Origin of the sequence: Gramella sp. Hel_I_59 (assembly GCF_006714895.1) — a bacterium.
GTDB lineage: Bacteria > Bacteroidota > Bacteroidia > Flavobacteriales > Flavobacteriaceae > Christiangramia.
In genome coordinates this window covers 1,787,818-1,845,488 of record NZ_VFME01000001.1, presented here as the reverse complement: position 1 = coordinate 1,845,488, position 57,671 = coordinate 1,787,818, and the positions used below count along the sequence as shown (strand labels likewise).

The 57,671-nt window shown below is 38.3% G+C and carries 52 protein-coding genes and 3 tRNA genes (1 of these 55 running past the window's edge); 25 read left to right on the top strand and 30 right to left on the bottom strand.

Annotated features, from left to right (window positions below; translation table 11 throughout):
• Positions 1–376 carry the 5' end (the start) of an MlaD family protein gene (locus JM79_RS08350; RefSeq protein ID WP_185739471.1) on the bottom strand. 578 nt of this gene lie to the left of the window's left edge, so the window shows 376 of its 954 coding nt (coding positions 1–376); the start codon lies at positions 374–376; the stop codon falls past the left edge of the window.
• A gap of 56 nt (positions 377–432) precedes the next feature.
• Positions 433–1,557 carry an N-acetylmuramoyl-L-alanine amidase gene (locus tag JM79_RS08345; protein WP_141877708.1) on the bottom strand — a complete coding sequence of 375 codons (1,125 nt, stop codon included), beginning with the start codon at positions 1,555–1,557 and terminating at the stop codon, positions 433–435.
• A 186-nt stretch (positions 1,558–1,743) separates the two neighbouring features.
• Between JM79_RS08345 and JM79_RS08340 the strand changes: the two genes are divergently transcribed.
• On the top strand, positions 1,744–4,392 hold the full coding sequence (locus JM79_RS08340) for a putative LPS assembly protein LptD (protein ID WP_260443404.1): 2,649 nt from the start codon (positions 1,744–1,746) through the stop codon (positions 4,390–4,392).
• Between the two features lie 11 nt (positions 4,393–4,403).
• Complete coding sequence (locus JM79_RS08335) at positions 4,404–4,787, top strand: RidA family protein (protein WP_141877706.1); 384 nt, start codon at positions 4,404–4,406, stop codon at positions 4,785–4,787.
• On the opposite strand, the gene JM79_RS08330 is transcribed toward JM79_RS08335, so the two are convergent.
• The 3 genes from JM79_RS08330 to JM79_RS08320 form a co-directional block, all read right to left on the bottom strand.
• Positions 4,788–5,153: a methylglyoxal synthase gene (locus tag JM79_RS08330; protein WP_141877705.1), complete on the bottom strand. Its 366-nt coding sequence runs from the start codon at positions 5,151–5,153 to the stop codon at positions 4,788–4,790.
• On the bottom strand, positions 5,153–6,139 hold the full coding sequence (gene pfkA, locus JM79_RS08325; RefSeq protein ID WP_141877704.1) for a 6-phosphofructokinase: 987 nt from the start codon (positions 6,137–6,139) through the stop codon (positions 5,153–5,155). The genes JM79_RS08330 and pfkA overlap by 1 nt, the downstream gene beginning before the upstream one ends.
• A gap of 94 nt (positions 6,140–6,233) precedes the next feature.
• On the bottom strand, positions 6,234–10,646 hold the full coding sequence (locus tag JM79_RS08320) for a translocation/assembly module TamB domain-containing protein (protein ID WP_260443403.1): 4,413 nt from the start codon (positions 10,644–10,646) through the stop codon (positions 6,234–6,236).
• 91 nt (positions 10,647–10,737) lie between these two features.
• Here JM79_RS08320 and tsaD point away from each other — a divergent pair, with 91 nt between their 5' ends.
• From tsaD to JM79_RS08290, 6 genes are read left to right on the top strand one after another with little or no spacing between them, the layout of a single operon-like run.
• Positions 10,738–11,760: a tRNA (adenosine(37)-N6)-threonylcarbamoyltransferase complex transferase subunit TsaD gene (tsaD, locus tag JM79_RS08315; RefSeq protein ID WP_141877703.1), complete on the top strand. Its 1,023-nt coding sequence runs from the start codon at positions 10,738–10,740 to the stop codon at positions 11,758–11,760.
• 1 nt (position 11,761) lies between these two features.
• The gene (locus tag JM79_RS08310; protein WP_141877702.1) at positions 11,762–12,475 is read left to right on the top strand and encodes a 16S rRNA (uracil(1498)-N(3))-methyltransferase; all 714 of its coding nucleotides are present in this window, start codon (positions 11,762–11,764) and stop codon (positions 12,473–12,475) included.
• Positions 12,472–13,119: a DUF4159 domain-containing protein gene (locus JM79_RS08305; protein ID WP_141877701.1), complete on the top strand. Its 648-nt coding sequence runs from the start codon at positions 12,472–12,474 to the stop codon at positions 13,117–13,119. The genes JM79_RS08310 and JM79_RS08305 overlap by 4 nt, the downstream gene beginning before the upstream one ends.
• 2 nt (positions 13,120–13,121) lie before the next feature.
• Entirely contained in the window at positions 13,122–13,625 is a 504-nt protein-coding gene (locus JM79_RS08300; protein WP_185739470.1) for a TrmH family RNA methyltransferase, read from the top strand.
• A gap of 23 nt (positions 13,626–13,648) precedes the next feature.
• Positions 13,649–14,737, top strand: coding sequence for an AI-2E family transporter (locus JM79_RS08295; protein WP_141877699.1), 1,089 nt, complete (start codon positions 13,649–13,651; stop codon positions 14,735–14,737).
• Between the two features lie 4 nt (positions 14,738–14,741).
• Positions 14,742–15,935, top strand: coding sequence for a class I SAM-dependent methyltransferase (locus JM79_RS08290; protein WP_141877698.1), 1,194 nt, complete (start codon positions 14,742–14,744; stop codon positions 15,933–15,935).
• On the opposite strand, the gene JM79_RS08285 is transcribed toward JM79_RS08290, so the two are convergent.
• From JM79_RS08285 to JM79_RS08205, 17 genes are all read right to left on the bottom strand, one after another.
• A complete protein-coding gene (locus tag JM79_RS08285) occupies positions 15,927–17,180 on the bottom strand; it encodes an AMP-binding protein (protein WP_141877697.1) in 1,254 nt (417 codons plus the stop codon). The two genes, JM79_RS08290 and JM79_RS08285, sit on opposite strands and share 9 nt — an antisense overlap.
• A gap of 6 nt (positions 17,181–17,186) precedes the next feature.
• A complete protein-coding gene (locus tag JM79_RS08280; RefSeq protein ID WP_141877696.1) occupies positions 17,187–18,845 on the bottom strand; it encodes a C45 family autoproteolytic acyltransferase/hydolase in 1,659 nt (552 codons plus the stop codon).
• Positions 18,846–21,797, bottom strand: a complete 2,952-nt coding sequence (locus tag JM79_RS08275; protein WP_141877695.1) for an MMPL family transporter — start codon at positions 21,795–21,797, stop codon at positions 18,846–18,848.
• Positions 21,797–23,002 carry a DUF2062 domain-containing protein gene (locus JM79_RS08270; protein ID WP_141877694.1) on the bottom strand — a complete coding sequence of 402 codons (1,206 nt, stop codon included), beginning with the start codon at positions 23,000–23,002 and terminating at the stop codon, positions 21,797–21,799. Before JM79_RS08270 ends, JM79_RS08275 begins: the two co-directional genes overlap by 1 nt.
• A gap of 63 nt (positions 23,003–23,065) precedes the next feature.
• Complete coding sequence (locus tag JM79_RS08265; protein WP_141877693.1) at positions 23,066–23,425, bottom strand: hydroxymyristoyl-ACP dehydratase; 360 nt, start codon at positions 23,423–23,425, stop codon at positions 23,066–23,068.
• A gap of 6 nt (positions 23,426–23,431) precedes the next feature.
• Positions 23,432–24,058, bottom strand: coding sequence for an outer membrane lipoprotein carrier protein LolA (locus tag JM79_RS08260; RefSeq protein ID WP_141877692.1), 627 nt, complete (start codon positions 24,056–24,058; stop codon positions 23,432–23,434).
• A complete protein-coding gene (locus tag JM79_RS08255; RefSeq protein WP_260443402.1) occupies positions 24,045–24,809 on the bottom strand; it encodes a polysaccharide deacetylase family protein in 765 nt (254 codons plus the stop codon). The genes JM79_RS08260 and JM79_RS08255 overlap by 14 nt, the downstream gene beginning before the upstream one ends.
• Positions 24,799–25,866 carry a beta-ketoacyl synthase chain length factor gene (locus tag JM79_RS08250; RefSeq protein ID WP_141877691.1) on the bottom strand — a complete coding sequence of 356 codons (1,068 nt, stop codon included), beginning with the start codon at positions 25,864–25,866 and terminating at the stop codon, positions 24,799–24,801. The genes JM79_RS08255 and JM79_RS08250 overlap by 11 nt, the downstream gene beginning before the upstream one ends.
• A complete protein-coding gene (locus JM79_RS08245; RefSeq protein WP_347707207.1) occupies positions 25,859–27,040 on the bottom strand; it encodes a beta-ketoacyl-[acyl-carrier-protein] synthase family protein in 1,182 nt (393 codons plus the stop codon). Before JM79_RS08245 ends, JM79_RS08250 begins: the two co-directional genes overlap by 8 nt.
• A gap of 3 nt (positions 27,041–27,043) precedes the next feature.
• Positions 27,044–27,301, bottom strand: coding sequence for a phosphopantetheine-binding protein (locus tag JM79_RS08240; RefSeq protein WP_260443401.1), 258 nt, complete (start codon positions 27,299–27,301; stop codon positions 27,044–27,046).
• Positions 27,294–27,896, bottom strand: a complete 603-nt coding sequence (locus JM79_RS08235) for a 3-oxoacyl-ACP synthase (protein ID WP_141877688.1) — start codon at positions 27,894–27,896, stop codon at positions 27,294–27,296. Before JM79_RS08235 ends, JM79_RS08240 begins: the two co-directional genes overlap by 8 nt.
• Positions 27,889–29,034, bottom strand: a complete 1,146-nt coding sequence (locus JM79_RS08230) for a beta-ketoacyl synthase N-terminal-like domain-containing protein (RefSeq protein ID WP_141877687.1) — start codon at positions 29,032–29,034, stop codon at positions 27,889–27,891. The genes JM79_RS08235 and JM79_RS08230 overlap by 8 nt, the downstream gene beginning before the upstream one ends.
• A 1-nt stretch (position 29,035) precedes the next feature.
• Entirely contained in the window at positions 29,036–29,449 is a 414-nt protein-coding gene (locus JM79_RS08225; protein ID WP_141877686.1) for a thioesterase family protein, read from the bottom strand.
• Positions 29,449–29,898 (bottom strand): hypothetical protein, encoded by a 450-nt coding sequence (locus JM79_RS08220; RefSeq protein ID WP_141877685.1) that lies wholly within the window; start codon positions 29,896–29,898, stop codon positions 29,449–29,451. The genes JM79_RS08225 and JM79_RS08220 overlap by 1 nt, the downstream gene beginning before the upstream one ends.
• Positions 29,899–29,900: 2 nt before the next feature.
• Positions 29,901–30,779, bottom strand: coding sequence for a lipid A biosynthesis acyltransferase (locus JM79_RS08215; RefSeq protein WP_141877684.1), 879 nt, complete (start codon positions 30,777–30,779; stop codon positions 29,901–29,903).
• A 2-nt stretch (positions 30,780–30,781) separates the two neighbouring features.
• Entirely contained in the window at positions 30,782–31,522 is a 741-nt protein-coding gene (gene fabG / locus JM79_RS08210; RefSeq protein ID WP_141877683.1) for a 3-oxoacyl-ACP reductase FabG, read from the bottom strand.
• Entirely contained in the window at positions 31,515–33,050 is a 1,536-nt protein-coding gene (locus JM79_RS08205; RefSeq protein WP_141879205.1) for an aromatic amino acid ammonia-lyase, read from the bottom strand. The genes fabG and JM79_RS08205 overlap by 8 nt, the downstream gene beginning before the upstream one ends.
• Positions 33,051–33,408: 358 nt before the next feature.
• Here JM79_RS08205 and JM79_RS08200 point away from each other — a divergent pair, with 358 nt between their 5' ends.
• The 4 genes from JM79_RS08200 (at position 33,409) to JM79_RS08185 (ending at position 35,800) form a co-directional block, all read left to right on the top strand.
• Positions 33,409–34,644, top strand: coding sequence for an NAD(P)/FAD-dependent oxidoreductase (locus tag JM79_RS08200; RefSeq protein WP_141877682.1), 1,236 nt, complete (start codon positions 33,409–33,411; stop codon positions 34,642–34,644).
• 157 nt (positions 34,645–34,801) lie between these two features.
• A tRNA-Ser gene (locus JM79_RS08195) sits at positions 34,802–34,886 on the top strand.
• Positions 34,887–35,013: 127 nt separating this feature from the next.
• A tRNA-Pro gene (locus JM79_RS08190) sits at positions 35,014–35,088 on the top strand.
• A gap of 274 nt (positions 35,089–35,362) precedes the next feature.
• The gene (locus JM79_RS08185) at positions 35,363–35,800 is read left to right on the top strand and encodes a DUF1801 domain-containing protein (protein WP_221625446.1); all 438 of its coding nucleotides are present in this window, start codon (positions 35,363–35,365) and stop codon (positions 35,798–35,800) included.
• A 207-nt stretch (positions 35,801–36,007) separates the two neighbouring features.
• Here JM79_RS08185 and JM79_RS08180 read toward each other — a convergent pair whose 3' ends face one another.
• Positions 36,008–36,793, bottom strand: a complete 786-nt coding sequence (locus tag JM79_RS08180; protein WP_141877681.1) for a DUF1206 domain-containing protein — start codon at positions 36,791–36,793, stop codon at positions 36,008–36,010.
• 137 nt (positions 36,794–36,930) lie between these two features.
• Positions 36,931–37,158 (bottom strand): hypothetical protein, encoded by a 228-nt coding sequence (locus JM79_RS08175; RefSeq protein WP_141877680.1) that lies wholly within the window; start codon positions 37,156–37,158, stop codon positions 36,931–36,933.
• A gap of 307 nt (positions 37,159–37,465) precedes the next feature.
• Here JM79_RS08175 and JM79_RS08170 point away from each other — a divergent pair, with 307 nt between their 5' ends.
• Both JM79_RS08170 and mgrA read left to right on the top strand, forming a co-directional pair.
• The gene (locus tag JM79_RS08170; protein WP_141877679.1) at positions 37,466–37,924 is read left to right on the top strand and encodes a hypothetical protein; all 459 of its coding nucleotides are present in this window, start codon (positions 37,466–37,468) and stop codon (positions 37,922–37,924) included.
• Between the two features lie 60 nt (positions 37,925–37,984).
• On the top strand, positions 37,985–38,980 hold the full coding sequence (gene mgrA, locus JM79_RS08165) for an L-glyceraldehyde 3-phosphate reductase (protein WP_141877678.1): 996 nt from the start codon (positions 37,985–37,987) through the stop codon (positions 38,978–38,980).
• 20 nt (positions 38,981–39,000) lie between these two features.
• Here the strand turns inward: mgrA and JM79_RS08160 are convergent, their stop codons facing one another.
• Genes JM79_RS08160 through JM79_RS08150 form a run of 3 tightly spaced genes read right to left on the bottom strand, consistent with a single transcriptional unit; the run spans position 39,001 to position 42,209 of the window.
• On the bottom strand, positions 39,001–39,972 hold the full coding sequence (locus JM79_RS08160) for a type I phosphomannose isomerase catalytic subunit (RefSeq protein WP_141877677.1): 972 nt from the start codon (positions 39,970–39,972) through the stop codon (positions 39,001–39,003).
• A 10-nt stretch (positions 39,973–39,982) separates the two neighbouring features.
• Positions 39,983–41,599: a phospholipid carrier-dependent glycosyltransferase gene (locus tag JM79_RS08155; RefSeq protein ID WP_141877676.1), complete on the bottom strand. Its 1,617-nt coding sequence runs from the start codon at positions 41,597–41,599 to the stop codon at positions 39,983–39,985.
• Positions 41,583–42,209, bottom strand: a complete 627-nt coding sequence (locus JM79_RS08150; RefSeq protein WP_141877675.1) for a lipid-A-disaccharide synthase N-terminal domain-containing protein — start codon at positions 42,207–42,209, stop codon at positions 41,583–41,585. Before JM79_RS08150 ends, JM79_RS08155 begins: the two co-directional genes overlap by 17 nt.
• Positions 42,210–42,474: 265 nt before the next feature.
• Between JM79_RS08150 and JM79_RS08145 the strand changes: the two genes are divergently transcribed.
• From JM79_RS08145 to JM79_RS08125, 5 genes are all read left to right on the top strand, one after another.
• Entirely contained in the window at positions 42,475–42,729 is a 255-nt protein-coding gene (locus JM79_RS08145; protein WP_141877674.1) for a hypothetical protein, read from the top strand.
• A gap of 135 nt (positions 42,730–42,864) precedes the next feature.
• Positions 42,865–42,938 (top strand) — tRNA-Arg (locus tag JM79_RS08140).
• Positions 42,939–43,154: 216 nt separating this feature from the next.
• The gene (locus JM79_RS08135; protein ID WP_141877673.1) at positions 43,155–45,005 is read left to right on the top strand and encodes a tyrosine/phenylalanine carboxypeptidase domain-containing protein; all 1,851 of its coding nucleotides are present in this window, start codon (positions 43,155–43,157) and stop codon (positions 45,003–45,005) included.
• A complete protein-coding gene (locus JM79_RS08130) occupies positions 45,002–46,048 on the top strand; it encodes a glutathione synthetase (protein ID WP_141877672.1) in 1,047 nt (348 codons plus the stop codon). The genes JM79_RS08135 and JM79_RS08130 overlap by 4 nt, the downstream gene beginning before the upstream one ends.
• Before the next feature lie 4 nt (positions 46,049–46,052).
• Positions 46,053–46,964 carry a succinylglutamate desuccinylase/aspartoacylase family protein gene (locus JM79_RS08125; protein ID WP_141877671.1) on the top strand — a complete coding sequence of 304 codons (912 nt, stop codon included), beginning with the start codon at positions 46,053–46,055 and terminating at the stop codon, positions 46,962–46,964.
• A gap of 29 nt (positions 46,965–46,993) precedes the next feature.
• On the opposite strand, the gene JM79_RS08120 is transcribed toward JM79_RS08125, so the two are convergent.
• Together JM79_RS08120 and corA are read right to left on the bottom strand one after the other, a co-directional pair.
• Positions 46,994–48,151 (bottom strand): lactonase family protein, encoded by a 1,158-nt coding sequence (locus JM79_RS08120; RefSeq protein ID WP_141877670.1) that lies wholly within the window; start codon positions 48,149–48,151, stop codon positions 46,994–46,996.
• Positions 48,142–49,221: a magnesium/cobalt transporter CorA gene (corA, locus tag JM79_RS08115; protein WP_141877669.1), complete on the bottom strand. Its 1,080-nt coding sequence runs from the start codon at positions 49,219–49,221 to the stop codon at positions 48,142–48,144. Before corA ends, JM79_RS08120 begins: the two co-directional genes overlap by 10 nt.
• A 137-nt stretch (positions 49,222–49,358) precedes the next feature.
• Here corA and recQ point away from each other — a divergent pair, with 137 nt between their 5' ends.
• On the top strand, positions 49,359–51,464 hold the full coding sequence (recQ, locus tag JM79_RS08110) for a DNA helicase RecQ (RefSeq protein ID WP_141877668.1): 2,106 nt from the start codon (positions 49,359–49,361) through the stop codon (positions 51,462–51,464).
• A gap of 7 nt (positions 51,465–51,471) precedes the next feature.
• Here the strand turns inward: recQ and truA are convergent, their stop codons facing one another.
• Positions 51,472–52,260, bottom strand: coding sequence for a tRNA pseudouridine(38-40) synthase TruA (gene truA, locus JM79_RS08105; RefSeq protein ID WP_141877667.1), 789 nt, complete (start codon positions 52,258–52,260; stop codon positions 51,472–51,474).
• 248 nt (positions 52,261–52,508) lie between these two features.
• On the opposite strand from truA, the gene JM79_RS08100 reads away from it, so the two are divergent.
• The 5 genes from JM79_RS08100 to JM79_RS08080 are packed head-to-tail and all read left to right on the top strand — an operon-like array spanning position 52,509 to position 57,671.
• Positions 52,509–54,677, top strand: a complete 2,169-nt coding sequence (locus tag JM79_RS08100) for a S9 family peptidase (RefSeq protein ID WP_141877666.1) — start codon at positions 52,509–52,511, stop codon at positions 54,675–54,677.
• Between the two features lie 3 nt (positions 54,678–54,680).
• Positions 54,681–55,166: a GyrI-like domain-containing protein gene (locus JM79_RS08095; RefSeq protein ID WP_141877665.1), complete on the top strand. Its 486-nt coding sequence runs from the start codon at positions 54,681–54,683 to the stop codon at positions 55,164–55,166.
• A gap of 11 nt (positions 55,167–55,177) precedes the next feature.
• Positions 55,178–55,996: a DUF1853 family protein gene (locus JM79_RS08090; protein ID WP_141877664.1), complete on the top strand. Its 819-nt coding sequence runs from the start codon at positions 55,178–55,180 to the stop codon at positions 55,994–55,996.
• The gene (locus JM79_RS08085; protein ID WP_141877663.1) at positions 55,993–56,757 is read left to right on the top strand and encodes a sulfite exporter TauE/SafE family protein; all 765 of its coding nucleotides are present in this window, start codon (positions 55,993–55,995) and stop codon (positions 56,755–56,757) included. Before JM79_RS08090 ends, JM79_RS08085 begins: the two co-directional genes overlap by 4 nt.
• 35 nt (positions 56,758–56,792) lie before the next feature.
• Positions 56,793–57,671, top strand: a complete 879-nt coding sequence (locus JM79_RS08080) for a cation diffusion facilitator family transporter (protein WP_141877662.1) — start codon at positions 56,793–56,795, stop codon at positions 57,669–57,671.

Genomic DNA, 57,671 nt, shown 5'->3' with positions numbered 1-57,671 from the left:
TATCTCCGGTCTGAGCCCATTCAGATTTCTGATCATAATTTGGTACAATAGCTAAAGACTTTCCACCTATGATACTTCCACCATAAATATTCACCTTACTATTTTTCGAAAACTTGAAATCATTTTTTACGGTAAAACTCACAACAAGTCTACCTGAATTATCTTTGAATTCTATGCTGCTTACCTGACCAACTTTAAGACCGTTGATAGTAACTTCAGAAGATGGTGAGAGTCCTTCTACATCATCATATTCAGCATAAAAAATTCGATTCTGGGCGAGGAGATTTTCTCCCTTGAGAAAACTATAACCAAACAATAAAATAACTATCGCTACGATAGCTAGAACGGCAGTTTTTACCTCTCTGGAATATTTCAAAAGCAATTTTTTAAGTGAATACGCACAAATTTAGAAATAAAAATAGAAAAGCTCTTCTATTTTAGCTTTGATTTTAACGCATCGTTAAGCGTTATTTTTTGCTCATTCTTAAAGGCGACTATATAACTATCTGTGTATCCACTTTTTACCGCCTCATTGTGCATTCGCTGGATCTTGAGATAATCTGAAGTTGCTCCATAATAATACTTATAAAGCTTACCTTCTTTCTCCCTGCTTACATCCTTAATACCTTTAAAATTGTAAGGCTTAGTATCAAGCTTTTTTGAGCCGGCCGCCAGCTGCACTCTGAACAGTACATCTTTAAAAACCTGGGACTCCGGCAAAACTCCCTTATCTACAGTTTCATTGGATTGATTTGCAGCTACTTGCTCCAGGGTATTTAAATTTATGGTTTTACTGTAATTTAGAATAGCATTGGTAATTGCCCGGGCCATATCATCCTTCCCTCTAGAACTATTAAGATAAGGTCCCTCCTGGTTATTGGTAAGGAAACCAGTCTCCACCAGTACGCTCGGCATGTAAGTTTGATGTAGCACAATTAATCCCATTTGCTTAACTCCTCTGTTCTTTCTCTTTAATGTATTGGTAAATTGCTTCTGAACAAGATCTGCAAGCAGAATACTTTGATCTAGATATTCTTCCTGCATTATCGTAAGACCAATAGTAGATTCAGGTGAATTAGGATCATACCCGGCATATGTAACTTCATAGTTATCCTCGAGATAGATCACCGAGTTTTCTTTTTTCGCCACTTCAAAATTGGTCTCATTCCTGTTAAGTCCAAGCACGAAAGTCTCGGTTCCTGAAGCCTGGGAATTATGAGAATTACAATGTACAGACACAAAAAGGTCTGCATTCGCTTCATTGGCAATCCTACCTCGCTCAAAAAGCTCTACAAACACATCAGACTTTCTGGTATACACTACCTTTATATTCTTATATTTTTCAAGCTCCGCACCAATCTTCAGGATGATGCTTAGCGCAATATCCTTTTCCTTATAACCATTACCCATGTTTCCGGGATCTTTTCCACCATGACCAGCATCCAGAACTACTACAAATTCATCCAGATTTGGAGGGATTTCAGCAGAAAAAGTTGCCGTTGATGTAATAAAGAAAAGGCTTGTGAATACGAAAAGATTAAGTAAGTTCGTTCTCATAGAAAGCTAACGCTTGTGTGGGGTGAATATTTTATTGCTATTTTTCCTGCAGTCTCAAAACTCAGCTAAAAAAATATATGTAATTTTGGATTTGCAAAAAGCACGCCAATCCGTACAAAAATAGCACTTAAAGCATTGCAAACAAATATCCCCAATACACTTTTTTGCTTAGTTTTCACGCTATTTATGACCTCGCTTTTGCATGCGCAGGAGATTGGAAATAATTCGATCCCTGTTGAAAGTCAGAAGGATAGTGTTGCTCCCGCAATTACTTCTGAAGAGATCGCCCAGAACCTGCAGGTTACCGATACCGTTAAGCAGGATTCAGTCAAAAAACCTCAGTTTATTACCGATGTTGTGGATTATAGCGCCAAGGATTATATGCGCTTGAGTCCAAAAGAGAATAAGATCTATCTGTATAACGAAGCAAAAATCGTTTATGGTGATATGACCATAGAGGCCGGACTCATCGTTATCGATAATAATAAGAATGAGTTTTTCGCCTATGGAATTGAGGATTCCCTGGGAGAATATATTCAGAAACCTATTTTCACCCAGGCCAATAGAAAAGTAGAGCCAGATTCCCTTCGTTTCAATTTTGATACTGAAAGAGCTTTAGTCTATAATTCCCGAACCCAGGAAGCCGACTTCAACGTAAAAGGTATGGTGACCAAACGGGAAAATGATTCGGTTTACTTCATGAAGAATGTTCGGTTTACTACTTCTCAGGATGTAGATAACCCGGAGTATTTCTTCTATGCGAGGAAGATCAAGTTCGTACCTGAGAAAAAGATCGTGACCGGACTCGTTAATATGTACATTGCAGATGTTCCCACTCCCCTAGGACTTCCATTTGGGTATTTCCCGTTAACAGATGAGGAAACTTCAGGTTTTATTATTCCGTCATTTGGAGATTCCCAGTATGGTTATAACCTTCAGAATGGTGGTTATTATTTTGCTATCAGTGACTATGTTGATCTATTGGCTTTAGGTAGTTACTACACGAACGGCTCTTACACTCTGGAATTTTCATCCAATTACGCTAACAGGTATAAATATCGTGGAAATGCGAGAGTAAGGTTTGAAAAGTTATTCACTAGCGAAAGAGGCTTCCCCGACTTTGCCGAAAGATCCAGCTATAACATTCAGTGGTCTCATAGTCAGGATCCAAAAGCCAGTCCTAATTCCAGGTTTTCAGCTTCTGTAAACTTAGGGAGCAGCGAGTATTATGCCGAATCTATCAATCAGGCCAACACTGGAAATTATCTGAATAACGAACTAAACTCTTCAGTTTCTTACAGTAAGACTTTTCCCGGAGAACCCCAAGTGAATTTGAGTCTTGCAGCGCGACACTCCCAGAACACCAGAACAAATTCGGTAAATCTTAGTTTACCAACTTTACAATTGAGTATGTCCCGTATCTATCCTCTGGCTCCTGCTTCGGGTAGTAAAAAAGGTTTTATTGAAAATATAAACCTTCAGTATAATTTACGGGCAGAGAACCAGATAAATACTGCCGATTCACTTTTTCTTACTCCGGCGATGTTTGATGATGCAAGACTGGGCGCACAGCATAGCATTCCGCTAAACACGAATTTTAAACTTTTCAAATATCTAAGTGTTTCCACAGGTACCAGCTATGAAGAAACCTGGGTTTCCAGAACTTTTGAAAGATCTTACGATCCTGTGCTGGATGATGTCGTAATTGATACGATTAAAGGTTTTGACTCTTATCGTACCTACAATTTCAACACAAGCCTTGGAACTACGCTATATGGTAGGAAAACCTTCGGAAAGGACAAAAAAATACAGGCGATTCGCCATGTCATGAGACCCTCAGTGAGTTATAATATCAATCCAGGTTTTGATCGTTTCTATGATCAGTTTATCCAGGAATCTGAAGATGAAAATGGTGAAATCATCGAAGATATTGTTGATTATTCAAGGTTTGACGGAACTTTATATGGTGCACCGGGAAGAAATTTTTCCAGTTCTTTAGGCTTCAGCTTAAGTAATACCATTGAAGCCAAGGTTAGATCGAAAGATAGCACTGCTATAGAACCGGAAAAAATTACACTTCTGAATAACTTCAGTATAGGAACAAGTTATAATCTTGCTGGAGATTCCCTGCGCCTGTCCCCTATTTCACTTCGAGGTTCCATTCCGGTGATCAAAAATAAGCTGGATATTAACTTTGGAGGGAATTTGGATATATATGCCCTGGATAATAATAATCGCAGGATCGACAAGCTGAATATTGAGAACGGCGGAAGTTTATTTCGACTTACTGCGGGAACTGTAAACTTTGGCTATTCATTTTCCAACAAGGATTTTGAAGGTGTTGAAGAGGAAGAAACCGATGATATGGATAATGAAACCTATAGAAATGGTGGTCGACCTGATGATCTCTTCGGAACAGGAATGGGCGAAGATGGCCGTCTTTTCGATGAAGATCCTTTCGAAGGTGATGAGGAGGAGAATGAAAATGGATGGTACAATTATAATATCCCGTGGGATGTACGTGTTGCTTATGCTATGAATTATACGAACTCGGCCAGACAAAATACCGTATCTGCGCATTCATTGATGTTTAATGGAAATATAGAGATCGCACCAAAATGGAAAATTGGAGCCAGCACCGGTTACGACCTTGTGAATAGCGGGGTTACTCCTACTCAATTACGTTTTCAACGTGATCTTGATAGCTGGTTGATGAGTTTTAGTTGGGTTCCTTTTGGCCCTAGAAAGTCATGGAACTTCCTGATCAGGATTAAGGCTAGCGTATTAAGTGATATTAAATATGAAAAGCGACGGGATCGCGATAGAACCTTATAAAATATTCAGTTATGAAAAAAATCATTAAGACCAACAATGCCCCGGCACCCATAGGACCTTACAATCAGGCAATTTTTGCTGGAGACACCTTATATATTAGCGGACAGATCGCGATAGATCCGGCAACTGGCGATCTAAAAACTGAAGATCTTGAAGCTGAAACAACACTAGTACTGGAAAATTTGAAGGCTATTTTGACTGAAGCCGGATTGACCCTTGATCATGTAGTCAAAACTTCAATTTTTATTAGTGACATGAATAACTTCGGAAAGATCAACGAAGTCTATGCTAAATATTTCGCTTCAGAAAATGCTCCGGCAAGAGAAACTGTGGAAGTTGCTAATCTTCCAAAGTTTGTAAATGTTGAAATTAGTGCGATCGCAGTTAAATTCTAACTATAGTCCTCTAATTAAAAGCCTGGCAGTTGCAGGATTTGTCGCTAAGGGAACATTGTGAACATCACATAATCGCATCAGCATAAAAATATCTGGTTCGTGTGGATGCTTATCCAATGGATCTCTGAAGAAGATGACCATATCAACCTGCTTTTCAGCAATTCTTGCAGCGATTTGAGCATCACCACCTAAAGGACCAGAAAGTAACTTTTCTACCTTATAACCAGCAGCTTCGGTTTTAGCTCCAGTAGTTCCGGTAGCAATGATCTTAATTTCCTTAGAATTCAGAACTTCATTAAACTGATTCAGAAACTGAACCATTTCAGGTTTCTTCCCGTCATGGGCAATGATCGCAATTGTCTTCATTAAGTTGAGAGTATTTCAGAAATACGTAATAGATCCTTATTAATATTATGCTTCCCTTTTAATGCCTGGTCAAGGCTACAGCTTTCAATTTCATTATTCATCATACCCACCATGAGGTCTCGCTTTCCATCTAATAGAAGTTCGACAGCTTTGACACTTAGTCTGCTCGCCAGAACCCTGTCAAAACAAGATGGTCTTCCTCCTCTTTGAATATGTCCTAAAACAGTTACCCTGGCATCATAAAAAGGCAGATTCTCTTTTACATATTCTGCGAGTTCGAAAACATTCTTTCCTATTTTATCACCTTCAGAAACCACTACGATACTAGAAGTTTTTCCAGCTCTTCGACTTCGTTCCAGAGAATCCAGTAGTCGATCCAAACCAAGATCTTCTTCAGGAATTAAAATCTCTTCAGCCCCTGCGCCAATTCCAGTATTCAGTGCAATAAAACCTGCATCCCGACCCATTACTTCTACAAAAAATAGTCGATTATGGGAACTTGCAGTATCACGGATCTTATCAATAGCTTCGATAACTGTATTCAATGCCGTATCGTAACCAATGGTGTAATGAGTTCCAAAAATGTCATTATCGATAGTTCCTGGTACACCAATTACCGGAAAGTTATGCTCCTTACTAAAAACCTGACCTCCGGTAAATGTTCCATCGCCTCCAATAAGAATCATAGCGTCTACTCCTTCTTTTTTGAGATTGGCAGCAGCTTTAGCCCGTCCTTCTTTTGTCATAAATTCCTTGGATCTTGCCGACTGTAATATCGTTCCACCCTGGTTGATGGTATTTCTTACGCTTCGTGCAGTTAATGGAATACTATCTCCCGCGATCATTCCCTGGAAACCACGATAGTATCCAACACAGTCAACATGATAATATGCGCAGGTTCTAACAACCGCTCTAATTGCAGCGTTCATGCCAGGAGAATCACCACCGGAAGTCATCACCCCAATTTTTTTCAATTTCTTACTCATTGATAATTTTCTTAATAGATTAAAACTACAAACTAAAATTTAGGAAGCCAATCAAATGAACTCCCAGATTTAAATTATTTCTGAAGTTTTAGCTTTATTCATTTTCTTCTTCAGACTTGAAATTCATGAAATCTGGTGCAGGTGACGGTGTTGCAGGATCCTTTTCTTCTTCTGAATCGTCAAAACCTTCAATAGTAGTGCTTGCGATCTTCCTGATCAACTCTTTAAAGGTATCAAAGTCCACGTTATAAGATAGCCCTACTCCCTGTGTAAACCCTATCTCCTCACCAATAAACTGAATGTTATTTTCACGGTTAAATACCGAAGCTCTTAAAGTACCATCTGCATTCAGGAGAAAATCAATTTCCAGATCTCCGATAATCACAGATTCGGTCACCCCTCCAATTGGAACACCCACCTGACCATTTATCAAAACACGATCTGAGATCTGGGTGGACAGTGTCAAACCAAACCTATCTACAGTTTGCTGATCTGGCGTCCGGTCCCCCTGCACATAATTCACACCTACCTGGAATTTACCGTCATCATCAGCAAAAATATCGTTTACGATACTAGAAGCTCTTTCAGCAAGCGTCCCGTAAATCGCGGCGCCACGTAATCCAAACTCACTGTAAAACGTTCCCTGGGTAACCAGAAATAATGCCTGTAACTCGGTAGTAGCCCTATCATCTATTCGATATTGTAATTCAGATTTAACGGTGGAACTAGCACTTGGAAAATCTATAGCAAAGCCAATCTCAGGCTGTGCAATTTCCCCCTGTAGATTAATAACTACATCTACAGGAATCTTTCTATTAACAGAAGGGTTTTCCAGCAATACTGCAGGATTCGCATTCAATGAATACACTGCACTTACATCCAGTTGAGCGTCCATTGGATCTCCATCCCAGTTAATACTTCCTCCAGATTCTACCGTGAACACCTTTTGAACCAGTCCGGCATATTTAAAGTTATAGACTCCTTCATAAACAATAAAATCACCCCACATATTGAATTTCCCGTTGGTATTGATTTCCAGAAGTAAGTTCCCGGAACCTCTACCACGCAATGTGCTTCCGCTGGTCTGGTCTACTACAACTTCAACTTCAGCATCATTGGTAATATCAAGATCAAAAACCAGTTCGAGACCTTTAACTTCGGGAATTTCAATTTCTTCTCCGGCCAGACGCGCTGCTTTTTCTTCCGGACTTAAAAATCTTATAAAGGAATTATCTCCTACAGATTCAGTATCGCTTAGCGGAATTTTAAAAACCGTCCCTCTTTCGGTTGCCGCATTTACTTCGATCACCAGTTCATCTGTAGGTCCCATAATTGAAGCTTCTCCATCAATAAAGGCGGTTCCATAATAAAGTGCGTCCTCATCGGCTTCAGTATCTAACACAAGGATTCGGTCTGAAACCAGCGTTAAATCCAGAAACCATTCAGAAAAATTACGATGCGAGATCAAACCATCCAATGTTCCCTTCGTATTGAATTTGGTATCTACAATATCAATATTATCAAAAACAAATTGCTGTTGGGTAAGATCAATCTCTGCATTTTCCTGGAAATCGAGATCTACATTTAAATAAGGGATTCGTAATCCAGCTTCAGCTAAAGATAAAGATCCGGAGAAATCAGGATTTTTGTAATTTCCTGTAACGAAAGCCCTACCTGTGGCAAACCCTCTAATATCTGTAAGAACATCTGCTCCCAAAGGAGTAAATACGCCCATATTCAGCCGATTCATATTCACTTCCAGATCAATCCTTGGTTCGCTACCATTTACATTGATATCGCCAATGGCAGATAATGATTCGATGCCTTCCTTCTCAAGTTGAGCGTAAACCGAGTAAGTGCTAAGATCCTGGTTACCAGTTACGTCAAGAACCAGATCACCCATTACAAGATCGTTTACCTGGAACTGGTCGATCCTTAAGTTTGAAACGGGGAAATAAGCACCATCCTCCTGTAGTAGTTCGAGATCGCCATTGAGAATCCCGGCTAGATCGAGACTATCTATTTCTGGAGTGATCTTTCCAATATCCACCTCACTAAACTTCATCTTAAAGTTTTTATAGGTGCTGTCCCGCATATTTCCGCTGAGTCGTATTTGTTCATTCTTATGACTCATAACAAGCGAATCAATCTGTAGATCACGAAAACTATTATCAAAAACTATTTTGTTACTACGATCACTATTTTCATTCAGGTACCAAACCTTGTCTTTGAATTTAAAATCTGATTTCTGTATTCCAACCACAGATTTACTATTTTCATTTATGGTATGAAATAGATTCAGATTAAATTCATCAGAATTATTCTTTCCGCCTTTAAATTCTGAACGTATGAATAACGTGTCACGCTGAGTAACATTGATAAAACTAAATTCTGAGAATTTATAAAGATCGGTAGAAACGCTATCGGCTTCAAAGAAAGTATTGTAGATAGGATTCGTGTTATCAACCTGAAGGTTAATGTCTTCCACCATATTTTCAAAGAAATCGATTCTTGGAGATCTGAAGGTTAATTTAAATTCAGATTCATCAGACTCCACACGACCTCGAATAAATGTATTAGGAGCCAGTTCAATTTCAGGATAAAAAACTTCGACGATCTGGTTATAGATATCAAAATCGAACTCCATATACTGGTTCGTCGTGATAGTTTTTGGTTTGTAGTTCGTGTAAATACTACCAATTGAATTTTCTATAAGTGCACCAACTTCGTTCACTTTAAAAACTCCGCTTACCTCTCCATTAATTACATCTGGGGAATTAATCGTGATAGTTCTTACTGGGCCATCGAATGTGGAAGCTATATTAAGATCATCAAAATAATAAAGATCGTTCTGGTTTTTATATGAAGTATTTAGAAGCAGGATATCTCCAAATGCGTTATCAACATTAGTTCCCTGCATATTCATGATCACATCACCCTTGAAGACTGAAACCGTATCTCTATTCACAAAATTAAGCGCATGCAGGTCGGCATATCCTACGGAAGCTTCAAAATCATATACATTGGTTTCTTCTGAAACATCTGCCAGACCATTAAATTCCATTTCCAGATTAGGATCATTTGACTTGAAATATCCATTAAAAAGAGGATTCCGAAGATTCCCCATGATCTGAATGTTGGAATAAGCATAATTATTGAATTCCAATTTAGTAATGGTTCCTTTTAGCTGCGTATTCAGGTTTTCCTGGTCCAGACCTTTCCCGTCAAAGTCAATATCAAAACTCGCTTTTCCTAATTGAGTATTCCCGATCAAACGACCAAGATTAAAGTTCTTGAAGATCAATTTACCCTTATAACTTGAAGCAGCGGAATTATTGAAATTATTAAGTTCAAAGTCTGCATCTGCAGATCCCAATTGTGTGGCTATCACAACATCTGCATCCAGAAAGCCATTTGTCACCACTGTATTTCCTTTAATATTCACATTACCAAAATCCCTAAGAGTTACAGGCAATTGGCCCTGAAGTGCTCCCGGCAGGAAGTTGATCATATCATAATAGTTCGTGTTAAAATCTGAAAAACTACCATCTAATTTAAAGGAATTTGGTTCATCTGAAAAAGAACCTACAACCTGAAAATCCCCATAGATTTCTGTTCTATCAAGACCTTGAAGTCGGAATCCGTCTAACCGAAAATCATTTAAGGTTCCAGTAAGTTCTGTTTGAAATTTTACAAGTTGATTCTCTCCAAACCCGTCATAAAACGTAATTAGATCATTGGAGTTCAGGATGCTTTCCCGAAACTTCGCTTCTACCTGTACAAGATTCTCAAAATCTGAAAAATCTGAGAGGTCGTATTCGAAAGAAAGATCGGCATTTACCATAGATCCCGGAGTTTGCAGGATCATGTTTTGCAGGCTCATCCTGTTTGGATCATAGTGAAATAGCGTTGAAAGCTGATCTACCTGAATCCCGCGATGCTCGTAGCCGCGCAGCATTCCAATATCTATGTCTATATTGGAATTAAAGATCCTTAGTTCGTTTGCGTAAATATTGAGATCATCAACGACCAAAACATCAGAGCGGTCAAGATTTTCATCGATGAAACTATAGCGACTGTTCGTAATCTGTACATCTTCTGCAGTAAGGTTAAAATCCTTAGGATCTCCTGTTGGTTCCTTCTGAAGTTTTTGAATAAGTATGCCCAGATTATCCCTATCTTCACCTTTATACCTGCGCATATGCATGTTCAGGCCATCAATTCTTGTATCTCCCAGTACTGGAGCATTGCTCAAAAGCTTAGAGTAGCTTAAAATAGAAGAACTGATCTCTTTCGCGGTAAATAGTGTATCCTCATGATGATCTTCCACATAGATATCATTCAGAAGAATATCCCCAAAATAACTAATCGAAACACGACCAATATCTATATTGACATCACTATTTTCCTGAAGAGAATTGGTGAGTTTTCGTGCTACTGAAGTCTGAACAGCAGGAATAGAAAACACGATCAATAAAATAATGAATAACAAAACAAGTGCAACCACTGTTTTCGTTAGTATTTTCCAGAATTTTTTGATACGTTTTTATGTTTTAACTTTGCGACTAATTTACAATATCTATTCCCAAATAAATCTGATGGCTGATCATTTAATAAACATTCTCGCTATAGAATCTTCCTGTGATGATACGGCGGCTGCCGTACTCTCCAACGGTAAAATTCTTTCCAATATTGTTGCAACTCAGGAAGTACACAAACAATATGGTGGAGTTGTTCCAGAACTTGCATCACGAGCGCATCAACAGAATATAGTTCCAGTGATCCACCAGGCTTTGGAAAAGGCAAATATCGACAAAAAAGATCTCTCTGCAATCGCATTTACAAGAGGTCCGGGACTTATGGGTTCTTTGCTCGTTGGCACCTCTTTTGCCAAGTCACTCGCAATGGGTCTGGAAGTGCCTTTGATCGAGGTCAACCATATGCAGGCACATATCCTGGCGCATTTTATTGAAGAGGAAGAATTTGACAAGCCTGAGTTTCCATTTCTGGCTATGACCATAAGCGGCGGACATACCCAAATCGTGAAGGTTTCAGATTATTTTGATATGGAAGTTATTGGCGAAACACTGGACGATGCAGTTGGTGAAGCTTTCGATAAAAGTGCAAAAATTTTGGGGCTACCCTATCCTGGCGGTCCTTTAATAGATAAATATGCCAGAGAAGGTGACCCAAAAGCTTTTCAATTTACCAAGCCCAAAGTTGATGACCTGAACTTTAGTTTTAGTGGTTTTAAGACAGCTGTGTTATATTTTATTCAGAAGAAAACAAAAGAAGATCCTGAATTTGTCGAAAAGAATTTAAAAGATATTTGCGCCTCTATTCAATATACGATCATAGGAATTTTGATGGATAAATTGAAAAAGGCTGTAAAAAAGACCGGTATCAACCAGGTGGCCATTGGTGGCGGAGTTTCAGCAAATAGTGGAATACGGCAGGCTTTAGTTGATGCTGAAAAAAAATGGGGCTGGAAATGTTTTATTCCGAAGTTTGAGTACACGACAGATAATGCTGCAATGATTGGGATCGCAGGTTATCACAAATACCTACAAAAAGATTTTGCTGATTTTTCGGTAACCGCGCAATCGAGATATAAAATATAATATGCAGCTATTCTACAATCCAAATATTTCAGAAAACGATAAACAGGTAATTTTTCCGAAGGATGAAAGCAGGCATATTGTAAAGGTTTTGAGGAAAACCGAAGGTGACGAGTTAAGCATCACTAATGGAAATGGGATGCTATTCAAAGCTCAGATCATCCAGGCTGATGTCAAACAATGCATTGCAAGCATCAATTCTTTTGAAAGTCAGCCAGCACCACCCTATTATTTACATATGATGGTGGCACCTACGAAGATGAACGACCGCTATGAGTGGTTTCTGGAAAAAGCGATGGAGATTGGTGTGCACGAAATTACGCCGGTTATTTGTGATCATAGTGAACGCAAAACCGTAAAGCTGGAACGTTATCAACGAGTGCTGTTAAGTGCCATGAAACAATCCCTGCATATGCATTTCCCGAAATTGAACGAGCCTGTTGGTTTTTCTGAATTGATGCAGACAGAAATGCCAGGTATGAGATTAATTGCTCACTGCGAGGATGATGAAAAGAAACCCTATCTTCAAAACAAACTGAAGGCCAACAGCACCATCAATATTTTGATTGGCCCCGAAGGTGATTTTAGTCCCAACGAGATAAAAACCGCGATGGATGAAAACTGGCAGCAAATAAGTCTTGGAGAAAGCAGGTTACGTACTGAGACTGCAGCGATTGCCGCATGTCACACAGTCGCACTTATCAATCAAAATTCATGAAAAAGTTCGTTTTTGGAATCATTCTTTTAGTGCTTGTATCGTTCGAGGTAAATGCGCAGGAAATTGCGGTACTAAAATATAACGGTGGTGGAGATTGGTACGCAAATCCAACCGCTCTGCCAAATCTTATCAAATTCTGTAATACGAACTTAAAAACTTCGTTGAATGAGAAACCGGAAACTGTAGAGCTAGGAAGCACTGATATTTATCAATATCCGTTTATACATATGACCGGACATGGAAATGTGGTATTTAGCGAAGCTGAAAAAGAAAATCTCAGGCAATACTTATTGAGTGGCGGATTTCTGCATATCGATGACAATTATGGAATGGATGAGTTTATCCGGCCTTTATTAAAGGAATTATTTCCTGAACAAATTCTTCAGGAAATCCCTGCGGATCACGAAATCTTCAGGAATCAGTATAAATTCCCTAACGGACTTCCAAAAATCCATGAACATGATGCGCAAAGACCTCAGGCTCTGGGAATCTTTGAAAACGGGAGATTGCTAATTTTATACACCGTAGAAAGTGATCTCGGTGATGGTTGGGAAAGTAAGGAAGTTCACAATGACCCGGAAGAAATCCGGCTTAAAGCATTGCAAATGGGAGCAAACATCATCAAATACGCATTCGAAAAATAGTTATGCAACTTACTCACGACACCACGAACTTCGAGAACAAACAATTTCCAGTGATTTTACTTCTAGACAATATAACCAGTGAAGCGAACATAGGCAGTATCTTTCGTCTTGCCGATGCCTTTGGAGTTCAAAAACTTATCTTTCATGGAACCGTTCCAAATCTAAACAGTAACCGATTAAAAAGAACAGCCAGGAACACCCATAACACGGTAGATTTTGAAGTTTTCGAAGATGCAACCCAAGCAATTGGTGATCTTAAAAACAGCGGTTACAAAATGACCGCGATGGAGATCACTTCAGAAAGTAAGCCTATCTCAAACTTTCAACTTGAGGCCGAAAAAATACTTTTAGTAGCCGGAAACGAGAGACACGGCGTTTCCGAAGAAATTTTAAAAAACTGTGATACTGCTTACCATATCGAGATGTTTGGAAAGAACAGTAGCATGAATGTCGCCCAATCACTGGGAATTGCTTTGTATGAAATTACAAAAGTGCTGTGCAGTTAAGTTAGAAATAATATATTTACGCTGTGAAAGCAAAAGAATTCGCGAACGGTATATTACGAGCAGTGGGTATCATGATTGGTATCGTTCTGGCACTCTATTTTCTATGGGAAATACAATCGGTGATCGTTTATATCGCCGTAGCTGGAATTATAGCTCTTGTTGGTAGACCTGTCGTCATCTTTCTTCGGAATAAGCTGAAACTCCCCAATCAAATAGCGGTAATTACGGTGCTACTGCTGGTCTTATCCATTTTTGTAGGTATTATTTTCGTTTTCGTTCCTATTATTATTGAACAGAGCAAATATCTGGGCCAGATCGATATCGAAGCTTTTAAAAGTGACCTGAATGACTTAAACGATCAGGTTAATAATTATCTAGGCGTCAATGAACTGAATTTAATTGAAGGTCTGAAACGAAGTGAATTTGTACGAAATTTTGATGTTGGTCTAATACCGCAATTCTTAAATAATGTCTTCGGAATACTGGGTACAACCATGATCGCTGTATTTTCGATTATTTTTATTTCCTTTTTCTTCCTGAAGGATTCCAAGTTAATGCTGAATAGCATACTGGTGTTCGCCAATCATGGAGAAGAAAAGAAATTTCAAAGAGTTTTTAATAAGATCAAAGTTTTATTAAGCCGGTATTTTGTGGGATTAACTATGCAAATTGCAGTATTGTTCTTCCTCTACTCCATTTTACTTAGTGTCTTTGAGATCAATAATCCAATTGCCATCGCTTTTATTTGCGCGTTCCTGAATCTTGTTCCATACCTTGGACCACTGTTAGCAGGAATTTTAATGGCTTTGTTCGTAATCTCCAGTTTTCTTGGAGCAGATTTCAGTAGCATTATTCTTCCAAGATTGATTTATGTGATGATGGGTTATGCAATTTGTCAGCTAATAGACAATTTTATTTCACAGCCCATGATATTTGGTGCAAGTGTGAAATCCCATCCACTTGAAATTTTCCTCATCATCCTAATTGCCGGACTTATGTTTGGTATTGCAGGAATGGTAGTCGCAGTTCCTTTTTATACAGCACTTAAGGTGATCGCTAAAGAATCTTTAAGTGAATACAAGATCGTGAAACGATTAACCAGAGATCTGTAATAAGATGCTTCAAGAGGCGCTTTTAGAGAAAGAAGTCCAAAGTTTTATAAAGAAAAATCAAAAAAAGGATCTGCCTGCTCTGATCTTAAAAGGTAGCCCTTTCGATCATATCAAAATTCAGGAGATCGCAACGCAGATAAAAGGCATGCGTGTTGCAGAAAAGAAATTCCCACTGTTTTTTAATAATCCGCGAATACTTTACCCTCCTAAACTTAATCTGGAACAAACATCCTCGCAGATCACCGCTGAATATAAATCAGAATTGGTAGAAGGTTCTTCTGGGGCCGATCTTACCGGAGGTTTAGGTATAGACACCTATTTTCTTGCTAAGAAATTTGACAGTTTTCAGTATTACGAAATGAATAAAGAGCTTTCAGATATTGCTGCGCATAATTTCAAAGAATTGGAAGCTACTGATATTAGTGTACATCATGGAGACAGCCTTGATTTACTAAGGCAAACCGACCAGAAATTCGACTGGATCTATGCAGATCCTGCTAGACGTGATGAACATGGAGGAAAAGTTTACCATTTATCAGAATGTACACCAAATATTCCTGAAGAACTCGATTTCTTACTTGGAAAGTCTGATCATATTCTTCTGAAAACCTCGCCAATTCTTGATATTACAGCCGGACTGCGTGAACTGAATTTTGTCAAAGAGATTCATATCATAGCGGTTAATAATGAAGTAAAAGAGCTGCTATGGCTAATTGAAAAAAACAGGAGGGCTGATCTTAAACTGACTACCATCAATTTCCAGGGTAAAAAAGTGCAAAAGTTTAGTTTTGATAGAGAGATAAAAACCTTGAATACGGTTCTTTCCAAACCTTTAAATTATCTCTACGAACCGAATGCCTCGATCATGAAAAGCGGATTATTCACAGAAGTCAGCACCACTTTTGGAGTTCCAAAACTGCATGATCATTCTCATATCTATACTTCAGAAACACTGGTTAAAGAATTCCCTGGCAGGATATTCCAAGTCATTGGAGTTAAGAGTTTTAAAGACAAGAATCTAAAGAAGGTATTGAAGAATAAAAAAGCTAATGTGACTACCAGGAATTTCCCGGATTCAGTAGAAAATATTCGGAAGAAATATAGAATTCAGGATGGAGGAAGTGATTATATTTTCTTCACTACAAACCTGGAAGATGAGAAAATTGTCGTCTTCTGTAAAAAAGCAAACTTAGCGTAGATCATAAAAGATTTTTGGCTTCCTACTATTAACCGGAAATTTGAGTTGTTGAAGAGTTTTAGAATCTTTGAAGCTAATCTCTGGTAATACATTTAAGAATGCTTTTAAATGCTCCTTCAGGCTTTCAATTTCCCTGAAACTATCCGGAATCAATATTTTAAGTCGGTCACCAGCATTTTCATCCAACGAAACTTCAATAATGAAATTTTGGAGTCCGTTAAACCTGTTTAATATTTCTATTATATGCTGTGGATAAAGGCTGGTGCCTTTTAATTTTATTTTCTGTTGCTTTCTACCAATAACAGGTCCCAACCTTCTTCCATTCCTGCCACATTCACAAGGAGTATCTGTATACGTTAGCATATCACCTGTTGCAAACCGAATAAGCGGCATACTTTGTACGTTTAGTGGAGTAACTACCAGCTCTCCTATTTCACCATCAGCAACATGATTGCCGTCCTGATCAAGGACTTCAGTATAAATAAGGTCTTCCTGGACATGATTGCCCTGATGCTGGTTGCATTCTGTAAAGGCCGTAGCCATCTCTGTTGAAGCATAGGTAGAAAACAAATCTATATCCCATAAGGAAGAAATTCTCTGTCCAAGGTTATTTAGCTCAAAATTGGAAGTTCTTAAGGGTTCGCCGATACATATTGCAGACTTAATTGATGAGTTACGATAATCAATCTGGTTTTCTTCAGCATATTGAATGAGTTTCAGAAGAAAAGAAGGGACAGCAATTATACATTTTGGTTTGAATCTGAAGATACTTTCCCATTGTAAACCCGGCAAACCACCTCCAGTTCTAATCGCTCCAGCGCCTAATTTTCTAAGACCGAGGAAATAAGCCATTCCCGCCATGAATCTTCGATCCAGCGTTGTGGTGATCAAAACTTTATCCTGTTTCGTAATCCCGGCAAGTGTAAAAGAACGTGACTCGTTCTCAGCCAGCCTGTCGAGATCATGCTCGTTCAAATAAAAAGAAACCGGCTCACCAAGAGTTCCACTTGTGGTAACATGATCTATAATATCTTCCTTCGGTATAGCGATAAAATCCTCGTTATATTGCTGCAGCTGTTCTTTGGTAGTTATAGGTACTTTTGAAAACTCCTTATAACTGGTGATGCTATCTAGCTGGATATAATTCTGCTGAAAAACATCCTGATAGAACTTGGATGTTTTGGAAGTATAGCTCAGCTGTTGCTGAATTTCCTGCCACTGCTCTTTTTGATCTGACTGCTGCACTTCTAATTAAATTTTTCTGGTCGATTTCCTGATCATCTTCTCTAATTCCTTCAAATCAGGAATGGTCGTAATCTCTCTTTTTCTGGCTTGCTTAAAATGAATCAAGGCATCTTTATAGTCCTTATTCTCATAATAGATCTTTCCCGCCAAATACCAAGCCTCCCAAAAATCGGGATTAAGTTTCACAAGTTGCCTGGCGCTATCCTCATTTAAAGGTTTATCGCTATTCAATGCTCGTTTAACTTTGCTTTCTAGTACTCTAAAGGCTTCGTAATCCTGATATTCCTGAGTTTGAAGAAAACTACTTGCCGGGATATTCAATTCCTTAGTTGAAACTGAACTCGACTTAATGCCCTCATCATAATCTGCGAAGACCTGATTTAGATCATAATGAATAAATTCTCCCATCTGGTAAGGATTTGAACTTACCCAAACCTTTCTTTCCGAAGGTTTAAAAACGATTCCGTGATGCGCTAAGAGCTGGTTAATTGCTTTTTCATTACCCATTCCAATCGACTGCTCGTCAACACCCTGCCGATCTCTGAGAATTTCAACCGCCTTAAGTGGATTCAATTTATCCTCGTGATCGATCAATTGCTGCATGCGGTCATACCGGTATTGAGTATGACTTTCCTCACGGGTTAGCTTATTATTTCTATCACTCGAATAAGCTTCGCTTTGAAAATGATTGCTACAAACAAGTTGATCACGATTCTCCACTTCGTATACTCCAAAATTTCTCGGCGACACTTCTATCAAAACCGTTCTTTTTTCATCTCCACTTCCTACCATGATCGATTCTGAAACAAACACTTCACGCTTTTTCGCAATGGCAATGGCCTCCTCAATTGATCCGGCATATTGCAAAATTTCCCGTGCTAACAAACTAATGGGAGTTTTTGCAACCAGCGGCATTCTGGACTTCCCGGCATTGATTGTTACAGTAATGCCTTGCATATTCATCCCACTCAATGCACCAATCATCCCGCCCCAGGTATACATCATGAATCTATGACCTTTCTCCGGGTTCACGAAGGCTGCGATCTTTTGTTCTCCAAAATCATCACCTGCATAAAAATCAAAATTACGACCTATTAATAATTCTCCATCGCTGGTTTTATCGTCCCAGGCTGCAAAACTTGTACATCCCACCAACATTAGGTCCTGTAAAGCATGTCCTATATCATGAGCTCCATGAAAATATAGCATCCGGATATAAGCAGGTGCGAAATCATCATACTTGTCCAGTCCATACCTTGAAACCCCATAGATCTCCTGTTTATATTCTTCGGAAACATGGAGGTACAATTTCCGGTTGAACCAACTAACAAAAGTTTTCAGGAAGCCACGATAATCTTCTGAAGGTACCATTTCTTCCAGCTTGGACATAAAGGCATTTTCCTGGTGATGTATGAGCTCCCGACCAAGATTTCCATGAGCAATTCCTCTTTCCAGGGCATTTCCTTCGAGATACATTTCCCATACGCCAAGATCGTTCCGGTAGAGCTGGTTATTACCCAAACTGTATAGACTATCTGAATGTTTGATTCTTGTGGTATCAATTTCTGCAAAACCGCTAAGATCTGGCTTGTGCTCCATGGACTTTTTGATTCCGCAGGAATTGAAAACGAATAAAATGAGAATATGTAGAATAAACTTATTCATCTAAGTCAGTTTACGATAAATTAGAATATCATTCTGTCGATACGTAAGTTCAAAATTTTGATCAAGCAACCAGCGAGTTTTCATTTCAGAATCCAGAAATACCATCATTTCTGCACTTTTAGAAAGATCTTTGAGCAATGATGAATCCTGAATATCTCCCTGGATTATATAATTTTTAAGCAAAGGAAGTTCCTGAGCACTTTCAAGAATATGAATTTTATCATCTCGTAATCTATAGGCATTCTTTGCCGCTGCTCTTTTTGATTCTTCGAATTCCAGGCTATATACTTCAGTTTGAGGATACTTGATCTTAATAAATAATGGTAAAATACCTATTCCAGAATTCAGAACTAGGATATCATCCACTTCAGCAAGGTAACGTGATATTTTCAAGAACTTTTCTCTTTGTTTTCTGAATTCAGCTTTAGCTTCGGAATAAGTTGAATGATAGCGATAATGTTTCAGAATTGCATCTTTATGATAGAGTTTTTCAGAAATAGAGTTTTGATTATTTCTTCTGAAGGATAATGATCCAAATTGCTGAAAGATTAATTTTCGGAACAAACTGCGCTGAAGTATAAAACTTACCGAAACCGCTGTGAGCACTCCAATAATCGAAACGATGGAAATGGATTTCAGAGCCGGGTGTTTAGCGAAAATGAGAGCTCCTATTCCCAGCAAGGTGGTTATAACCGACAGAATGATGGATGCCTGATAAGTTTTTAATTCAGACTTACCAGTTTCATATTCTTTGAGACACGAATTAGTGATAAAAATGCTGTAATCAAGCCCAAGTCCAAAGATAAAACTCGAAATAATTATATTTAAAATATTGAATTCTATCCTGAAAAAATACATGATTCCCAGTGCACAGATCCAGGTAATCGCGATCGGCAGCAAGGTGATCACACTTAAAAGTAAATTCTGATAAAATACCAGGAGCACCAGGAAAACTGCCACTATAGAAGCGAGAATAAGGATATTAAAGTCGGCTTTAAGATCTCCTAAAAAGTTCTGGTTGATCGCCTTTCTGTCCAGCGCAACCACTCCTGGAACATCTTCGAAGTACCTAATAAAACTTTCAACCTTATCTTCAGTTAAGTTGACGCTACTGGAAACCGTTGAAATTTCAGAATTATTAGATACAAAATCCTGCATATAGAGCGAACCAGCCAATTCATAATCCTTGAGACCTATACTTGAATAATTTTTATCAAGCACTTCATCGAAATTGCTAAAACTATTCGATTTAAATCCAAAGCTTAATGAAGTCTTTTGAATATTATTCTTTACCGAATCCAGTTTTTCAGGAGTCCAGAAGCTGTTCCATTGTTCGATACGAGATTCCTGGGTTTCGGTAGAAAGCACTACTCCTCCTATACTACTGAAGTTTTCAATATCACCCTCACTTTCGAAGCTTTTAAGATCCTGGTATAGCTGATTATTCCTATACAGTGCTTCGTCCAGCGAGTTTCCGTAAGCAACCAGTAAAATTGTTTTTCCAGATCGACCAGCAAGTCCTTCAAGCTCTAATTCTACCTTTTTGATATGTTCCGGCTGGTAGTTAAGTTCTGATAGGTCTTCATTAAATTTAACTTTATTGAAAAAGAAAAGAGACACTACAAATAATCCTGAAAGCAAGTATACCAAAGGTTTAATTCTGGAATAATCCAGACTTGATATTCTGTCCAGAATCGTTGTCTTTGCAGAAATATTCCCTGGTTTATATAGAAAAGGAACTAGCACAAGGGCGAAGAAGGAAGAAAATAGCACACTTAAACTTGCAAAGATCCCTAGATCACGCAAAGCTTCACTTTTCACAAAAACCAGACACATAAATGCGATCGCCGTGGTGAGACTACTCATAATGACTGGCTTCGTAATATCCCTATACAGCTTTTCGATATTTGAACTATTTCGAAGATGCGTTAAAATATGCAAGGAATAATCCAGCGTAATACCCAGAAGGATTGCACCAATTCCCAGGCTTATAGCCGAAACGGATCCCTGTGCAATATAAAGAATGGCAACAGCAGTTATTCCAGCAAAAATACTGGGCACAAATAACAAAATTGGGACATAGAACTTCCTGTAATAAACCACCAGTAAAATGAGCAATACCGACACCGCAATTATTACAGTAGTTCGAACATCCTGCTTTATTTGTTTCGCATTGGCTACGGAGTAACGGAGTCCGCCAAAATAGTCTCCCTTGATACTCTCATAGCGAGCATCCAGCGACGCAATTTTGGCTTCCAGTTTTGCTGTAAATTTCTTATTTCTGTTTGATTCGGAAGCAGGATAGGCTGGATCTATAAAGAATAGAATGTTCTTTTGATCCTTGGTCATGATATAATTCTGATATAGCACATACTGGTCTCCTACCTGCAATTCCTGCAAGCGTGCTAAACCAAGACTTGTAATATTAAGAGGATCTGAGAGAAAATAATTTTTAGTCACAAATCCAGTTGGTGATATTAATTGCTTGTAACCAGATTCGATACTTGCAGCTATACTGTCTGCATCGGTCTTATCATCAATTATGGTATAATCCTGCTCATTTAAAAAGATCGGTAAATTGGACTGAACAAAATTATATATCTGTTTAATATCCTGCTCCGGAATCTTGCCCTTGACTCCAGCAACATATTCTGAAAGGTCTGAGTTTAAAAATTCAGAAATTTCATTGGCATAAGAAACCAGGCTATCCCGATCCGTACTCTCTTCAGCTTTTACCCGAAAAATGATCTTATCTGAAAACTTCGATTCTTCCAGAATGGTTTTCACCAGATCCTGATCATTTCCAGACGGGACTAGTTTCGTGATATCCTCTTCTAACTGAATGCCTGAAGCAAGAAAAGACATGAGGCCTAGATACAGAAGTGCAATGATCAACGCCAGGCTTCTATGCCCATTCAAAAATTCATGAATTTTCAGAAAAATTCTAGACATTAGTTATTTGCTGGTTGGTTCGGTTTTAGAATAGAGAACAGACAGTAAAATAAAATCCACGTAAGTGCTGCACTAATAATTGCCAGGACTATACTACCAATTAAATACTGAGTTAATCCAACGAAAAGATCTTTTCCTGAATCAAAATTCTCGAGGTTCAATTGCCAGTCAAAACCATTCCCCATAACAAAATTCCCCAACTGATAACTTAAATAGAGAATTAACGGAATAAAAGGCGGTATACTTATATTGCTAAATAAAAAGGCTATAGCCTTATTAACTTTGAATACGGCTGCTAATGTAAAGACTAATAAAGTATGTAAACCCCAAAATGGTGAGATCCCTACAAATATTCCCAAAGCGATGGCAGCTGCTTTTCTTTCAGGAGAATCCTGATCTCTAATAATATCCTCTCTAAAAAATCTGCTTATACCTTTTTGCTTGAATTCACGATATTTATTCCTTGGATGGATGTAAAAGAAACTGATCAATACAAAGTACATGTATAAAAAGACGATACGTACAATATCCCAAAATGGGCGAAAGTGAGTCACCCGCTCTCCTGGATCGTAGTGAACCCTTATAGGTATATTTTTTACTTCAACTTTTTTCCATGCCGACTTTACCAGGACCTCGATCTCTAATTCAAATTTCCAGCCGATCAATTTTAAAGAATTAATAAGTCGAACGGGATATAGTCTGTAACCACTTTGAGTATCCTTTAATTCCTGGGCGGTTACTACCAAATACCAGAAACTGGAAAATCTATTGCCTTTGCTACTTTGCCCCGGGATCCCAGCCTGCGACATATTTCGATCGCCCACCAGCAATAGTTCAGGATCGCCGGTTTTCCTGTTTTCGAGTTCTACCAGGAACTTCTCCAGATCTGCCGGATAATGCTGCCCATCTGAATCTATAGTGATCGCATACTCGTAAGCCTTCTCCTCTGCTCTTTTAAAACCTGTTTTTAAGGCAATACCTTTACCTCTGTTTATATCATGAAACACAATATCGAGGAATTCAAAATCCTTCAAAATCTCATTGGTGGCATCCGTCGATCCATCGTTAATGACGATGATATTGCTGGTATAAGTAACTAACTCGGTTAGGAAAGCACGAAGCGAATGATCATTGTTGTAAGTAGGAACAATAACACAGCAACGTAGTGCATCAAAACGCTCTTGAAGAATAGGCAGTGTACCCAAATTGTTGGCTTTAATGCAAAAATATCATTAAAATAAAGAGTAATTGCTTAAGCCTGGACAAATTTATAGCACCTCGTAAAGCGCGTTTATCTTAGTAATAATCCCAGTTTCACTTTTCGCGATCCCTTTAAGCTCGTAGTAAGCTCCCTGTTTTTCTAATTTTGATTCCAGAATGAGTTCATCATTATCTGTAGGATCAAAAACTGCAGTAAATTTCACATTACTTGCTCTCTTAAGACTAAGCTTTTCATCTGAAATTCTTTCAGCCTCCTCCTTAAATAACTGCATGAGCACAACTCCCGGGGTTACCGGTCTACCGGGAAAATGTCCCTTGTAAAGTTCATGCTCCGCATTGACCTTCAGGCTTGTTTGCGTGGTATCATTATCTTTTACAGACTTGGTAACAGTATAAAAATCTTTCAAACCTTTTTATTTATGTTGGAATACCGAAGCAGGTATCTTCTGATTGGTCTTAAAATTACTCATTTTAATTTCGGTATAATCACCTGAAGGTTCTATTAGCTTCACTTTTTCAATATACTTTTCAGCATTAAAAAAGATCAATATCTCAGAAAACATTTCAGCTAAATTCTCATCCTTGGGAGTAACCGTAGCTTTTACAAATTTTCCATCCTTGGCAAAGTCAGTTTTAAACAATTCATCCATTTCCAGAATGCGACCGTTAAAGCTTCCTGCAACCAGTTCTCCCATTTTTTCGAAAAGTTCGCTGTTGCCAGTATTCATTTTCCTGGTCTTACCGTCCTCAATGATATACAAACTAGAATCTTTAAACAGCAGCTCATAATCGTAGGGAGATGTATAAGACCACTTAAGCTTCCCGGGGGAAGCATACCAAATATGACCATCACTTTCTACGGTCTTTTCCATGGTTTTCATAAACTTCAGCTGCTTGAAATCTGCCTGAAGATTTTCGATAGTCTCAGCTTTACTGGAAACCGACTCTTTAAAAGCTTTAGCTTCCGAAGTAGAAAAAGTCGCATTCTGAGCGAACAGCTGGCAACTAAAAAGAATAAAAATGAATTTAAGAATACGCATCGATGTCAAGTAAGTGATCTGGCCTGATTGTCTTTAATTTTTTCTGATTCAAAAATACCAATAACTGTTCCAACACTTTAGCGCTTTGGGGAATGTTATCGTGTAAAAGTATCAAATCTCCGGCTTTTAGATCTTTTGTAATTCGTTTATAGATCTTATCCGGTGAGCTGGTGATCGCGTCATACGACCGTACGCTCCATCCAATTGTGATATGACCAGTAGCCAGAATTGCCCTGGAAACCTTCGGATTGATAACTCCAAATGGCGGCCGGAATAATTTTGTTTTTAAACCAGATACTTCAGTTGCTATACGGTCACATTGCTGAATTTCAGAAATGATCGCGCGAGTTGATAGAAAACCGAATTTTCGTGAATGGGAAAAGGTGTGATTGCCCACAACATGACCTCTTTTTATGATTTCTCGGTAGATTTCAGGATGTTCCGCTATATTTTTTCCTATGCAAAAGAACAATGCCTTTACCTCGAATTCATCCAAAATGTCCAGGATCTTTAAAGTATTTGGGTGCGGACCATCATCAAAACTTAGTCCTATTCCATCCTTTCCCACTGCGGAATGTATCGAATTCTGAAAAAAATTGAGACGAATATTTGTGGAAAGTATAAGGATCGTGCTAATGTATATCACCGCCATCAGCAATATTAACCATTCAGACCAGTACCCGTTTAAAGCACCCAGAACGCTTCCAAGCAGTATAAAGCTGAAGATGATTCGAAGAATTTTATATTTCAAGACTTTCCAGTAAGATGAATCCGTGACTTCTACCAAGATATTGGTTATAGACCAAAATTCGGTTGAAAGTTGATGTCGACTTTGAATTTAACCTGAATTTCTTCGGAATTTGTTGATGTTGAAGGATAGAAACTCCAAGCGCACATCCAATTGCTGAAATGGAATTGTTATCTCCGGTAAGTGATTTGTAGCCGAGCTGTGGAACATTGCTAAAAAGACCTCGCTGAAGGTTCTGATAATAAGTATCAAACCTGTTATCTCCATTGTTCCCAAGTACTATTGCGTCAATTTGCTCAAATGTAAGCTCATTCTCCTGTAGAAAATCAATTACTTTTTCTTCAATTTCATCAGTCTGAAGATCATTCAGAATTTTGACTGCGTTACAAATTGCCAGTGAACCTGAACTTTTTTCCCTGGAAATACTGAAGAAAGCAGAACTTTCAGAAATTATGGTACCCGGTGTATTGGATTCCAGTAGTTGTGTAATCGTAATTTCCTCTTCTTTAATCTGACCGTCAAGCTTTTGAAAACCGGTAAATTTCTCTGAAGTTTCATCTACGGCGCCAACGATCACCTTCTGAATTTCAGGATCGAGCTCAAACTGCATTTGCGCATCCAGAAGACAACTTTCAAAGCTTATTGAATTTTGAGTGTAGGTCATATTATAACCCGTGCATTTCAGAAAAAGAGCGATCTGTCCACTCACCGTATTGTGAGTAGATTGTATAAAAGAACTAGGTGTGAGCAACTGCTCCTCACTTTCCTCTATTTGTTGCATGAACTTTTCGGTATCCTGCATACAACCCTGACCTGTGCCAACAAGAATCGCATCGGGACTTTTGATACCAGACCTGGAAAGAGCCTGCACTGCACTGAAGATTCCCATTTTCACTGCTTTAGACATTCTTCGCAGCATCATGGGTTTGATCAATTCCTTATAATTACGTACACTGGTTTTTAATATATTTCCCTGCGGTTCCAGCACTTCGTCGGAAGTCAGGAAATCTTCAGGCTGTGCTGTAATGGTGGAAACGCTGTTAATATAAAAGCTACGCATGCCTACTGAAGATTAAAGAGGTGCAGTTACCACCGAACCCGAAAGAATTCGACATCACATGATCCAGTTTGCAATATTTCTTTTGAGTAACCGGAACCAAACCGTTTTCCACCATATCCTGAAAATTAAGGTTGGCAAAAATCTGCTGATTCTTTAACGACAATATAGAATAAATAGCCTCTACTGCACCAGCCGCACCTAAAGTATGACCAGTAAAAGCTTTAGTTGAGCTGAAGTCAGGAACGTCATGCTGTGCAAAAATCCGCTTCAAAGCATTGGTTTCGGCGAGATCATTATTATGTGTTCCGGTGCCGTGAGCATTGATATAATCGATCTGGGAAGCATTTAATTCTGCCGACCTTAATGCAGCGGTCATCGCTTTATAAGCACCTTCCCCATTTTCTGAAGAGGCAGTTTGGTGAAAAGCATCGTTTGCATTGCCTGCTCCAGAGATTTTTGCAAATACTTTCTGTTCAGAACTGTTACTTTCAGCTTCCAGAATCAAATACGCAGCTGCTTCCCCAAGGTTGAGTCCGTTTCTATTTATATCGAATGGCCTGGCTGGTTTTTCTGATAAAATTCGAAGTGAATTAAAGCCATTAAGAGTGAATTTTGTAAGACAATCACTTCCTCCCACAATCACTTTATTGAATCTACCCGACTGAATCAACCTTGCCCCATTCATGATAGCATTTGCAGAGGAAGAACAGGCAGTGCTGATGGTCGTAATATGTTCTTTGATCCTAAAATATTCTGCGATCTTTTGGGTGGTATAACCTGGATGTTGCGCTTGGATATAAGCTCTTAAAGCAACATTTTCGTCAAATTGATCGAAATATTCCTCGGTTTTATCGATTCCTCCTACACTGGTTCCAGATACGAAAGCTGTATTATCTGGATCAGGTACCAATTCTGTATTTTTAAATATTTCAGTAATAGCTTTGATGCCGAGTAAGGAAGCACGGGTGATGCCGGAGTGAGCAGAAAGTTTTAATTCCTCCAGTAATTCAGCATTGGAAACTTTGATCTCTCCAACAGGAAATTGGTGTTTTGTTTTTAGAATATCGGGTTGTGATAATCCGTGCACATCATTTTGTAAAGCATGAAGATTAGCCGTTACGCTCGAACCAATGGCAGAAACAATGCCCATCCCGGTCACGACTACAGCTTTCATAATTTACTTTGTACGATGTTTCTTAATAAAACTAGCCATGGTATTTACTGAAGCAAATATTTCCTTTCCCTGGTTGGGATCGGTCAGTTTAATTCCGTAATCTTTTTCAAGCAACACAATTAATTCCAGTGCGTCAATGCTATCAAGTCCCAGTCCATCTCCAAACAGGGCGTCGTCATTTTCAATGTCTGAAGGTTCCATATCCTCCAGATTAAGTTGTTCTATTATGCTTTCCTTTAGCTCGGTATGTAGGTTACTCATTTGTAGTAGCGTAGATTTTCGGCAACTGTCCCCGTTGAGATTGCAGATCTTCAAGACTGGCGACATGCCACAAAAATACATCATATTCATTATTGTGCAAGTTTAGCCAGGCACAAAGCACATTTTCGCAAGCTAAATTCTTAAGTTGTATTTCAGCATAATCCAGCATTAGTTCCGGATCGAATTTTTCTGTAATAAAAAATACATTTTCAGACTGAATTGAATGTCTTATACTAATTTCTCCCAGCACGATATTCGGCAACGTATAGACAAAGACAGAAGGTGAAGCGAAATCCTGCATACTTTCCTGAAAACGAAGATCTGTATCCAGGCTTGAACTGGAATTTGAAAATACCAGGCCGGTATTTTTCTCAATTTTGATCTTTTCAGAAAGTAATTCTGCAGTGATGAAGCCTGCTTTACTAAGTCCGTCCATTTTAAAGAACTTGGAATAATTCATTCCGAAGAATTTATACGCCTGACTCATGAATTTAGCGGACTCTAATTTACCTTTTGTTTCAAACAATAAACCTTCAGAAGATGTGATCCTATTGTCCTTTATCCTAATGAACTTAGTTGAGTGATCTTCAGACATGAGCTTTCATTTTTCTGAAGAGCATTGCAATATTACAGCCTCCAAAACCGGATGCTGTTTTTAGCGCCATTTTAAGTTCTTTCTGAGTCGCTTCCGTAGTAATATTTAAGGATGCAGAAACACCTGAGCTTTCGAAATTCTTCGAAATGATCAATTCGTTTTTAAGTAAGCTTTGTTTAAGCATAATGGATTCGATCAAGGCTGAAGCGCCTAAGGTATGCCCGAAATAGCCTTTTAAGCTATGCATTGGAATATCGTTGAGATTGGATCTATTGAATGCTATAGCTTCCATTTCATCATTAAAAATGGTCGCCGTTCCATGAGCTGAAATAGCGTCAATTTCTTCGGAAGTTATACCTGTAAAATGCTTCAGTCTGGAAATTGCCTGGTACAAACCTTCACCATCCCTGCTAGGACCGGAAATATGATTTGCATCATTGGTAGTAACAGAATGAACAAATTCCACTTTTTGTTCCTGTGATGTTTGCCCATCAATAAATACGGCTGCAGCAGCTTCTCCGAGACTGATTCCGTTTCTCTCGGCATCAAAAGGTTTGCAAGCCTTCTCGCTCATCGCCTGGAATGATTGGAAACCAGATAATACAAAATCTGAAACCAGGTCGCCCGCTGCTACTATGGCGTTTTCAAACTTCCCTGACTTGATAAAATCCGCTGCAGTTTTGATAGCCAGACCTCCGGAAATACACGCATTTGATACTACGATGGGCTTATTTTTAAATCCGAAAAAGTTGGCAACTACCTGTGCCATTTTCCAGAGTTCAACCCGTTCTTTGGTAATTTTATTAGAATTCAAAAGATCGATGTTTCCCTTGGTCGTGGCAATTACCAACCCTGTACTCAAAGGATCTACCAATGCTTCTTTATCGATCACATCCTTTATGGCAAGAATCAGCATCTTTTCCAGCTTCGTGTAATCATCACAATTACCGATCAGGGAAAAACTACGATCAATGATTTCTTCTTCAAAAATCGCTGCATAATAACCAGCTGAATACTTTGAAGTAGGCTTTTGAAGTTTTAAAGCTGAATTTTGCAATCTCAATTCCCGTAGATTAACCATAGTGCCAAAACCCAGCGGAGAAACTATGCTATCAGATTTTAAAAAAACTTGCTGCATTTTACAAGTTCATTTTTGATTTCCAGGATTGATAGAACTCTGGGTTTATTAGCGAGAGTTCATTATTGCGATCTAAAAAAACCTGTACGGTTCTACCTGTACAGATCAATTCTTCATTTTTAAAGATCTTATAATTAAAGATCATTTTTGCTGAAGCAGTATTTTCAAAACTTGTTTCGACCGTAAACTGATCGCCATAAGCCATAGGTTTTTTATGCTCACAACTGGATGAAACTATAGGTGTTGCATAACCATTTCTTTCAGCATCGAGATAAGAAATACCATGAGAGTTGCAGAAATCCTCTCGTCCTTCCTCAAAATATTTAAGATAGTTTCCATGCCAGACGATTCTTAGAGGATCGCATTCATGAAACTTTACTTTAAGTTTTGTGGTATGAGTTAATGATGTGGACATTAATCGACAGTTACCGTTTTCATCTCAGACAGGGCGATCACCTCTCCCCTCTCATTTTCGGTTCGGGCAGAGACCGAAGTTACGTTCATGATCTCATGTAAAATCTCCACATAAGTAGTAATACTATCTCCAACCAAAGGCTGCCCAAGGATTTCAACAGTTTTAATCACACCTATAAAACCTGTTTTTGGTTTGGTATTTCCGCTAAGAGATCCCTGATATCCACGATGCAGGGACATACTTTGAGCCATATGTTCAATAAGACCACTTTCAGATAATTTACCATTATCGAGCATGAGACTGTCTTCCGGGACCGTAAATCCTGTTACACCAGTAAGATCTGTGTATTCAAATAAAGTGTCCACGAATACGAAAGGTTTCTTTTGCGGAATGAGATTAGAAATTTCTTCTGCTGAACGGATTGGATGATGTAATAAGTTTTCTGCCATAGCTAACTGAAATCGTTCCAGTAATCGTAATAATTATACCATTGGTGAGGATATTTTCTCACCATTCTTTCCAGATCGTCAAGATAAGATTTTAAAATTTCTTTCGTCGTGTAGCTGCTAGCTTTATAAGGGCGCGCAAAAAAATGATAGTGGAAATTTTTTTCTCTCATTAGATGTACGAACAATACTGGAATTTTATTTCTTGCGGCAAGTTTGAAAGGACCTTCCGGAAATTTCACCCTTTCCCCCAGGAAAATAGCTTCCAAAGTATTCGACTGCTCCATAAATCTATCTGCCGCAAAAACCAATAATTCATTATGATCCAGTGCTTTTTTCATCGCGAACACATGACTTAGATCATCCTTCATCACGATCACTTTCACTTCTGTATCTCCAGTGACAGATTGTAAATAATGCTTGATCTGTTGATGTTCAAAGTCGGTTACCACAAGGTTTACAACTGCATCTGCATGTCGTTCCTCAAAGAAATGCTTGGCAAGATTAAAATTACCGATATGTGCTGTAAGTAGAATTCCGCCTTTCTTCTGCTTCAGCAATGATTCTATATATTCAACGCCGTCGAATTCAAAAGTAAACTTGTTCTTTAATCCATTGGTGATGGCGATCCTGTCAAGCTGTATTCTTCCGAAGGTAAAATAACTGCGATATACATTAAATGCTGAGCTCAATGGAGAATACCCGAGTCTTTTTCTGAAGAGATAATAGGTGCTGCGGGTTGAAGAAAAAGAGAAGAGTATAAAATAAGCGGCAACGAAAAGGAGTACGAAATAAGCAGCGATCATGCCGAAGCTTTTAATAATCTTTACATAGATCCTGAAGCCAAGTAAAGTTCCCCGGGATTTCCCTTTCCAAGTTGCCATGATTAAGAGTAGAGTCCGCCATTAATATTGATCACCTCGCCGGTGATATACGAAGATCTATCAGATGCTAGAAAACTTACCAGGTTAGCGACCTCTTCCGGATCTCCAAATCGATTTAAAGGAATTAGTTCTTTAAACTTTTCAGCATCAAAATCTGCAGTCATTTCAGTATTAATAAATCCGGGAGCGACGGCATTCACCGTTACTTTTCTTTTTCCAATTTCCTGAGCAAGTGCTTTGGTAGCCGCAATAACAGCTCCTTTCGCTGCTGAATAATTGACCTGTCCCGCGTTTCCCTTTAAACCTGAAAGTGAAACCATATTAATGATCCTTCCGCTTCTAGCTCTCAACATATCCTTCAGAACGGTCTGGGTCACATGATAAAATCCCTGCAAACTAGTGTCTAAAACCGAATTCCAGCTATTCTCAGACATAAAGATAAAGAGTCCGTCGTCGCTGATACCAGCATTGTTTACAAGAACATCAATACTTGAATCCTTATATTCAGATTTCCATGTACTCATTTTCTCTGAAACTTCCTCAGCATTGGCAACATCAAATTTCAGAAGTTCACAGGAAACATTCAATGATTCAATTTCCCGTTTGACCGCCTGAGCCGACTCATCATTAGACCTATAATTCAATAGAATATTGAGTTTATGATCTTTGGCCAGCGCTAGACAAATCGCTTTTCCAATTCCGCGTGAACCGCCGGTTACCAAAGCAAATCTTTTCTTAGTCATAAGCCTGATGCGTTTTGAGGTATATTTTCAAATTCTGAATGTCTTTATATAGAACTCTGTCTTCTATTATCTTCGGAAAAATCTCTTTGAGATCCTTAATTTTCAAGGTAGTCGTTGAAGATAAACGATCATCATATTGAAGTATATAAAGCGCCTGAAGGATCGTTGCCATTTCAGTAGCTAAAACTTCGTAGCAATTGTCGATCACTTTACGGGTCATCATTGCAGAATTTGCTCCCATACTCACAATGTCCTGATTGTCATTGTTATTGGGTATGCTATGAACGTACATGGAATTGGAAAGCATTTGATTTTCAGCAGTAGTCGAAACCGCAGGAAACTGTGCACCCTGCATTCCAAAGTTCAAACCTAATTTTGAAGCATTCACAAAAGCCGGTAAAATGTCATTCAGTTTTGGATTTAGCAAATAGTTGATCTGCCTTTCAGCAAGCATGGATGTTTTGGTCATTACCAGCCTAAGTTTATCCATTTCCAGAGAAATATAATCACCATGGAAATTACCACCGTGGTAAACCTGTTCGGACTTTACATCGATAATAGGATTATCATTGGCAGAATTCACCTCTTCCAGTAAAATTTTAGTAGTATGTGAAAGAGTATCCATTACAGGTCCAAGAACTTGTGGAACGCACCTTAAACTATAATATTCCTGAACCTTTTCTTTGAACAACTCCGTTTTGGCATGATCGGTATTGTAAAGTTCTTCCTTTCTGGATCTTGTAAGGCCGGAGTCCTTTAGGTGATTACGCATAAGCTCAGCGATTTGCTGCTGACCCTTATGAAGTTTTGCCTGATTTAATTCTTCGGAAAGGTGGTCATCATAAGCCTTAACGATTTCATTGATCACAGAAGAGCAAAAAACTGACCAGTCCAGCAATTGTTTTGCTTGAACAATGTTCACAAGGCCAAGCCCGGTCATCGCAGAAGTTCCATTCATGATTCCCAGGCCTTCTCTAATCGTGATTTTGGCTGGCTGAATATTCTTTTCTCTGAAGACTTCTTCAGTATCTCTGCGTTTACCTTGATAGAAAACTTCGCCTTCCCCAATAAGTACCAGAGCTAGATGTGCTAATTGCACCAGATCGCCAGAAGCTCCTACTCCACCATGTTCAAAGATCAAAGGTGTTATTTCTAAATTGATCAATTGAATTAGAACTTCAGCGACAGAAATATCTATTCCAGATTTACCTAAGCTAAGTGTATTCAGCCTGGCTAACATCAAAGCTCGCACGTCTACTTCAGTAAGTACAGCACCTGCACCTGTAGCATGACTTCTGATGAGATTCAGCTGGAGATTGACAGAATCTTCCTCTGCAACCCGGTATTGAGCCATAGGTCCGAACCCGGTGTTTACTCCATAAATGATCTTATTTCGCGAAAATTTCTCAAGAAATTGATGACTTTGGATAATCCTTTCTCTGGCTTCAGCTCCTAATTCTATTCTTATTTTCTGAAAAACAACTTGTTGAAATTCTGAAAGTGTAAGTTCCTTCTCCAGGTTGATCATAAGTAGCTGCTTGATTTCAGGATTGTATATAAATTTCTCTCTGGACAAATGTAATATTTTTAGTGGGAAAGCTGCATATAGCATGAACCGCCTGATAACTGAGAAGTATTGATAATTTCATAAATGTCAATTTAACCTCTCCAGAATTTTATCAAAGTATTGCTGAAGTTATTAAACAGTTAGCAATGAAAAGACAGCTATTAAAATCAATTTCAATAAGATACATTAGTCGAATAGATCTGCCATTGGCATGATCGATTGCTTATATCTCACGAAAGCTCTGCCTTAACTAGCAGAGCTTTTTATTTAGCTGAATTCTACTGAAGCATATTTTCCATTAGTTTTGTATTTCTAGATTATGGATAAAAAAGAGTATGACGTTGTAATTATTGGTGCGGGACCGGCAGGTATGGTTGCAGCAGGTTGCCTGGAAAAAAAAGGTGTATCTGTATTGGTGCTGGAAAAGCAATTTTTTCCAAGGTTTGCCATTGGGGAAAGTTTGATTCCCCGCTGTATGGATAATTTTTCTGAAGCCGGATTACTCGCAGACCTGCAGAAACAAAACTACCAGAAAAAGACAGGTGCACGTTTTGTTAAAGATGGAAAAATCGCTGAATTCGATTTTAGTAAAAAGTTTGGGGAAGGCTGGGACTGGACCTGGCAGGTACCGAGAGCCGACTTTGATCTTAAACTTGCAGAAAGTATTCAGAATAGAGGCGTAAAAATTAATTTTGGAGCTGAAGTGGTTTCTGCGAAATGGGAAAACAAGCAATGGAATATAGAATCAAAATCCCCAGACGCCATTCTAAGTAACATTAATTGCAGGTTTATTATTGATGCCAGTGGAAATGGACGAGTCTTAGCCGGATTGCTTGAACTGGAAGCTCCCGCAAAAATTTACAATCATTCCTCTTTATTTACTCATATCAAGGAAGAAAACCGACCTCCAGGTAAAGAAGGAACACAAATTACTTTTGAGATCATTAAGCGTGGGGCCTGGTTCTGGTATATTCCTTTTTCTAATGGAACTACAAGTTTAGGCTTTGTAGGAGAAAACGACTGGTTCAATACATTTTCAGGGTCTAAAGATGAGATATTCAAGCAAATGCTGGATCAATGCGATTTTTACAAAGGGCGATTCTCCGGGCAAGAATACTTATTTGAGCCCGTAAAATTATCTGGTATTTCTAAAAATGTTCAACTTTTACATGGTGAAGGTTTTGCGCTGGCTGGAAACTCCGCTGAATTTCTCGATCCGGTTTTTTCTTCCGGGGTTGCATTTGCGACAGAAAGCGGATTACTAAGTGCTAAGCTAGTGGCCAGGCAATTGTCAGGAGAAGTTATAGATTGGGATAAAGAATATACTGAGCATATTCAAAAGGCTATTAGTGTATTCGCCACTTATGTAAAAGAATGGTACACAGGAAGATTACAGGATATATTTTTTACTGATAATGCCAGTGAAAATATTAAAATGCAAATTTGTTCTGTACTTGCAGGGTATGTTTGGGATAATAAAAATCCTTTTGTTCGAAATCATGAGAAGGCTATTAAAAACTTGCATAACTTTTTATATTCAGAAAAGTTTCAATAAGATTATTTCGCCTATTTAATTGAAGTCAAGTAGTTTAAAGAAAGTAGCTTGTTTTTAGCTTAAATTTTCTTTCAAAAAGTTTAAAAAGGTTTGGTTGGTACGTAAGTAAAACTTAGATTTGCAACCGCAAAATTACTTGCGAAGTTCTTACATAAACGGAGAGTTGCCAGAGTGGTTAATGGAGCAGTTTGCTAAACTGTCGACGAGCAATTGTCGCATGAGTTCGAATCTCATACTCTCCGCTAGATTTTTAGTTTGTGGTTCTTTTATTCTCTTTTCGACCGGAAAATTGGAATAAATTTCCTCCGCTTCCCGGATATCTTTCAAGATAGTTTGGAACGGAAAAGACTAAAAACACTATTCACTTTTCGGGGTGTAGCGTAGCCCGGTTATCGCGCCTGCTTTGGGAGCAGGAGGCCGCAGGTTCGAATCCTGCCACCCCGACTAAAGCCTGTTAATCTTTTGATTGACAGGCTTTTTTTATTTTAGCTTTTTCTGTGCCTCTTCCAGGCTCGTTTTATTCTGGATCTGTTAGATCATGATATTTTATTAACCAATTGCTCTTTTGTAAAAATCCAATATTCCTTCAGAACAAGATGATCTAATCTTAGTAATTGAAAATTTCAGTAAATAAAATTGGAGGACTACGTTAACTTCAGTACAACTGATTAAAAATATAATTAATTTAGAGCCTTACTTTAATTTAAGCTATTCTGAAGTGAAACCGAAAACAATAGAGATTCAAACTTCACCCGAATTTGAAGCTGCTTTTAAAGCTTATCCTCGATTGCCCAAAAAGAGACTCCGGTACCTATGTGAACTGATCATTCAAACTGCTCAGGAAACTCAAGGTGTTGAAAAACTCGAACTTAGTTTAAAATGGGGCGAACCCGCATTCCGAAGTAATATTGGAAGTACGCTAAGAATAGACTGGAAAAGAAAGAATCCCGAACAATACGCACTCTACTTTCAGTGCTCCAGCAGGTTGATTGAAACTTTTCGATTACTATACGAACCGAAATTAAGATTTAAAGGAAACAGAGCTATCATTTTTAAATTAGATCAGGAAATACCTATCTATGAATTAAAAGAATGCATCAAAGCCTGTTTGAGGTATCACGAAATCAAACACCTGGAATTTTTAGGTATTACATAGATATTGATCCTTAAGCTGATACATATTCTTCAGCCAAGTAAGTATTTCTAGATCTAATTATAACTATACCCTACAAGCTTCATTTACCATCCTAGAAAAACCCACAATAAGTAAATCATTGTTTTAGGTTTACACAAGCTTCAGAAAAATGAATGCATAAAAAAAGCCCGCTAAATTAGCAGGCTTCTATTATATCTAAAATTGCTTCTATCTAAGACTGGCTACAGTAATAGATGGATATTTCGCTTTTATTAGCATATAAACTCCATATCCAACAAGACCGATTGCTACAATACCTAGTGCAATAGATCCAAATTCTGCCTGAATATAACTAAATGCATCGGTTTGAGTTTTAACATTACTACCGCTGGATAATCCGGACTTCAACGTTAAATAAGCCATAAGACCTAGTACTAATCCTCTGGCAGTATGTCCAAATTTACCGGCATTAATAAGCAGTTTTTGTTCTTTTTGATCCATTCCTGCTTCTTCCACTTCCTCTCGAAATTTTCCAGAATATGCACGATACAAGTCATAAATAGCCTTGATCGCCATTCCTATACCGATAATGATCGCGATTGTATCACCGTTAGAACCAGACATAATTCCACCCATCATTCCGCCAGAACCACCTGAACTACTGCTACCAAAAGCTAATTTGAAAGAATAATAAGCCAAACCACCGTAGATAAGTCCGCTAATAAAATATCCAATACGTTTTCCATAACCCTTCAGATTGTCTTCAAATTCTCCTGGGTTATAAAATACCTGATACATTCTCCAGAATACATACCCAAGTAGTCCAATTCCCATAATTACCAGTAGAACCTGCCCATATGACTGTTGCGCTAAATATTGCAAAGCACCTTTACTCCCAGATTTTTGTCCGCCCTGACCAAACGCGGCCATGGCTGTTAATACTCCAATTAGGCAATAAACTGCACCTTTCGCAGCCATTCCAAACCGCGCAAAATTCTTTTTCTTACTACTCATTATATTTAGTTTGATTGGTTAATCAATTTTAAAGTTATCGGAAATAGAACGTCTGGCTAAACAATACGCCAAACTTTAGGCTAATTTTAGCTTAATTCAACTTCAGGACTTCAGCCTCTTTCAATAAATTTAAGAAATCAGCCTTTTTCGATAAACTTTCGGTGGTCTTTCAACCATTTATTTAATTTGATGGATTCTGCCTGTGTAGCCTTCTTATTCGTATTCACATTTATCCATTGAGCTGATTCTATTTCTTTCACAAATAATTTGTCATAACTATACAAAGTAGTTCCAAATACCTTGACATATTTGACACTTTTGATCTTGTAACAATTCTCTTCTTTGGAAATATTGACCAGGTTCATCGTCCTAATAAATTTGCTTTTCTTGCTTCTAAAACTAAACAGCGAAATTAGGGTACAATGCGTATGCTTTAGCCTAAGGCTTTGTTAAGATTAACTAAGCTCACGATTTGGACTAAACTTCGAAGCAAATCCGGCATCCGCTTATTATTACTGAATTCACAATATTTTAGACCTTCTGAAAGATTTGAATGCTATTTAGCTGAATATGTAGTAATTGACTATAAATGTTAATTCTTAAATATTTCTTAATTTATTCTAATTCTCTTTATAACTTTACGTTTAAACCGAACAAAAAAATCCCCACCCTATGAAAAGATTGAACTGTTTGTTAGTAATTTTCACTATGTTTTTTATCGTATCCTGCGACACAGACAATGATGACATGGAACTGGTAGAAACGGAAATGATCGCTTTGAATGAAATCTTACTTGATTCTGAATGGCGAATTACCAGTTTTACTGAAAACGGTCAAAATAAGACCGATGATCTTGAAAATTATACATTTATATTCCAAAGTTCGAATGAACTGGTTGCTGATTCCAACCTGGGATCTTTTAATGGAACCTGGAGAGTTTCAAATGATAACGGAACAGAACTTGACCCATCCAACGATCTTGATTTTATGATCTTTTTCACCCCTAATGGAAAACTGGGAGATCTTACCAACGCTTATGATGTTATCTCGGCTAATGGATCTGAGATCAACTTAAAGCTGGAGGAAAATGCTGAAGGCGATTCCGGATATCTATCCTTTGCCAGAAATTAATTAGCTCCTTAATGTTTAGCGTTGCCCCGATAATCTTTAAATTGCCGGGAAAATCATAATATGAGTAATTATAGAGCAGCAGACTCCCGGTATGATACTATGGAGTATCGAAGATGTGGTAAAAGTGGTTTAAAGTTGCCTTTGCTTTCCTTGGGTCTCTGGCATAATTTCGGAGATAATGATGACCAGGACAATGCGCGGGAAATCCTCCATACCGCATTCGATAATGGAATAACACATTTTGACCTGGCTAACAATTACGGCCCGCCATACGGTTCTGCTGAAAGTAGCTTCGGAAACTTCTTTAAGCAGGATTTTAAGCAATATAGAGATGAGCTCATCATTTCTTCCAAAGCCGGATGGGATATGTGGCCCGGACCTTATGGAAATTTTGGTTCCAGAAAGTACCTGATCGCGAGTTTAGATCAATCCCTGCAAAGAATGGGTCTTGATTATGTAGATATCTTTTATCATCACAGGCCAGACCCGGAAACACCTTTGGAGGAAACCATGGGTGCTCTGGACCAGATTGTAAGGGATGGAAAAGCTTTGTATGTCGGTATTTCTCAATATAATGCTGAAGACACGGCAAAAGCTGCAAAGATTCTGAAGGAGCTTAAAACACCATTTATAATTCATCAGCCCCGTTACAACATGATCGATCGCTGGGTTGAAAACGGATTAATGGATACGCTGGAACAAAACGGACTTGGAAGTATCGTCTTTTCTCCTCTTGAACAAGGGATTCTAACTGGCAAATATCTTAATGGGATTCCGAAGGATTCAAGAGCTGCTACAGAAGGTAGTTATCTGGATAAATCACAAATTACAGACGAAGTTGTTTCACAAATTCAGCAGCTGAACGAGTTAGCTGAAAAACGTGAACAAAGTCTTGCGCAAATGGCCGTAGCATGGCTATTAAAAGATGAAAGAGTAACGTCTGTCTTAGTTGGCGTTAGTAGAAAATCTCAGTTAGAAGATAACCTGAAAGCTATCAGGAACATTCAATTTAGCGCAGAAGAACTTAAGGAAATAGACAATATTCTTAAGTTTTAATATTTCAGAACTTCTGGAATCTATTTTATATAGACTTCCAGAAGTTCTGTGTTTTCAGCAGAAATCGCCACCTCTTTTGTGTTTGCTGGGATCAATACCGATTCTCCCGCTTTAATCTCTTCGGAATTAGAACCAATTGTAATTTCAGCTTCGCCTGAAACACACATATAGATGACAAACGAATCCAGGTTAGAAAGGTTCTTTTTCAGTTTACCTTTTACAGGAAGATAATTTGTAGTAAAGTACTCACAGCTAGCAATTTCTGAAGATTGATTCTCTACATGATCATATTCCAGCTTATAATCGTCTTTCTTCTCAAAGTCTATAGCATCCAGCGCAAGTTCGGTGTGTAGTTCACGGCTATTACCTTCGCTATCTACACGATCCCAATCATAAATTCTATAGGTTATATCTGAAGTTTGCTGAATTTCAGCAAGTAAGATCCCTCCTCCTATCGCATGAACCTTCCCCGTATTTATGAATACCGAATCTCCTTTATCAACTTCTTCAAAATTAAGAATATCAAGAATCTTCTTGTTTTCGAGATGATTTACATATTCTTCTTTATTGGTATTCTTATTAAAACCAATATTCAATTTAGAACCTTTATCGGCCTGCATCACATACCACATTTCAGTTTTACCAAAAGAATCATGTCTTTGCTTAGCCAGTTTATCGTTAGGATGTAGTTGAACTGAAAGATCTGTCTTTGCATCAATAAACTTAATAAGCAGCGGAAAATCATCTCCGAACCTTTTGTAGATCTCCTTACCCATTAGATCTGCTTGGTACTTCCTAATAAGTTCTGTTAGTTTCTGTCCTTTTTCTGAACCATTACTAACTTCAGAAATAAAGTATTTTACTCCGGAAATCTCCCAGCTTTCACCTACATTCTCCTTATCGGTCTTTTTATTCAGAATATCACGAAGCTTGTTACCGCCCCATATTTTTTCCTGAAGTATTGGTCTGAATTTAATTGGATAATCAAGCATGTCTGAATTTTTAAAATTTGTCAATTTTGTAAAGATCTCTGTATAAACGTTCCTTGTGTTTGTTACCAACAGGATTCATATCGATCTCTTCGATCTTTTCAATCGTATAACCTTCAAATGTTTCGATCACTTCTTCTTTTTCTTCTTCCGTAGCTAACAGCAAAAAGTGAGATTCTTCAGGTCTATTATAAATTTGCCCATCGTACAGAATTTCTATTGGCTGGCCATATTCCCAAATCATTTCCGGAGTAAAACCCCGAAACTCATATACTTTAACGTACATTCGCTCCCTGTAAACATCGACAATGGAGATACTTTGATATGCTGGATTCTTTTCAATTTTTGATGCTATAGGTAAACCAAAGAATATAACACTAATTATAAACCATACCGTAAGATAAAAAACTGGTTTGATTTTTCTATTCTTTAAATACCATAAAATCATGACTCCAATCGCAAACAGGATCACAGAGATCGTAATATACCAGCCTAGGAAATTCTGAATCTGCTCACCAAAATATAGGTATCCTGCCAGTGGAAATAAGAGTCCGATCAACGCAATTAGTCCGAAATTGAAATATACAATCCAGGATTCTTTCTTCGGAATCATATCGAACCTGCGGAATAAGTACTCTATATAAAATGCTGTATTCAATGCCATTGGAAGCATCACGGGAAGTAAATACCTGGACTTCTTTTCAGGAATGATGGACAGAAGCACTACTGCACAAAGAGTCCAGATAAGGGTAAAGGTATAAGCTTTCTTATCAAAAACTTTATTCTTGAGGTATGGATAAAAAAGTGCCACAAAACTGGGAATTGTCCAGATACCGCTTTGGATCACGAAACTCCAGTAATAATAAAATGGTCTTACATTATAATCCAGCCAGCGACCGGTTTCTTTTTCAGTAATCTTAGAAACGGCACTGGTGTCCAGAAGATACACATAGATCGCCCAGGAGGCACTAATTATCAAAGCAATACTAACTGTTAGCAATACTGGTTTCCAGTAATGTTTCAAACTTTTATAGCGATACACCAAACCAAATGAGATCAAAAACGGCAATAGCAGCGCATACATGGATACCGGACCTTTACTCAAAAAAGAACATCCAATAAAGATTCCGCTTAAAACAGCATTTTTAATGGAATTCCCTGTATCCTGAAAGATCTGGAACAACAAGTATATCGCCATGATCATCCAGCCATGAGTATGAATATCCCATTGCCCGTCCCTTCCTGAAAAGAGTATATAGAAACTGGTAGCGCCTATAAGTCCGCTAATGAATGCATACTTATTATTATTAGTGAATTTGAGACCGAGTTTGTAAAGAAAGATACTTACGATGCTGCCCATAACAGCGGCTGGTAATCTTGCGGCGATCAGGTTCTTCATTCCAAAAAGCATCATGGATACCGCAGTTAGCCACGTAGGTAAAGGCGGTTTCTCATAGCGTGGTTCATTATTCAGGGTTGTGAAGATCCAGTGATCAAGATTGATCATTTCCCGAGCGGTGGCAAAATTTCTTGCTTCCATGATATTTACAAAAATTGCATCGAGATTCACAAAGAATATCGCGAAGCAAACAAATAGTAATAGCAGAAAGTAATTATCCTTTAACTTCATTCTTCTGAATATAGATATTTCTAAGATACATAATAACACCAAAACTATGACCTGCAAGTAACACAGGGTCTTCTCTCAGGATCGCATAGTAGATGATCAAAGATGATCCCAGTAAGCTAAGTATCCAGAAGCCAAGTGGTAAGGAAGAAGATTTTCTTCTTTCAGAATAAGCCCATTGATAGATAAACCTAAGGGTGAAAATAAGCTGTCCTGCAGTCCCTACAATCAATAACCACATTGGAATATCCACGTTTCTAAATAAAGCTGCAGCGTCATATTGATTATTATTAAACCCATAGATCACCACGAACAAAGGAAATATCCAGAGAAAAACTCTTACAAACCTGTGTATCTTATTCCAGTCTCCCTGCAATTGCAAATTCCTGATGTATATAAAATAGGTAAGCGTCTGACCCAGCATAATGGCAAAATCGTCCCGCAGGTATCCATAAATAAATAATAAGAAAGATGCGAGCAAGCTAATATGCCAGAAGAACTGAGGTGTAATTACTCGTTTATTTTTTTCTGAAAGCAGCCATTGAGCGATCATCCTCCCAGAAAAAAGTAGTTGAGCGATAAACCCCAATAGGTAAATTATCCAATCGTTCATACTTCTGTATATCGCGATATTAGGAAATTATTTGAGTTGTTATACAAAGGAAAATGATAGTTTGAGTGATGTTCTAGAATATTTCTGGTCGATACCACAAATGTAAAATAATATTCGAATTATAGTTTTTTTACCTCTTACCGATTTTTTTTCATACTTCAACTAAAAGTGGCTGTAACTCAGGGTTAAATTAAATTATCAAATTATATTTGAGGACCCAATCTATTAGAATACACCTGCCTTGGCTAACCAAATAACTAATGGTATGCTACAGCAAGAACATTACATCCAAAGTACCGAAGAAGAAGTTTCTCATATCGAATCTGTAAAGAACTCTATTGAAGAACTTCGTGAATCAGGAAACTTTTTCAGTGTTTCACTTCAAACACTCGAATTAATAAGAAGGTTTAATCATTTATACATACAGGTTTTTGAAAAAATGGATGCAAATCCAAGTTTACTACACCAATTAGTAGTTGCTGCAGATGGTCTTGAAAAAAAATTGATCAGAGAAAGCTAAATTTTTGAAAACGTATCTATACTGAAAATCAAAAACTTCCGATTGGGAGTTTTTATTTTTTTAAACTTACCGGAACTTTTCCCAAAAAAAGCATTGTTTAATTTATAAAGTGGTTTATATTTGCAACCGCAAATCGGTGGCATAGCTCAGCTGGATAGAGCACCTGCCTTCTAAGCAGGCGGTCCCAGGTTCGAATCCTGGTGCCATCACGAAAAGCCTTCCTCATGGAAGGCTTTTTTGTTTTTAATAGTCTCCTCGCCATTTCCTAATTTATATTAAGTCCGTCATAAAAATTTGTCAAAAGATCTCAGACAGGTTTTGAACGGCTAATTCTTCCTAAATTGGAGTAAGCTAATGTTATAAAACCAACCAGATCCTCTTTAAACATAGCGTTTAGAGAAGATTAAAATATAAGTTTTCAAATTATGCAGGAAATACCTGATCTATCTGAAAATTCCATTCAACAAATCTTAACAATTCTTAAAGAAAATAAGGAGATAAGCTGTATGCTTCCCGGCATGGGGATTTTGCATATTGAAAAAGAATTACCCTACCTGGTCATCTACCGTAAAAAGTCAAATGATAAAGGCACCAAAAGGTTTATTACCAGTGAATCTTCTTATATGGTTATCGGAAATTCAGATTTTGCCGGTTATCAAAAATTACTGATCGCTATTTCCAATCTGCTTTCAGTAGAAATGAAATCATATCTGTTATTCGAGATCTATGCGGGAGCCGACGACTCTCAGAAATTACGTATTAAGGGTCCTGCTGAAAAACTTCCTACCAGTCTGGAAACCCTTCAGAAGGATCTATTAACCATAAATGAAGTTTTTACCGGCCTTTATCTGGATACAGAGATCGTGGATACCATACACAGGCATGCGGAAGATTCCGAAGATCTTATGAGTATTGAGGAAGCTAAGAATTGCGGTGCTGTTCTGGTAAGCCTTGAAATTCCTCCAGTTTATAGGAATGAGAATAATAAATTATACCCAGTATTTTTCAGGAATTTCAAGGACTTCCTGATCAAAGCTATGCATAGGTCATTCTTTGATTTTATTAGGGTACAAACTACGGGCGGCGTAGCAAGCTTTAATGCGCTGGGACGAAAATATTTAAAGCAGGTCGTATTTGATATTGATAAGCAGCTGGCAGATATTGAAAAATCATATCAATTCCTCTGGCTGGTATCTCCTGCAAATATTCATGAGATCAAGGAAGAGTTCTTTAAAAGTGAATACCAGAATGTGCTGGATTATCATTATCGACTGCTGCCGGTTGATCCAGATATTTTAAAGCGCAGACTGTACAATCTAAAGATCGAAGATATTGACGATCCTGCCATGTCCTATCTATTTCGCGAAAAACGTGAGGAACTGGATATGCAAATCACCATGCTAGGTGAACGCGGATCAAGTAATTTTATGTATGATAGTATTCGTCTCTATAAGGGAGTAGATCGACAATTATGCGAAGAGGCTCAGAATATTCTTAATGAAGTACCGGAAGAAACTTATAGCGAATCGAATGATATTCTTGACGCGAAAGCATTTAGTAGTCTAGCTCGTAAGGAATTTGATTATTTCAAAGAGCAGGATGAAAACTTCAATTGCAAGGTTCATATTCGGAAAGATGTGAACGTAATGATGGTTTCGCATGGAGAATTATACATTCCTGCAGATTATGAAATGAGCCGTATTGAGGCCGAAGCACTCATTCAGCACGAAGTTGGAACGCATGTGCTCACGCATTACAATGGAAGCAGGCAACCGCTAAAACAATTAAGCATTGGCCTGGCAGATTATGATCCCCTACAGGAAGGTCTGGCCGTAATGTCTGAATTTATGGTTGATGGTCTTACAGCAAACAGACTTAGAATACTTGCTGGAAGAGTACTGGCAGGACAGGCAGTTTTAGAAGGTGCGAATTTCCAGGAAATATTCAGATTACTAAAAATGGATTATGGTTTTTCTGCGGAAAGGGCCTTCAATATTACTTCCCGAATTATGCAGGGCGGTGGTTTCATCAAAGACATAATTTATTTAAAGGGACTTGTTCTACTAAAAGAACACCTTAAGAATAATGATGATTATGAGATTCTGCTAGCCGGTAAATACGGAATCAAGCACACGAATATAATTCGGGAATTAACAGACAGAAAAGTTTTGGAACCGCTAAGGATAAAACCCCGGTTTCTACATAGTGAACAAATGTTCGAAAAATTGAAATTAATCAGGAATGGTTTAAGCCTTCCACAAATGGTATGTAAATGAAAATATGTTTTGTATTAAATGATGTCGCAACAGAGAAAGATGGTACATCGAACGCGCTAATGCAGATGGCTCATCAACGAGGTCATGAAGTTTATGCAATGGGTGTTGGAGATTTTAACTTCCACCATGATAAACCTATCACAATAAATTCTACTCAATTACCAAAGGATACTAAAACCAAGTCTACTAAGAAGTTTCTGGAAGCTTTGCAGGGTCCAAAGGCTATAAAAAAACAAATTGATTGCACGATACTGGATGTTCTTTTTATTAGAAATAATCCTACCGAAGAAGAAGGAAGACAATGGGCTGAGCAGGCTGGTGTCGCATTTGGAAGAATGATCCAGCAACTGGATGTTCTGGTTTTAAATGATGCCTATGCCCTATCCCATGCGTTTATTGATAAATTATATTTCGAAGAGTTACCTCAGGAAATCAAACCTGCATCTATAATTACAAGAGACAAGGATCAACTTTTAGATTTCTGGGAGAAACAGAATAAAAAAATGGTCCTGAAACCCCTGGAAGGTTCAGGAGGACAGGATGTATATCTTATAGATGAACATGAGAAAAATACCAACCAGATTATCGATCATTTAAGCTCTCAGGGATACGTAATCGCACAGGAATTTTTACCAGATGTCAAAGATGGTGATGTACGTGTCTTATTACTAAATGGTAAAATCATGGAAAGAGACGGCGAAAAAGCAATTATTAGAAGAGTAGCAGGCGAAGGAGAATTCCGTAGCAATTTCAGTCTTGGAGCTACAGCAGATAGCAGTGAGCTAACTCCGGAAATGCAACGGATTGTTGATCTTACAGCACCTAAATTAATTCGTGACGGATTATTTTTTGTGGGACTTGATATCGTTAAAGATAAATTGATCGAGATCAATGTACTAAGCCCGGGTGGAATGGAACATTTCAAGGATATCGGACTTTCGCCTTTTACAGATTATATTATCGAGGCGATCGAAAGAAAAGTTGAGTATAAAAATATGTATAAAGGTCAGTTGAGCAACAGGACTCTGGCCACAATGGATTAATTTTATGAAAGAGAAGCTAGAAGAGAACGTAGACAGGATCATAGGAGAATATTCTTCAGGAAAACCCGGCCCGTTATTATTCGTGACAGCTGGAATTCATGGAAATGAACCAAGTGGTGTATTCGCCCTGAAGGAAGTTTTTAAACAATTGGATAAAACCAAACCTGAGATTGAGGGTAAAATTGTTGGAGTTTCAGGGAATCAGAAAGCACTGAATGAGAACAAACGTTATATAGACGAAGACCTCAACAGAACCTGGACAGAAGAAAATATTCAAAAAAATGAACCTCAAACTCATGAGCAAAAAGAAATGTTCGAGATCATTAAGGTACTAAATGAGTATTCTGAAAAGGAACATACGAAAAAGTATTTTCTGGATTGCCATACCACCTCATCTGCAAGTTTACCCTATGTTTCGGTACAGGAAGTGAACGATAATGACGATTGGGCGCATAATTTTCCGACATATATCATTAGAGGTTTTAGTGATATTATTACGGGAGACATCGACCATTATTTAAGTAGAACTGGAATGACTGGTTTTGTATTCGAAGCTGGTCAACATACAGATGATACTTCGGAAGAAAATCACGAAGGGGTGATCTGGTTAGCTCTGAAGGAAGCAAATAAATTAGATCTTTCCGAAATCTCCACCTATCCGGAGTGTGTGGAAAGGTTCAGTAAAAAGAATGCTCCAGATCAAAAGACCTTCGAAATAATTCATCGCCATGGTTTGGAGGATGGAGATACTTTCAAAATGAAGGAAGGATATGAGAACTTTCAGAAAATTGAAAAAGGCGAACTAATAGCCGAACAGAACGGCGAGAAAGTTTATAGCGAATGGGATGCTTATATTTTCATGCCACTATACCAGTCACAGGGAAACGATGGTTTCTTTGTTGTACAGGACGTATAGAAAAAAAGCAGCCAATTGGCTGCTTTTTTTTATTTCTGAAACTCCAGACAAACCGGAGTTTTAATCTCAAAAATCGGTTCCTGAATCTTTAATTTTCCATTTTCAGGATTGATCGTGTAGGTAGTTATATTTCCAGTATCCTGGCTGGCGGCATATAAATACTTTCCGAAAGGAGATATGGCGAAGTTTCGAGGTGTCTTTCCTGCTACCGGAACAAAGTCAACATTCTTTAGTTTTCCGTTAACCTGATCTATACTAAATATAGCGATACTGTTATGACCGCGATTACTGGCATAAAGAAATTTTCCATCCTTGCCTATATGAATATCCGCTCCAGAATTTTTATCCAGATAACTTTCTGGCAAGGAACTAAGAGTTTGTACAATTTCAAGTGCACCACCCTTTAAAACCTTATAGGTGGTCACTGTAGAATTCAGCTCATTCATGCTATAAACGAAATTTCCATTTCTACTCAGGCTTAAATGTCTTGGACCAGCACCTTTAGGAAGTTGCACCTGTGAATTTTCATGCTTTGAGAGTGTTCCGCTGGCAACATCAAATTCGTATACTAAAAGTCGGTCATTCCCTAGATCTGCAACGTATGCCGTTCTATTGTCACCACTTATTTTAACTGTATGTGCATGAGCGGTTTCAGCTTCAGGAAGTTTTAATTCATTGACCTTTTCAAGGACTCCATCAGACTTAACTTTATAAGTAGCTACTACTCCACCCATATAATTACTAACGAATACGAACTTTCCAGATCTATCCAGGGCGATATGACAAGGAGCATATCCTCCGGTAGAAAGTTTACTAATTTCCTTAAGGTTTCCATTCTCCTGGATCTGGTAAGAATACACATATCCCGACTTATCGTCTCCAGGTCCCAGTTCACTAACCGCAAAAAGAAACTTACCCTGCCGGCCCGTCTTTACGAAAGAAGGATTAATGATCTTAGCCTGGGTTCCGCAGTTAGTAAGACTCCCATTATCAGGATCCTGATGTAGCAAGTAGATCCCTTCAGCTTTACCATCTACATGGCCTTCTTCCTTTGTATAAGTTCCTACATAAATTTTATTCATTTCCTTGTCTGCATTAGCTTCAGATTGAGCTGAAGTATTAGAACTTATCAGAATAAATACACTGCAGGCAGTAATCTTAGCGATCTTGGTGAATTTTAAAGCCATTTTTTTCGTTTAAAATAATAAAGCATTAACAGGAATATGATGATCATTACTCCCCAAAGTACAAAGTAACTATACTTCCATTGCAACTCCGGAATATATTCGAAATTCATTCCGTAGATACCAGCAATAAAGGTAAGAGGAATAAAAATACTCGCCATAATGGTAAGTACTTTCATGACCTCGTTCATTTTGTTACTAATCGTGGTCATATACATATCCATAAGACCCCAGATCATTTCCCGATAGATTTCGATATTCTCTGAGATCTGAATTATATGATCGTATAAATCTCTAATATAGTTCCCGGTGTGTGGATCTATGATCTCGTTTTCCAGTTTTTCCAGTCGGCTTATTACTTCACGCAGAGGAAATACAGCACGTCTAATTCTAAGTATATTTCTTTTGAGATCCTGGATCTCGTAAACAATATCATCACTTGGTCTGTTAGTAAACAGGCTTTCTTCCAGTAGTTCAATACGATCACTCATATCATCGATCACCAGGAAGTAGTTATCTATAATGGCATCCAGAAGCGCGAACATTAGATAATCTGCTCCCTTGCCTCTTATTCTTCCTTTTGAAGTTTCCAAACGTTCTCGAATAGGATCAAAAACATCACCATCAGATTCCTGAAAGGTAATGACATAGTTTTTACCAACGATCATGCTTAAATGCTCATTTTCTATTTCACCATCCTTGTGGTAAAGCATTTTCGCAACTATGAAAAGATAATCCTGGTATTCTTCAATTTTAGGTCGCTGCCCGGTATTTACAATATCTTCCATCACCAGTGGATGCAATTCATAGTAATCCCCAAGTTTTTCGATCTCACCAATATTATTTAGTCCATCAATATTGAACCAGGTAACACTTTTTTCATCTACATAATTAAAGGCATCATCTGGCGAATTGGAAGTATACCTTTCGTACTGATCGGCATTATAATCGATCACTTCAAGTTTGGTTTCTGAAGATTCCTTATGACCCACGTAGGTCATCGTTCCAGGCACCTGGTTTACCGTCTTCGTATGTTTAGGACGCCTTAGCAACAGCTTTCTTCGTTTCGCCATATAAACTTTTTATTTTCATAAAAATAGGAATAATCTGTCAATACTCTCGGTTTCACATTCGGTAAGAGAATATTTATTCCTGCTGAAAATTGACCTTGCAGCTGGTTGTTCTGAGCCTTTAATTTTACCTTTGCAACATGAATGAAGTTAAGCTGCTGGATACTTTGAAGGAGTATTTTGGATATGAGAAATTTAGACCCTTACAAAAGAAGATCATACAATCTGTATTCGATGGAAAAGATAACCTGGTAATCATGCCTACCGGTGGTGGAAAATCTATTTGTTACCAGCTTCCCGCAATCTTATTGCCTGAAATTACGCTAGTAATCTCCCCGCTTATAGCCCTTATGAAAGACCAGGTGGATGGTTTGAACGCGAATGGTGTTCCAGCCGCTTACCTAAACAGCAGCCAGACCGAAGATCAACGCGAAGCTATATTCAAGCAAATTGAGAATAAAGAGCTCAAACTCATTTATGTTGCTCCGGAAAGTCTACAAATCGTAGATCGTTTCCTGGTAGATGGAAAAGTTAGTCTCATCGCCATCGATGAGGCACACTGTATCTCGAGTTGGGGACATGATTTTCGACCTGCCTATACACAACTTGGTTATCTTAAGAACAGGTTCCATTCGACTCCAATTCTAGCGCTTACCGCAACTGCAGATAAAGCTACCAGAAATGATATTTGCCGACAGCTGAATATACCTTTAGCCAAAAAACATATTGCTTCTTTCGACCGGAAGAATCTGAGTCTGGAAGTAAAACCTGGGATCAAGCGGTTTGAGCAGATCGCTAAGTTTCTTAATAATCGTACTTCTGAAAGTGGAATCGTTTATTGTCTAAGCCGAAAAACTACTGAAGAGCTTGCTGCCAAACTGAAAGCAAAAGGATTCAAAGCAGAAGCCTATCACGCAGGAATCGATCATGATCAACGTTCGCAGATACAGGATGACTTTATCAATGATGAAAAACAGATCATCTGTGCAACCATCGCTTTTGGAATGGGTATCGACAAATCCAATATCCGTTGGGTCATTCATTATAACATGCCAAAGAATCTGGAAGGATATTACCAGGAAATTGGACGTGCCGGTAGAGATGGGCTGGAATCTGAAACACTTTTGTTTCATTCTTATGCTGATGTGATCCAGCTTCAAAAATTTGCTTCGAATGCGAAGAATGAAGAGGTGCAATTGGCAAAGCTTGATCGAATGAAACAATATTCTGAAGCACTTTCCTGCAGAAGGAAGATCCTGCTTGGTTACTTTGGAGAGTATCTTCAGGAGGATTGCGGTAATTGTGATATTTGCAGGAATCCACCGGAATTTTTTGATGGTACGATCATCGCTCAAAAAGCACTTTCTTGTATCTACCGACTAAAAGCTTCTGAACCAATTTCCGTAGTCATTGATGTACTAAGAGGTTCACAAAATGAAGTGGTTCGAAAGAACAACTACCAGGAGCTTTCTACCTATGGTATCGGGAAAGATATTTCCTGGCAAAACTGGCAGCAGTATATTATACAATTGATCAATCTTGGTTTGCTGGAAATCGCTTTTGATAAAAACAATCATCTTCAGTTAACTGAAAATGCAAAGTCAGTTCTATTTAATAAAGAGAAGGTTTTTCTGGCAGATGTTAAACAACAGGTGGAGAAAGCTGAAAAGAATAAAAAAGAATCAGCTTCTAATTCGCTTTTCGAAAAACTAAGACAGTTAAGACTTTCCATCGCAAAAGAAGAAGATATCCCTGCTTACCTGATTTTTAACGATGCTGCATTAAAGGATATGGAAAAACAGCGTCCAATGTCTGATGCCGAATTTCTGCTGATCGACGGGGTTGGTCGTAAGAAAATGGAAGACTATGGGTATCGCTTTATCAAAGAAATCATTGCCTTCAGTAAAGATAAAAGGGAGAAAAAACCTAAAACGAAACGTTCTAAAAAGTCTAATACTTTTAAGGAAACACTGGAATTATATGATCGCGGATTGAGTATAGAGGAAATGGCAAAAGAAAAAGGTGTTTCAACCAATACGATCTACGCACACCTGATTAAACTTTATGACCAGGAAGAGGAAATCAACCTGCATCAGTTTGTTCCAAAATCTGATCTAAAGGCGATCAAAAAAGCAAAATCTGATCTTAACGATCCTAATTCATTAAAAGCATACTTCGAACATTTTGAAGCTGCCATTCCTTATGAAACGATCAAACTAGGTTTGAAGATCATCGCTAATAAATAATAGATTGCTAGTCGAATTCCAGTTTTCTCAGGATCAATCCAGATGCCGGAGCGATAAAGTCCATTTGCAAGTGCGGGGTATCTGGTCTTAAGCTTTCTTCAATTTGATCAAGACTTAATTCTCCGCGTCCTACCTGAATAAGCGTTCCCATCATTAAGCGAACCTGGTGGCGTAAAAAACCTGATGCATGAATATGAAAGATATAGGAATTTTCAGGGAAAAAATTTGCAGTATAAAGAGTATTCTCAACAAGTTCAGATCTCAACATCTCACGCTCAAAAGTGCTTTTTTCAGATACCCTTACGCAGTAGTTCTTAAAGTTATGCCTGCCTTGATAAAGCTTAGCGGCTTCTTTCATTTTTTCAATGTCGAGGTCTTCCTGAAAATTCGCCATAAAGGGTGCACAAAATGGATGGAACTTGTCACCAACGCTAAACAAATAGGCGTACTCCTTAGTTTTCGAATCCTGTATGATATTGAATTTATCATCTACTTCTTCAATACTCAAAGCACGAATATCCTGTGGTAGATTTTTATTCAATAGTTTAAGGAATTCCTGTAGATCTTCCAGCGGTTCATGATCAAGAAACAATTCAAAAGCCGACTCCTCCGCAGACACCATGGCATCTGTACGACTGGTTCCAAGAATTTTATATTTGGCGTCTGGCATGATCCATCCAAATGTTTTAGTAATCAATCCTTCAATAGTTTTCACATCAGGCTGTTTTTGCCACCCATGTAAACGATAGCCTAAATACTGAACTTTGATAAAATAGAAGAATCTTTTCCTGAACAAACGCTTGATTTTCTGGCAAAGATATCCAAATTGAAACGCATTCCTAGTTACTCAAAGTTTCATACGCTTCAGGTTTCAGAATTTTAAGTAATTATATTTAAATTGTAGTCCTGATAGTAGTGTTCAGAATAAACCTATCAAAAAATTATTTGGCATCTAATCCCTTCGGAAGAATTTAAAAGGAGTAAGTGTGCTAAAATAACCTGAAGATCAACATTGAAATTAAACCAGTCCTCAAAGTATAGAATATGAAAAACTACCTTTTAGTTCTTATTGCTTTTATTACATTCTCTAATGTGAATTCTCAAAACCGGGATAGCATCACTGCTGAAGATTACGCAAATGCAGAAAAGTTCTTAAGTTATAATACGAATAGTAAAATTTACCGGAGCTATGTATATCCACAATGGCTGCATAATGGAGATTTCTGGTATCGAGTTACAACCCGGGATGGTTCCGAATTTGTTCTGGTTGAAAGTAAAACCGGTGACAAAACTACTTTTACTTCCAAAGAAGAATTGCTAGCGAACATTGAATCAAATTCCGAAGAAAATGGAAGGTATTCGCGTATAGAAGTTGCTTCACCAGATGGAAATAAATTGGCTTATATCAAGGATTGGAATTTATGGATCAAAGATGCTGCCACTGGTGAGGAGACGCAACTAACCAAAGACGGAATCGAAAATTATGGTTATGCTACAGATAATGCCGGTTGGAGAAAAAGTGATAAGCCAATCCTGCTATGGTCTCCGAATTCTAAAAAGATCGCTACTTTCAGACAGGATCAGCGACATGTAAGCGATATGTACCTTGCTTCAACTAAAGTTGGGGCTCCAGAACTTCAGCAGTGGAAATATCCACTTCCGGGTGATGAAAAGGTAATACAGATCGAGCGTGTTATTATAAATACAGAGAATTCAGAAATCGTTCCGCTAAAAATTCCGCAGGATCCTAGAAGAGGAACTCTATGTGATGACATTAGTTGTTCTGGAGCTTTCGATGATAATCAGTGGAGCCAGGATTCTAAGGAGCTGGCCTTTGTTTCAACTTCAAGAGACCATAAAGTGGCAAAGTTCAGAATTGCAGATGCAAATACTGGAGAGGTTCGTGAAGTTTTTGAAGAAAAAGTAGATACCCAGTATGAGTCTGGACAGGGAAGCATCAACTGGAAATATTTCCCTGAAACCAGCGAGATCATTTGGTATTCTGAAAGAGATGATTGGGGTCACTTATATCTTTATGATTCCAAAACCGGCAAACTTAAAAATCAGATCACTAAAGGAGAGTTTATTGTAACCGAAGTTTTAAAGTTCAATGCTGAAGATCGCATCATCTATTTTATGGCAAATGGGAAGGATCAATCTATGGATCCTTATTTCGCTCAATTCTACAGCATTCGATTTGATGGTAAAAAGTTACAGAACCTTACTCCGGAAGACGCAAATCATAGAATAAGCATCTCTCCAAATTCGAAGTACTTTGTAGATAATTATTCTAAACCAGATACTCCTAACCGGGCAGTCCTCAAAAAAATAAATGGAAAACAAGTAGCCGAGCTGGAGAAAGCAGATATAATAGATCTGGAAGCAGACGGCTGGAAACCGGCTAAGAGAATAAGTGTGAAGTCAAGAAACGGAGATTGGGATCTCTATGGACTTATGTTTACGCCAACACATCTGGATGAGAATAAATCCTATCCAGTAGTAAACTACATTTATCCAGGACCTCAAGGCGGTGGAGTTGGTTCCCGTTCATTTTACCCAAGCCGGCGTGATCACCAGGCACTGGCAGAACTCGGTTTTATAGTGGTGATCATCGATGGTACCTGTAACCCGAATCGGTCAAAATCTTTTCACGATGCCTGCTATGGAAATATGGCCGACAATACATTGGAAGATCAGATTAGTGGTCTTAAGCAATTAGCTGAAAAGTATACTTATATGGATCTGGATCGCGTTGGAATCTGGGGACACTCCGGTGGTGGATTTGCCACTGCAGCTGCACTCTTCAATTATCCTGAATTCTATAAGGTGGGTATTTCTGAATCTGGAAACCATGATAACCGTAATTATGAGGATGACTGGGGCGAGCGTTATATAGGTTTATTGCGCAAAGACGAAGACGGTACTTCAAATTATGCTAAACAAGCGAACCAGAATATGGCAGCGAACCTTGAAGGTAAATTGCTTCTGGCACATGGTGCAATGGATGATAATGTACCACCCTACAATACGAATCTGGTTGTTGATGCCCTTATTGAAGCCAACAAGGATTTCGACCTGATAATTTTCCCTCATGCGCGCCATGGCTTCGGAAAAGATTCGTATTATATGATGAGAAGACGCTGGGATTATTTTGTGGAACATTTGATGAATGCCACTCCCCCGCAGAATTATGAATTGGGACCAAAATCTTAAAAAATGCAACCAAAGATAAAAGAAATTGAAGCTGTTAGACTTGCTGGCATAAGCAAGGAAACCAGTATGGCAAATGATAAGACAGAAGTGCTCTGGAAACGTTTTATGAGCATAAAAGTAAAGACTCCGGGCCTCGCCAACCGGGATCTATATTCTGTAGAACAGTATAAAAAAGCATTCCTAAAAGGCGAATTTGATCCTCAAACAAAATTTGAAAAATGGGCTGCTGTTGAGGTAGACGATTATGCAGAATTACCTGAAGGTCTTGAGAAACTTGAACTGGAAGGCGGATTGTACGCTGTTTTCAGACATCGCGGAACGGCTCAGAACTTCGCCGGAACCGCGAAGTATATTTTTGAGGACTGGCTTCCAAAATCTGAATATCAGCTTGATCACCGCCCCCACTTTGAGATCATGGGAAGTGATTATAAAGGACCAGATGATCCTGAATCTCTCGAAGATATTTATATCCCGATCAGTCCGAAATAGTTATACTTTATATGTTATCCAATACTTCGGAAGTCGAACTTATAAGTCAGTTTAAAGGATTTTTAGAAACGTCAGATATAAGGAAAAAATACAGTTCTGTAATTCCTGTTTTCGAATTTCCTGAAGTAGATATCACTGAGGAGTTAATAGCTGAACTTGAAAAGATTGTTCATCCCAGGAATTCGGTTTTGGGTAAAAGAATGGAAAGTTTTTTTGAAATAGCCATTAAATTTTCCAAACGCTACGAACTTATTGCTTCCAATATTCAGGTCAATCAACAAAAGATGACTCTTGGCGAGCTAGACTTTTTGCTCTTCGATCATCAAAATAAAAAATTTTTGCATGTAGAGCTGGTTTATAAGGTCTATATTCTGGACCCAGAAGTAGGTCAGGATGAGAAGATGCTCATAGGACCCAACAGGAAAGATTCTTTTCTGGAAAAAATGGAGAAGATCACTACTAAGCAATTACCGCTACTAAAACATCCAGAAACTCAAATTTATCTGGAAAAATACGATCTGGATCTGGACGAAATAGAGCAACAAATATGCTTTAAGGCGCAGTTATATTCCAATGATCCTGACGTTACATTGCAAAATGGAAAATATCTTAGCCTTCAGGAATTTCAGAAATTGGATAAGAATGATGCAGAGTTCTATGCTCCTAAGAAAAATTTATGGAGCTCAAAGCCGGAATCCTGTAAATACTGGCGTTCATATTCTGAAATAGTGGAAGAAATTTCCGAACTTTTTCAGAAGAAAAAATCACCACTTATATGGATGAAGCATAAGAATAGTTTTTCAAGGTTTTTTGTAGTTTGGTGGAAATGATACTGGCTTCCAACATATTCGAAAATATAGATCTGTTCAATCTGCTTATTCTTTTCCTGGCTGGAATCGTAGCATTTATTATTTCAACGATCTCTGGTGGTGGTGGCGCACTAATTCTTGTACCGTTTCTTAACTTTTTAATTGGAACTCCCCAAACACCACCCGTATTAAATCTGGGTACATTTATAGGCAGACCAGCCCGACTTATCCTTTTCTGGAAACATATCAACTGGCAGGTTTTCTGGTATTACGTTCCTCCTGCTCTACTTGGAGCTTTACTCGCCGGCTGGTTCTTTACACGAATCAATGCGGGCTGGCTACAAATTCTGGTTGGAATATTTTTGATAAGTACAGTTTTTCAATACCGCTTCGGAAAGAAGGAACGATCATTTCCTGTTAAACTATGGTACTTCATACCATTAGGATTTATAGTTTCTATTTTGGGAACTGTAATTGGGGCTTTAGGACCTGTTCTCAATCCTTTTTATCTGAATCTGGGTCTGGATAAAGAAGAACTGATCGCGACCAAAACTGCGAACTCATTCTTCCTTGGTATCGCACAAATTGGTAGCTATACATTCTTCGGACTTCTTTATACTGAATTATGGATCTACGGAATTGCCTTAGGGCTTGGAGCGGTAATAGGAAATATCATTGGAAAAAAGTTCCTGAGTAGTATGAAGAGTTCAAGCTTTCGCAAGCTACTGATCATTCTAATGGTTGTTAGTGGGATTTTATTGATCTACAATCAGCTGAAATAATTAAAATTAATAGCTTTGTAGCTCAATTCACTTATATGCGTCCCGAGTACAAAGAGGCAGTTAAAGCATCCTATTTTAGTATCGCGGGAAATGCACTGCTGGCAATAGCAAAAGCAGTTACTGGAGTCTTTGGTAACTCCTATGCTTTGATCGCAGATGCCATAGAATCCACCACCGATGTTTTTTCATCTTTCCTTGTTCTTTTAGGGATTCGTTATGCCAACAAACCTGCAGATGAAAATCATCCATACGGGCATGGGAAAGCAGAACCACTTATTACGTTCATGGTTGTTGGCTTCCTAATTGTTTCAGCCACGATCATTGCCTATGAGAGTATTGAAAACATACAGACACCTCACGAAGTTCCTGAACCCTATACACTCATCGTTCTCGCGGTGATCATTATAATTAAAGAATTGTCCTATAGATTCGTTTCCAGAAAAAGTGATGAAACAGATAGTTCTGTTCTTAAAGCAGACGCGTGGCATCATAGAAGTGATGCAATTACATCTTTTATGGCCTTTGTAGGGATAAGTATAGCCCTGGTGATGGGTGATGGATATGAAAATGCAGACGATTGGGCAGCGCTTTTTGCTTCAGGTTTTATTCTGTTTAATGCCTACCTTATCCTTAGACCGGCTCTGGGAGAAGTAATGGATGAGCATCGCTATGAAGATATAGAAATGGATATTAGAAGTGCCGCCCTGGGAGTTCCAGGAGTGGTAGAGACAGAGAAATGTTACGTACGCAAAACAGGTATGACCTACCACATAGATCTACACATTGCAGTGGATGCAAATATCACCGTTAAAGAGGGTCATGATATTGCACATGAAGTCAAAGACCAGGTGCTGGAGAATGTGCCTCAGGTAGCAGATGTGCTGATCCATGTTGAACCAGACGACGAACTTTAA

Bases quoted from the DNA above. Each gene is read 5' to 3' on its own strand.
- JM79_RS08220 (WP_141877685.1), bottom strand. From the start codon at position 29,898: ATGGCAGAAAACTTATTACATCATCCAATCCGTTCAGCAGAAGAAATT.
- JM79_RS08100 (WP_141877666.1), top strand. From the start codon at position 52,509: ATGAAAAACTACCTTTTAGTTCTTATTGCTTTTATTACATTCTCTAAT.
- JM79_RS08225 (WP_141877686.1), bottom strand. From the start codon at position 29,449: ATGTCCACATCATTAACTCATACCACAAAACTTAAAGTAAAGTTTCAT.
- mgrA (WP_141877678.1), top strand. From the start codon at position 37,985: ATGAGTAATTATAGAGCAGCAGACTCCCGGTATGATACTATGGAGTAT.
- JM79_RS08335 (WP_141877706.1), top strand. From the start codon at position 4,404: ATGAAAAAAATCATTAAGACCAACAATGCCCCGGCACCCATAGGACCT.
- JM79_RS08275 (WP_141877695.1), bottom strand. From the start codon at position 21,797: ATGTCTAGAATTTTTCTGAAAATTCATGAATTTTTGAATGGGCATAGA.
- JM79_RS08300 (WP_185739470.1), top strand. From the start codon at position 13,122: ATGCAACTTACTCACGACACCACGAACTTCGAGAACAAACAATTTCCA.
- JM79_RS08095 (WP_141877665.1), top strand. From the start codon at position 54,681: ATGCAACCAAAGATAAAAGAAATTGAAGCTGTTAGACTTGCTGGCATA.
- JM79_RS08230 (WP_141877687.1), bottom strand. From the start codon at position 29,034: ATGCAGCAAGTTTTTTTAAAATCTGATAGCATAGTTTCTCCGCTGGGT.
- JM79_RS08245 (WP_347707207.1), bottom strand. From the start codon at position 27,040: ATGAAAGCTGTAGTCGTGACCGGGATGGGCATTGTTTCTGCCATTGGT.
- JM79_RS08235 (WP_141877688.1), bottom strand. From the start codon at position 27,896: ATGTCTGAAGATCACTCAACTAAGTTCATTAGGATAAAGGACAATAGG.
- JM79_RS08130 (WP_141877672.1), top strand. From the start codon at position 45,002: ATGAAAATATGTTTTGTATTAAATGATGTCGCAACAGAGAAAGATGGT.
- JM79_RS08155 (WP_141877676.1), bottom strand. From the start codon at position 41,599: ATGAAGTTAAAGGATAATTACTTTCTGCTATTACTATTTGTTTGCTTC.
- JM79_RS08310 (WP_141877702.1), top strand. From the start codon at position 11,762: ATGCAGCTATTCTACAATCCAAATATTTCAGAAAACGATAAACAGGTA.
- JM79_RS08085 (WP_141877663.1), top strand. From the start codon at position 55,993: ATGATACTGGCTTCCAACATATTCGAAAATATAGATCTGTTCAATCTG.
- JM79_RS08135 (WP_141877673.1), top strand. From the start codon at position 43,155: ATGCAGGAAATACCTGATCTATCTGAAAATTCCATTCAACAAATCTTA.
- JM79_RS08215 (WP_141877684.1), bottom strand. From the start codon at position 30,779: ATGGCAACTTGGAAAGGGAAATCCCGGGGAACTTTACTTGGCTTCAGG.
- JM79_RS08160 (WP_141877677.1), bottom strand. From the start codon at position 39,972: ATGCTTGATTATCCAATTAAATTCAGACCAATACTTCAGGAAAAAATA.
- JM79_RS08290 (WP_141877698.1), top strand. From the start codon at position 14,742: ATGCTTCAAGAGGCGCTTTTAGAGAAAGAAGTCCAAAGTTTTATAAAG.
- JM79_RS08170 (WP_141877679.1), top strand. From the start codon at position 37,466: ATGAAAAGATTGAACTGTTTGTTAGTAATTTTCACTATGTTTTTTATC.
- corA (WP_141877669.1), bottom strand. From the start codon at position 49,221: ATGGCGAAACGAAGAAAGCTGTTGCTAAGGCGTCCTAAACATACGAAG.
- JM79_RS08330 (WP_141877705.1), bottom strand. From the start codon at position 5,153: ATGAAGACAATTGCGATCATTGCCCATGACGGGAAGAAACCTGAAATG.
- fabG (WP_141877683.1), bottom strand. From the start codon at position 31,522: ATGACTAAGAAAAGATTTGCTTTGGTAACCGGCGGTTCACGCGGAATT.
- JM79_RS08090 (WP_141877664.1), top strand. From the start codon at position 55,178: ATGTTATCCAATACTTCGGAAGTCGAACTTATAAGTCAGTTTAAAGGA.
- JM79_RS08120 (WP_141877670.1), bottom strand. From the start codon at position 48,151: ATGGCTTTAAAATTCACCAAGATCGCTAAGATTACTGCCTGCAGTGTA.
- JM79_RS08150 (WP_141877675.1), bottom strand. From the start codon at position 42,209: ATGAACGATTGGATAATTTACCTATTGGGGTTTATCGCTCAACTACTT.
- JM79_RS08340 (WP_260443404.1), top strand. From the start codon at position 1,744: ATGACCTCGCTTTTGCATGCGCAGGAGATTGGAAATAATTCGATCCCT.
- JM79_RS08200 (WP_141877682.1), top strand. From the start codon at position 33,409: ATGGATAAAAAAGAGTATGACGTTGTAATTATTGGTGCGGGACCGGCA.
- JM79_RS08280 (WP_141877696.1), bottom strand. From the start codon at position 18,845: ATGAATAAGTTTATTCTACATATTCTCATTTTATTCGTTTTCAATTCC.
- pfkA (WP_141877704.1), bottom strand. From the start codon at position 6,139: ATGAGTAAGAAATTGAAAAAAATTGGGGTGATGACTTCCGGTGGTGAT.
- JM79_RS08180 (WP_141877681.1), bottom strand. From the start codon at position 36,793: ATGAGTAGTAAGAAAAAGAATTTTGCGCGGTTTGGAATGGCTGCGAAA.
- recQ (WP_141877668.1), top strand. From the start codon at position 49,359: ATGAATGAAGTTAAGCTGCTGGATACTTTGAAGGAGTATTTTGGATAT.
- tsaD (WP_141877703.1), top strand. From the start codon at position 10,738: ATGGCTGATCATTTAATAAACATTCTCGCTATAGAATCTTCCTGTGAT.
- JM79_RS08250 (WP_141877691.1), bottom strand. From the start codon at position 25,866: ATGCGTAGCTTTTATATTAACAGCGTTTCCACCATTACAGCACAGCCT.
- JM79_RS08125 (WP_141877671.1), top strand. From the start codon at position 46,053: ATGAAAGAGAAGCTAGAAGAGAACGTAGACAGGATCATAGGAGAATAT.
- JM79_RS08205 (WP_141879205.1), bottom strand. From the start codon at position 33,050: ATGATCAACCTGGAGAAGGAACTTACACTTTCAGAATTTCAACAAGTT.
- JM79_RS08345 (WP_141877708.1), bottom strand. From the start codon at position 1,557: ATGAGAACGAACTTACTTAATCTTTTCGTATTCACAAGCCTTTTCTTT.
- JM79_RS08175 (WP_141877680.1), bottom strand. From the start codon at position 37,158: ATGAACCTGGTCAATATTTCCAAAGAAGAGAATTGTTACAAGATCAAA.
- JM79_RS08240 (WP_260443401.1), bottom strand. From the start codon at position 27,301: ATGAGTAACCTACATACCGAGCTAAAGGAAAGCATAATAGAACAACTT.
- JM79_RS08080 (WP_141877662.1), top strand. From the start codon at position 56,793: ATGCGTCCCGAGTACAAAGAGGCAGTTAAAGCATCCTATTTTAGTATC.
- JM79_RS08260 (WP_141877692.1), bottom strand. From the start codon at position 24,058: ATGCGTATTCTTAAATTCATTTTTATTCTTTTTAGTTGCCAGCTGTTC.
- JM79_RS08145 (WP_141877674.1), top strand. From the start codon at position 42,475: ATGCTACAGCAAGAACATTACATCCAAAGTACCGAAGAAGAAGTTTCT.
- JM79_RS08305 (WP_141877701.1), top strand. From the start codon at position 12,472: ATGAAAAAGTTCGTTTTTGGAATCATTCTTTTAGTGCTTGTATCGTTC.